Source organism: Bacteroidota bacterium (assembly GCA_039821555.1).
In the GTDB taxonomy this organism is placed as follows: Bacteria; Bacteroidota; Rhodothermia; order Rhodothermales; family Rubricoccaceae; genus JBCBEX01.
In genome coordinates this window covers 1-57,671 of sequence record JBCBNX010000001.1, presented here as the reverse complement: position 1 = coordinate 57,671, position 57,671 = coordinate 1, and the positions used below count along the sequence as shown (strand labels likewise).

Annotated in this window: 47 protein-coding genes (1 of these 47 running past the window's edge); 20 read left to right on the top strand and 27 right to left on the bottom strand. The window is 66.6% G+C overall.

Annotation, left to right across the window (positions count from 1 at the left end):
* Positions 1 to 732: the 5' portion of a hypothetical protein gene (locus tag AAFU51_00235; protein ID MEO1569675.1), read on the bottom strand. 135 nt of this gene lie to the left of the window's left edge; only the first 732 of its 867 coding nucleotides appear in the window; the start codon lies at positions 730 to 732; its stop codon lies beyond the left edge, outside the window.
* A gap of 247 nt (positions 733 to 979) precedes the next feature.
* Here AAFU51_00235 and AAFU51_00230 point away from each other — a divergent pair, with 247 nt between their 5' ends.
* Both AAFU51_00230 and AAFU51_00225 read left to right on the top strand, forming a co-directional pair.
* On the top strand, positions 980 to 2,263 hold the full coding sequence (locus AAFU51_00230) for a hypothetical protein (GenBank protein ID MEO1569674.1): 1,284 nt from the start codon (positions 980 to 982) through the stop codon (positions 2,261 to 2,263).
* A 49-nt stretch (positions 2,264 to 2,312) separates the two neighbouring features.
* Positions 2,313 to 3,479, top strand: coding sequence for a hypothetical protein (locus AAFU51_00225; GenBank protein MEO1569673.1), 1,167 nt, complete (start codon positions 2,313 to 2,315; stop codon positions 3,477 to 3,479).
* Positions 3,480 to 3,513: 34 nt separating this feature from the next.
* Here AAFU51_00225 and AAFU51_00220 read toward each other — a convergent pair whose 3' ends face one another.
* From AAFU51_00220 to AAFU51_00200, 5 genes are all read right to left on the bottom strand, one after another.
* A complete protein-coding gene (locus AAFU51_00220; GenBank protein ID MEO1569672.1) occupies positions 3,514 to 4,734 on the bottom strand; it encodes an alanine dehydrogenase in 1,221 nt (406 codons plus the stop codon).
* 88 nt (positions 4,735 to 4,822) lie between these two features.
* Entirely contained in the window at positions 4,823 to 5,599 is a 777-nt protein-coding gene (locus tag AAFU51_00215; protein MEO1569671.1) for an RNA methyltransferase, read from the bottom strand.
* A 117-nt stretch (positions 5,600 to 5,716) separates the two neighbouring features.
* Positions 5,717 to 6,364: a DNA starvation/stationary phase protection protein gene (locus tag AAFU51_00210; protein MEO1569670.1), complete on the bottom strand. Its 648-nt coding sequence runs from the start codon at positions 6,362 to 6,364 to the stop codon at positions 5,717 to 5,719.
* A gap of 123 nt (positions 6,365 to 6,487) precedes the next feature.
* The gene (locus AAFU51_00205; protein MEO1569669.1) at positions 6,488 to 8,119 is read right to left on the bottom strand and encodes a CatA-like O-acetyltransferase; all 1,632 of its coding nucleotides are present in this window, start codon (positions 8,117 to 8,119) and stop codon (positions 6,488 to 6,490) included.
* Positions 8,120 to 8,965: 846 nt separating this feature from the next.
* Positions 8,966 to 10,462 (bottom strand): asparagine--tRNA ligase, encoded by a 1,497-nt coding sequence (locus tag AAFU51_00200; GenBank protein ID MEO1569668.1) that lies wholly within the window; start codon positions 10,460 to 10,462, stop codon positions 8,966 to 8,968.
* A 195-nt stretch (positions 10,463 to 10,657) separates the two neighbouring features.
* Between AAFU51_00200 and AAFU51_00195 the strand changes: the two genes are divergently transcribed.
* Positions 10,658 to 11,464: a hypothetical protein gene (locus AAFU51_00195; GenBank protein MEO1569667.1), complete on the top strand. Its 807-nt coding sequence runs from the start codon at positions 10,658 to 10,660 to the stop codon at positions 11,462 to 11,464.
* Here AAFU51_00195 and AAFU51_00190 read toward each other — a convergent pair.
* On the bottom strand, positions 11,461 to 12,105 hold the full coding sequence (locus AAFU51_00190) for an L-threonylcarbamoyladenylate synthase (protein MEO1569666.1): 645 nt from the start codon (positions 12,103 to 12,105) through the stop codon (positions 11,461 to 11,463). The genes AAFU51_00195 and AAFU51_00190 overlap by 4 nt on opposite strands.
* Positions 12,106 to 12,107: 2 nt before the next feature.
* Positions 12,108 to 13,538: a GWxTD domain-containing protein gene (locus AAFU51_00185; GenBank protein ID MEO1569665.1), complete on the bottom strand. Its 1,431-nt coding sequence runs from the start codon at positions 13,536 to 13,538 to the stop codon at positions 12,108 to 12,110.
* A gap of 359 nt (positions 13,539 to 13,897) precedes the next feature.
* Here AAFU51_00185 and pckA point away from each other — a divergent pair, with 359 nt between their 5' ends.
* Together pckA and AAFU51_00175 are read left to right on the top strand one after the other, a co-directional pair.
* Positions 13,898 to 15,529 carry a phosphoenolpyruvate carboxykinase (ATP) gene (pckA, locus tag AAFU51_00180; protein MEO1569664.1) on the top strand — a complete coding sequence of 544 codons (1,632 nt, stop codon included), beginning with the start codon at positions 13,898 to 13,900 and terminating at the stop codon, positions 15,527 to 15,529.
* Between the two features lie 26 nt (positions 15,530 to 15,555).
* The gene (locus tag AAFU51_00175; protein MEO1569663.1) at positions 15,556 to 16,035 is read left to right on the top strand and encodes a hypothetical protein; all 480 of its coding nucleotides are present in this window, start codon (positions 15,556 to 15,558) and stop codon (positions 16,033 to 16,035) included.
* A gap of 37 nt (positions 16,036 to 16,072) precedes the next feature.
* On the opposite strand, the gene AAFU51_00170 is transcribed toward AAFU51_00175, so the two are convergent.
* Together AAFU51_00170 and AAFU51_00165 are read right to left on the bottom strand one after the other, a co-directional pair.
* Positions 16,073 to 16,804, bottom strand: coding sequence for a class I SAM-dependent methyltransferase (locus AAFU51_00170; GenBank protein MEO1569662.1), 732 nt, complete (start codon positions 16,802 to 16,804; stop codon positions 16,073 to 16,075).
* A gap of 135 nt (positions 16,805 to 16,939) precedes the next feature.
* The gene (locus AAFU51_00165; protein MEO1569661.1) at positions 16,940 to 17,818 is read right to left on the bottom strand and encodes a TerC family protein; all 879 of its coding nucleotides are present in this window, start codon (positions 17,816 to 17,818) and stop codon (positions 16,940 to 16,942) included.
* Between the two features lie 178 nt (positions 17,819 to 17,996).
* Here AAFU51_00165 and AAFU51_00160 point away from each other — a divergent pair, with 178 nt between their 5' ends.
* From AAFU51_00160 to AAFU51_00150, 3 genes are read left to right on the top strand one after another with little or no spacing between them, the layout of a single operon-like run.
* The gene (locus AAFU51_00160) at positions 17,997 to 21,152 is read left to right on the top strand and encodes a hypothetical protein (GenBank protein ID MEO1569660.1); all 3,156 of its coding nucleotides are present in this window, start codon (positions 17,997 to 17,999) and stop codon (positions 21,150 to 21,152) included.
* Positions 21,149 to 21,619 (top strand): DUF6314 family protein, encoded by a 471-nt coding sequence (locus AAFU51_00155; protein MEO1569659.1) that lies wholly within the window; start codon positions 21,149 to 21,151, stop codon positions 21,617 to 21,619. Before AAFU51_00160 ends, AAFU51_00155 begins: the two co-directional genes overlap by 4 nt.
* Before the next feature lie 54 nt (positions 21,620 to 21,673).
* Positions 21,674 to 23,239 (top strand): serine hydrolase, encoded by a 1,566-nt coding sequence (locus tag AAFU51_00150; GenBank protein MEO1569658.1) that lies wholly within the window; start codon positions 21,674 to 21,676, stop codon positions 23,237 to 23,239.
* A gap of 13 nt (positions 23,240 to 23,252) precedes the next feature.
* On the opposite strand, the gene AAFU51_00145 is transcribed toward AAFU51_00150, so the two are convergent.
* From AAFU51_00145 to AAFU51_00120, 6 genes are all read right to left on the bottom strand, one after another.
* Positions 23,253 to 23,753, bottom strand: a complete 501-nt coding sequence (locus AAFU51_00145; GenBank protein ID MEO1569657.1) for a DinB family protein — start codon at positions 23,751 to 23,753, stop codon at positions 23,253 to 23,255.
* Positions 23,750 to 26,533, bottom strand: a complete 2,784-nt coding sequence (locus tag AAFU51_00140; protein ID MEO1569656.1) for a PP2C family protein-serine/threonine phosphatase — start codon at positions 26,531 to 26,533, stop codon at positions 23,750 to 23,752. Before AAFU51_00140 ends, AAFU51_00145 begins: the two co-directional genes overlap by 4 nt.
* A 63-nt stretch (positions 26,534 to 26,596) precedes the next feature.
* Positions 26,597 to 27,658 carry an AI-2E family transporter gene (locus AAFU51_00135; protein MEO1569655.1) on the bottom strand — a complete coding sequence of 354 codons (1,062 nt, stop codon included), beginning with the start codon at positions 27,656 to 27,658 and terminating at the stop codon, positions 26,597 to 26,599.
* A 78-nt stretch (positions 27,659 to 27,736) separates the two neighbouring features.
* Positions 27,737 to 28,432, bottom strand: coding sequence for a RecX family transcriptional regulator (locus AAFU51_00130; protein ID MEO1569654.1), 696 nt, complete (start codon positions 28,430 to 28,432; stop codon positions 27,737 to 27,739).
* 41 nt (positions 28,433 to 28,473) lie between these two features.
* The gene (locus AAFU51_00125) at positions 28,474 to 29,004 is read right to left on the bottom strand and encodes a hypothetical protein (protein ID MEO1569653.1); all 531 of its coding nucleotides are present in this window, start codon (positions 29,002 to 29,004) and stop codon (positions 28,474 to 28,476) included.
* Complete coding sequence (locus tag AAFU51_00120) at positions 29,001 to 30,293, bottom strand: competence/damage-inducible protein A (protein MEO1569652.1); 1,293 nt, start codon at positions 30,291 to 30,293, stop codon at positions 29,001 to 29,003. Before AAFU51_00120 ends, AAFU51_00125 begins: the two co-directional genes overlap by 4 nt.
* 247 nt (positions 30,294 to 30,540) lie before the next feature.
* Here AAFU51_00120 and rplU point away from each other — a divergent pair, with 247 nt between their 5' ends.
* The 6 genes from rplU (at position 30,541) to AAFU51_00090 (ending at position 36,543) form a co-directional block, all read left to right on the top strand.
* Positions 30,541 to 30,852 carry a 50S ribosomal protein L21 gene (rplU, locus tag AAFU51_00115; protein ID MEO1569651.1) on the top strand — a complete coding sequence of 104 codons (312 nt, stop codon included), beginning with the start codon at positions 30,541 to 30,543 and terminating at the stop codon, positions 30,850 to 30,852.
* Between the two features lie 95 nt (positions 30,853 to 30,947).
* Positions 30,948 to 31,208 (top strand): 50S ribosomal protein L27, encoded by a 261-nt coding sequence (gene rpmA, locus AAFU51_00110; protein ID MEO1569650.1) that lies wholly within the window; start codon positions 30,948 to 30,950, stop codon positions 31,206 to 31,208.
* Between the two features lie 160 nt (positions 31,209 to 31,368).
* Positions 31,369 to 32,613 (top strand): aminotransferase class V-fold PLP-dependent enzyme, encoded by a 1,245-nt coding sequence (locus tag AAFU51_00105; GenBank protein ID MEO1569649.1) that lies wholly within the window; start codon positions 31,369 to 31,371, stop codon positions 32,611 to 32,613.
* Positions 32,614 to 32,918: 305 nt separating this feature from the next.
* Complete coding sequence (locus AAFU51_00100; protein MEO1569648.1) at positions 32,919 to 33,152, top strand: hypothetical protein; 234 nt, start codon at positions 32,919 to 32,921, stop codon at positions 33,150 to 33,152.
* A 67-nt stretch (positions 33,153 to 33,219) separates the two neighbouring features.
* A complete protein-coding gene (locus AAFU51_00095; protein ID MEO1569647.1) occupies positions 33,220 to 33,975 on the top strand; it encodes a sigma-70 family RNA polymerase sigma factor in 756 nt (251 codons plus the stop codon).
* A gap of 522 nt (positions 33,976 to 34,497) precedes the next feature.
* Entirely contained in the window at positions 34,498 to 36,543 is a 2,046-nt protein-coding gene (locus tag AAFU51_00090) for a peptidyl-prolyl cis-trans isomerase (protein ID MEO1569646.1), read from the top strand.
* Between the two features lie 316 nt (positions 36,544 to 36,859).
* Here AAFU51_00090 and AAFU51_00085 read toward each other — a convergent pair whose 3' ends face one another.
* On the bottom strand, positions 36,860 to 37,147 hold the full coding sequence (locus AAFU51_00085) for a hypothetical protein (protein ID MEO1569645.1): 288 nt from the start codon (positions 37,145 to 37,147) through the stop codon (positions 36,860 to 36,862).
* A gap of 51 nt (positions 37,148 to 37,198) precedes the next feature.
* Complete coding sequence (locus AAFU51_00080) at positions 37,199 to 40,237, bottom strand: DNA polymerase I (GenBank protein ID MEO1569644.1); 3,039 nt, start codon at positions 40,235 to 40,237, stop codon at positions 37,199 to 37,201.
* Between the two features lie 187 nt (positions 40,238 to 40,424).
* Here AAFU51_00080 and rfbB point away from each other — a divergent pair, with 187 nt between their 5' ends.
* Positions 40,425 to 41,516, top strand: coding sequence for a dTDP-glucose 4,6-dehydratase (gene rfbB, locus AAFU51_00075; protein ID MEO1569643.1), 1,092 nt, complete (start codon positions 40,425 to 40,427; stop codon positions 41,514 to 41,516).
* A gap of 65 nt (positions 41,517 to 41,581) precedes the next feature.
* Entirely contained in the window at positions 41,582 to 42,502 is a 921-nt protein-coding gene (locus AAFU51_00070) for a penicillin-binding transpeptidase domain-containing protein (protein ID MEO1569642.1), read from the top strand.
* Positions 42,503 to 42,509: 7 nt separating this feature from the next.
* Here AAFU51_00070 and AAFU51_00065 read toward each other — a convergent pair whose 3' ends face one another.
* Positions 42,510 to 42,971 (bottom strand): hypothetical protein, encoded by a 462-nt coding sequence (locus AAFU51_00065; GenBank protein ID MEO1569641.1) that lies wholly within the window; start codon positions 42,969 to 42,971, stop codon positions 42,510 to 42,512.
* Between the two features lie 213 nt (positions 42,972 to 43,184).
* Between AAFU51_00065 and AAFU51_00060 the strand changes: the two genes are divergently transcribed.
* On the top strand, positions 43,185 to 43,616 hold the full coding sequence (locus AAFU51_00060) for a septal ring lytic transglycosylase RlpA family protein (GenBank protein MEO1569640.1): 432 nt from the start codon (positions 43,185 to 43,187) through the stop codon (positions 43,614 to 43,616).
* An 85-nt stretch (positions 43,617 to 43,701) separates the two neighbouring features.
* Positions 43,702 to 44,037, top strand: coding sequence for an SCP2 sterol-binding domain-containing protein (locus AAFU51_00055; GenBank protein ID MEO1569639.1), 336 nt, complete (start codon positions 43,702 to 43,704; stop codon positions 44,035 to 44,037).
* Between the two features lie 10 nt (positions 44,038 to 44,047).
* On the opposite strand, the gene AAFU51_00050 is transcribed toward AAFU51_00055, so the two are convergent.
* Together AAFU51_00050 and AAFU51_00045 are read right to left on the bottom strand one after the other, a co-directional pair.
* On the bottom strand, positions 44,048 to 44,890 hold the full coding sequence (locus AAFU51_00050) for an SDR family oxidoreductase (GenBank protein MEO1569638.1): 843 nt from the start codon (positions 44,888 to 44,890) through the stop codon (positions 44,048 to 44,050).
* Positions 44,887 to 45,438, bottom strand: coding sequence for an NUDIX hydrolase (locus tag AAFU51_00045; protein MEO1569637.1), 552 nt, complete (start codon positions 45,436 to 45,438; stop codon positions 44,887 to 44,889). Before AAFU51_00045 ends, AAFU51_00050 begins: the two co-directional genes overlap by 4 nt.
* Positions 45,439 to 45,556: 118 nt before the next feature.
* Here AAFU51_00045 and sppA point away from each other — a divergent pair, with 118 nt between their 5' ends.
* On the top strand, positions 45,557 to 47,374 hold the full coding sequence (gene sppA / locus AAFU51_00040; protein ID MEO1569636.1) for a signal peptide peptidase SppA: 1,818 nt from the start codon (positions 45,557 to 45,559) through the stop codon (positions 47,372 to 47,374).
* 16 nt (positions 47,375 to 47,390) lie between these two features.
* Here the strand turns inward: sppA and AAFU51_00035 are convergent, their stop codons facing one another.
* From AAFU51_00035 to AAFU51_00015, 5 genes are all read right to left on the bottom strand, one after another.
* Positions 47,391 to 49,583, bottom strand: coding sequence for an ATP-dependent DNA helicase RecQ (locus AAFU51_00035; protein MEO1569635.1), 2,193 nt, complete (start codon positions 49,581 to 49,583; stop codon positions 47,391 to 47,393).
* Between the two features lie 139 nt (positions 49,584 to 49,722).
* Entirely contained in the window at positions 49,723 to 50,097 is a 375-nt protein-coding gene (locus AAFU51_00030) for a hypothetical protein (protein MEO1569634.1), read from the bottom strand.
* A 158-nt stretch (positions 50,098 to 50,255) separates the two neighbouring features.
* On the bottom strand, positions 50,256 to 51,698 hold the full coding sequence (rlmD, locus tag AAFU51_00025) for a 23S rRNA (uracil(1939)-C(5))-methyltransferase RlmD (protein MEO1569633.1): 1,443 nt from the start codon (positions 51,696 to 51,698) through the stop codon (positions 50,256 to 50,258).
* Between the two features lie 209 nt (positions 51,699 to 51,907).
* Positions 51,908 to 52,528, bottom strand: coding sequence for a cyclic nucleotide-binding domain-containing protein (locus AAFU51_00020; GenBank protein MEO1569632.1), 621 nt, complete (start codon positions 52,526 to 52,528; stop codon positions 51,908 to 51,910).
* A 122-nt stretch (positions 52,529 to 52,650) separates the two neighbouring features.
* Positions 52,651 to 53,469, bottom strand: coding sequence for a CPBP family intramembrane glutamic endopeptidase (locus AAFU51_00015; GenBank protein MEO1569631.1), 819 nt, complete (start codon positions 53,467 to 53,469; stop codon positions 52,651 to 52,653).
* 208 nt (positions 53,470 to 53,677) lie between these two features.
* Here AAFU51_00015 and AAFU51_00010 point away from each other — a divergent pair, with 208 nt between their 5' ends.
* A complete protein-coding gene (locus AAFU51_00010; GenBank protein MEO1569630.1) occupies positions 53,678 to 57,265 on the top strand; it encodes a response regulator in 3,588 nt (1,195 codons plus the stop codon).
* Between the two features lie 48 nt (positions 57,266 to 57,313).
* Here AAFU51_00010 and AAFU51_00005 read toward each other — a convergent pair.
* A partial coding sequence (locus AAFU51_00005; GenBank protein ID MEO1569629.1) for a transposase occupies positions 57,314 to 57,671 on the bottom strand: 358 nt, incomplete at its 5' end.

Below are 57,671 nucleotides of genomic sequence, written 5' to 3'. Positions count from 1 at the left end.
CGCCAGGCGGATCAGCACCGTCGTCATGGCAAACGCCGAGTTGCGGAAGACGACGGCGTAGAACGACGCGTAGCGCAGCGAGACGAGCACGATCAGCACGTCGGCGAAGATGAGCACCGTGTAGAACGTCGCGAAGAAGTCGGCCACGGGCAGGCCCATGCTCCACCGGACGAGGTCGTAGGCCCCGATGCTCACAAAGAGCACGAGCAGCAGGAAGGCGATGCGCTTTTTCGTGGCCACAAACTGCGCCTGCTCGCGGTCCGTGGACGTGATCCGCCGGTGCTTCTGCGCGCGGTAGTAGAAGCCCAGCACCACGAAGATCACGAGCGCCCCGGAGACGTCGGCGGCCATGTGGAGGACGGCCTCGGCGCGGTCCGGCTCCCAGGCGATCGGCTCTGGGAAGTTGGTCAACTCCTTGAACGCTGCCCGCAGTAGGATCAGCGAGAGGATCTCCAACTGCTTGCCCAGCGCGTCCGCCACCGAGTGCGCGAGCCCGAAGATCAACTCCACCACTTCCACAAGCAGGAGCAGCTTGAAGGCGAGGTCGACCGCGTAGAAGTGGCTCGTCGGGATGCGCGCGGCGAGCCCGTCGGGCAGGAGCCCCTGCCGCCCTAGCTCGATCACGACGAGGTAGCTGAGAAAGGCGATGACGAGCCCGGCGCCGATGGCGCGGCGGGTGCGAGGGGTCGATGCGCGGTGGTCCAGCGCGTCAAACAGACGGACGAGAGGCATGGGTGGGGTCGTGACGACCAGAAGTGCAGGCTACCGCCATGTCGGGGTGAGCGGTCAGCCGTCTCTATACGAGCCACCCGACCTGCGGTGCCCGCACGAGTTCAAACCGAGAACCACGGGTGCACTCCAGGGGCACGATCCAGACGCGTGCGCCCTGCCCGGATCGTTCCGCGCGTTCCCAGATGCCCCGACTTGGACATCGCCTGTTCCAGGGAGCCCTCGTCACCACCTGCATCCCCCCTGCCCTATGCTTCGCGCCCTCTTCCTGTCGCTGTTTGCCCTTGCCCTGGCGCTGCCCGCGGCGGCCAACGACTACACCCTCTACGTCGCCCCGCGCGGCACTGACGCCTACGCCTACGCCGAGCAGCAGGCCGACAACGACAACACCTACGCCCACCGCTCCCTCCACCGCGCGCTGACCCAAGCGGGCGAACTGCTCGCCAGCGGCTCGCCGACGGTCCGCATCCTGGTCGCGGGCGGCGAATTCGACGGGCAGTTTGGCGCGGGCACCTGGGCGCTCGCGTCCGTCGACAACCCCCGCGCGCGCCTGCACATCCTCGGCGGCCATGCGGGTGCCTTCGACGCACGCACGCCGTTCGAGACGCCCACCCTGCTGAAGACGTCCGAGGGACGCGGCGGGCCCATCTTCACGCTCGGGCAGCGCTCGGTGCTCAAGGAGTTCGTCTTCTCCGGCTTCGTCCTCGACGCCGGGCCGTCCAACGTCTACGACGACGACACCAACAGCCTCGTGCGCGGGAGCGGCACCCGCACCTACACGCTGCTGTCGTTCCGCAACCTGCGCACCGAGCGGCTCGTGGTGGCCGACAACGTGTTCATGAACGGCCCACAGGGCGCGATGGACCCAACCATCGCCCCGGCCGCGCGCGACACGCGGGTGCTCATCCAGAACAACTTCTTCCTCAACACACTCATCCCGATCCAGCAACTCGGGACGATGTCCTGGCGAGGCAACCGGATCGCTACGCTCGCGCTGCGCCACAACACCTTCCTGATGAACTGGCCGTTCAACCCGGACCCCACGTCGAGCAACGTTGGGGCCGTGTCGCTCTACCACAAGGAAGGCACCGACCGCGTCGAGATCGAGGGCAACCTGTTCGCCTACAACGTGGGCGGCGCCATGCAGCACGACTGGCCCTTCGACCGCATGCCGGACCTGGCGATGCGCAACAACCTGTTCTTCGCCAACGGATCGCTCTTCGACGAGGACGCGAGCGACGACACGGGCGTCCTCGTGGGCAAGTTCGGCCCCAACCCGCGCTACCTCATCATCGACCTCTACGGTGTCGAGGACGACACGGACTACGACGGCGGCGGCAACGTCATCCTCGACCCCGACATCCCGGTCGACCTCGCGTTCTACCAGGAGAGCGAGATGGAGGAAGACTGGGCCGAGATCTACGTCGACAGCTACGCGCCCCGGATGGAGCTGAAGCCTGGTAGCTATCCCTTCCCTGGCGAGCCTGAGGCGCAAAAATTCGGCGTCCAGCCCGCCGAGGTCTACCAGCCGTAGCACCCTCGCCCGCCCCGTCCGCTGATTGTTGATCGACTCCCTCCCGACCATGTTGCGCCTCCTCGGGCTCTGCGCCCTCCTTCTCCTGTTCACGCCCTCGTCCATCGGGCAAGAAGCCGAAATCGTCTCGTTTCGGATGCCGGACACCGCCGACCCCAACGAGCGGGTGACCATCACCGTGACCGTCCGCAACACCGCGGAGAACACCCTCGACGACAACGGGCAGATCGTGGAGGACCGCGGCTGGCGGCGGTCGGACGGCTACGGCGTGGGCATGGTCTTCACCGACGGGCCGTCGTCCACGGGCGAGGTGTTCAACCACGTCGAGCGGCTCACGCGCGACGTGCCCGCGGGCGGCACCGCGCAAGCGTCGTGGACGGTGAACGTGCCCCGCACGCCGGGCGAGTACCTCTTCACCGTGACGATGGTGGACGACCGCAACAACGCGTTCGGGGAGCGGGTCGTCGAGAACATCGAGGTCGAGGCCGCGCACGTCGTCGGATGGCGGACGCGCGTGCAGGGGCGCGCACAGCCCGAGCAGGAGGTGACGCTCAGCGTGACCGTCGAGAACGAGGGCGAGACGAACTGGCCGCCGGGCACCTACACCGTGCGCGGGACCCTCGACCGAAGCCCCTCCCGCGCCACCCGCGACGAGGAGGCCGAGTTCGACTTTACCATCGACCTCGACGAGGCCGACTGGGACTACGGCGTCTCCGATGCCGGTGGCCACGAGTTCGTCGTTCCGCGCACCTCGGGCAACTACGTGATCGAGTTGGCGGTGCTGCACAACGGGCGCCCGCTCGACGCACGCAACAACCCGTACACGTACACGCTCCGGATCGCCGAGCCAGACATCGAGGGCGCAATCCGGCGCCTGGAGGTGGAAGACGACATGCGCGCTGGACGTGACTACCGCTTCCGCATCCACGTCCGAAACACGGGCGACGTGACGCTTCGCGAGGGCGACTGGCGCGTCGTCTGTGACGCCACGCCTCCCCGCGGCGTCTCCGACCGCAACGACCCGTTTGCCTTCGTCCTCGACGGCGACGAAGACATCGAGGTGCGCGGCACCGAGACCATCGAGCGCTCCGTGGAAGCTCCAGACGGGCTCGGCGAGTGGGAGGTGGAGTGCTTCCTGGAGGTCCGCGACGCCTCCGGCCGCTTCGACGACTCCGGGCGCCCCTCCTCCGTAGACATCGAGGTCACGAGTTCCTGAACCCTGCGGCGTCTAGCGGCGGCAGGAGTCGTCGCTAGATGCCGCTCGCGATGAGCAGTTCGATGTCGCGGTGAGGCATCCCGAAGAGCGTCGCGAGGCTCTTCTTCGTGAGGTGGCGGCGGTAGACATAGGTGCCCGTCCGCAGGCTACCGTTCGTCCAGAGCGCATCGTTGATCGACCCTGACTCGCCGATGTCGAGGAGGTAGGGTACGACCACGTTCGTGAGCGCGTAGCTCGCCGTGCGCGCGGCCACCGATGGCAGGTTGGGCACGCAGTAGTGGATCACGCCGTGCTGGACGAATGTCGGCGCCGAAGGTGAAGTTGGCCGCGACGTCTCGATGCAGCCGCCCTGGTCGATCACCACGTCCACGATCACGCTGCCCTCCTTCATGCCTGCCACCATGTCTTCGGTGACGACCACCGGCGGGCGCTGCCCGGCGCTCATCATCGCCCCAATGACCACGTCGGCGTTCTGGACGGCCTGGCGGACATACGGCTCGTTGGCCGTGGCCGTCATCACGCGTCGGTCAAGGTAGTGCTCCATCTGGCGGAGCGCGGGGAGGTCGTTGTCGAGGATGATGACGTGCGCGCCGAAGCCGAGCGCCGTCCGCGCTGCCCACTCGCCAACCACACCCGCGCCGAGGATCACGACCGTAGACGGCGGTACGCCCGAGATGCCACCGAGCATGATGCCACGACCGCCCTCGGTGCTTTCGAGGCAGTGCGCCGCCACCTGGACGGCAATCGAGCCCGAGATCTCGTGCATCATGCGCACGATGGGCAGCGAGCCATCGGTGTCGGTGATGAACTCGAAGCCGATGCCGGTGATGCGCAGGTCCATGAGCCTGCGCAGGTAGTCCGGCTGGATGCCGCCGAGGTGCAGCGCCGAGATGAGCGTCTGCTTCTCCTGCATCAGCGCTAGTTCTTCCTCCGTCGGCGGGAAGACCTTGGCGATGAGGTCGCACTCGGCATACAGCTCGGCGGCGTCGGGGAGGAGTTCGGCCCCGGCCTCGCTGTATTCCACGTCGGAGAAGTGGGCCTGCTCGCCCGCGCCGCGCTGGATGTAGACGCGGTGGCCTGCGGCGGCGAGGATGCCTGCTCCGTAGGGCGCAAGTGCGACGCGGCGTTCTTCGTTGACGGCCTCGCGCGGCACGCCAATACGTAGCTGACGCTGGTGCTCGCGCACGGCGACGGCCTTTTCAAGCGGCAGCAGCCCGCGCTCGATGGCGAGTCCTTGGATCGACGGAATTTCCATAGGGGGCTCAATTTACGGACGGGGTGAGAGGTCGTGGGTGCACAACGCTGATCTGACCCCGTCGGGTTCTCTGCCCGACCGGCCGCGCCTAGCCTCGCCATCGGTGGAGCACGATGCCGCCCGCGAGCGCCACGTTGAGCGACTCGACGCCGCTACGCCGCTCGGTGCGTCCTGTGATCGTGACGCGCTCGTCCACAACAGCGCGCACGGCCCCGGAGACCCCGTGCGCTTCGCTGCCGAGGATGAGCGCCGTTTTCTCGGGCGGCGCCCAGGACGACGCCGTCGTCCCGTCGAGGTCGGCCGCGGCGAGGTGCCAGCCGTCGGCGCGGAGCACGCCGAGTGTCGCTGCGAGCGTGTCGGTTTGACAGAGCGCGAGGTCCCAGAGCCCACCCATGGCGCTACGCACCACTTTCGGCGACTCCAGATCGGCCGTTCCCGGCCCGGCGAGCACCCCGTCGAGGCCGAACCACGCCGCCGCCCGAACGAGGGTGCCCACGTTGCCGGGGTCCTGTACGCCGTCGAGCACCAACAGCGATGCCGCCTGCTTCAACGCGGACACGGGCTGCAGGACGCGACGCGCCACTGCCGCGATGCCCTGACCGCTCGTCACCGTTGTGATGCGTCCTAGGTCGCGCGCGGCGAGTTGGTGCACCGGCACGCGAGCCGCTTCCGCTCGGCGTAGCAGCGCAGCGACTCTGTCGTCGGCCGCCGTCTCTGGTGTCACAAGAACAGCGTCGAGCGAAGCACTGGCGTCAAGGGCGGCTTCGACCGAGCGTAGGCCTTCGACGAGAAACACGCCCTGCCGCTCCCGCTCCTTTCGACGGTGCAACCTGGCGAGGTCCTTCTGATACTGTCGCGTCAACATGAACACATGATAGTCCCCGCGCTGGAGTCCAGTATCGCAGGAACGGCCCGGCACAAAAGAGAGCGGACGCGCCAGTGTAGACGCGCCCGCTCGAACGAGGAAGCCGAAGCGCAGCGGCTAGGCGACGGCTTCGAGCACCGGGTCTTCGGCGAGGTCGCCCTCGCTGGCCGTCAGCCCTACTTCGAGGCTGTCGTCTTCGAGGAAATGCTCAAGGTGGTGCGCGCGGTCTTCAGCGTGCGCGAGCAGCTTCTCCAGCAGCCGCTTCGTCCCAAAGTCGCTGTGGTTCAGGGCGACGTGGACCGACTTGCGCAGTTCGATGCAAACTTGCCGCTCGCACAGGATGTCGAGTTCGAGCATGTCGCGGATGGGGAACTGCCCCTCCGGCTCGTGCTGGATGTAGGCCAGCTTCTCCTGCTCGGATGGGCTGCACGTCGGGATGCCTCCCAGCACGGTCAGGCGCTCTGCGATCTCGTCGAGCTGGGCGTGGATCTCGTTGTAGTGCCCTTCGAGGAACAGATGGAGGTCGCGGAACTGCGGCCCGGCGACCAGCCAGTGGTGCTTGTGGTACTGGTTGTAGAGTAGGTTGTAGGCTGCGAGGTGGCGGTCGAGGTGCTCCTTCAGTTCGATGCAGGCCTCGTCGGGAAGACCGACCGGGTTGCCTTCGTATTCGTCAACGGTGCGAATCGGCGCGCGGCCCATGTCGGCTTTGTCGAGGGAGCCGGAGCCGTCGGCGAGGTGCGGGCGTGTGGTCTTGGCATTGCTCATGAGTGTCGTGGAGGTGCGTGGACGCAGCCGTTGAGGATGAGAATAGAGGCTGCTGGAATTGGTCATCGTCTCATACGGATAGCCGCGCGCACCGTTTCCACGCTGGGCTGAGCCGGATTGCCCCTATGCTCCCGCCAAACCAGCATCCGGCTCGTCGAAATACCCCTGCAGCCGTTCCAGAAACCGGGCCACGTGCAGGCCATCCATGAGCCCGTGGTGCACCTCCACCGACACCGGCATCTGGATGTGCTCGCCTTCTCGGCGATACCCACCGAATGTGATCTTGGGAACTGAATCGCCGGTCCGCCAGCTCCGCGCGTGAGAGATGCTCGTAAACGAGATCCACGGCAGCACCGAGTAGTGGATCAGGTCCGTCTGCCCCACTCTGGCATCGATCTCGCCAGGGTTGGCCTGGGCGACCCGCTGTGCACGTTCGGCCCGTCTACGGAAAACGGCGAACGACGGATCGTAGTCGATGTAGGTAAACGCGAGTTGCTCGTCGCCCACCAACACCGTCCGCGAACCCTGCACTTCGTCGTACGCCACGACGTGTTCACCCTCGATGCGCAGCCGGAACGGGGCGTACTCGTTGGCCACGCGCAGCGATAAATAAAGAGCCGCCAGCGAAAAAGGGTGGCCCGCCATCTTGCAGTAGGGCACGAGCCGACTCACATCGAGCGGACATGTGATATTGAAGAAGGGGTTGTCGAGCGCCCGGAAGTACTCGAACGCCCCACGACGCGGCCACGTCGACAGATCGATGATTCGAGCGGGAGACGACATGGCGCGCGATGGCGGGTGCGGGTGCAGCGTCGCACCATCCTCGGAGACGTGCTTTTCCTGCGTCGAGCGTTTATTCGCCCTCGACGAAGAGACGTCCTGCCCGAAGATCCACCCCTCGACGCGCTGCACGGCGGACGAGTCGGGCACGTTGGCGCGCCGATGCCCGAGGGCGACTTCCAGCATGCCGAACAGCCCGACCGTCGCGTCAAACGGGTCTTCCCCATCCTTGCGGTCCCCAAAGCCGTCGTCGATCATCGCCGCGAGCACATCGTCCAGATGCACACCTCGTTGCTTGGCCCACGTGAGGAGCGGGGCGCTCTGACGCTGCCGCCCCTCCTGGCTCGTCTTGCTCCACGCCCCACCCGGCGGTGAGAGCCCCAGGTGAATGCACGCCTCGGCGGGATACGTCTCCGCGACGACGATGGCATTGCCTTCCAGCAGCGTGTCGAGCGGCCCATGGAACGGCCAGAGACGCAGCCCGAGCGCGTCGTCCCGAAGCCCGGGAGCGAGGAGGTCGCGCCACCCGATGATGGCGGCTTTGCCAACCTGTTTGCCGCCGAGCGTCCAGAAAAGCGGCGAGGCCGGACCGCGCGTCTCCGTGGCTTGGTCGCACCACCGGAGCAGGTCGTTCCCCGACGCTAACCCGAGGCCGTCGAGCAGGTGCGCCCGCTTTGTACCGCCAGGCCGGTACGGGTAGAACGGGCGCCGCACGCTGATCTCGCTGGCCGTCTCGCACACGTCATAGAACCGCGCCCAGGCGTCGCTTCCAAACCGTGCGAGCGCTTCGGGAAAGCCGTCGACGCCTGCGTTCGCTGCATACACCGCTGGCAGGCCAATCGGAAAGTCGAAGCCTATGAGGATCGGACCGTCTGGAGCCTCGTGGCGGAGCCGCGCCCAGAAGCTGCCGAGGTCGCCTACCAGTTTGGGCGGAGCAACGCTGTAAGCCCCCTCCTGCCATCGTGCTACGCACATCCAGCGCTTAAGCGGGTTTGTGCCCCAGTCTGCGTGGACGACAAGATGTGGACGTTCGGAACGCACGCTGCCCCTTCAATTTCATCGCACAAGCATTTCCAAATCACAAGAGCTTTTACGCTCGAGAAAAAACGTATGTACTGACACGCCTCAACTTCTACGACTACCTTCGCGTGCAACTCTTAGCACTTCAAAATAGGCCCACTATGCCACCGTAAAAAATCGGTAGCACAGTGGGCAAACAAAAGTGAACAACCTATTCAGCCTGATCGTCCACCGGCGAATACTCGTCAAACCCTTCTTCGTCATTCTCCTCAGAGACACCTGCCATATCGACTCTCGACCGAGCGGTAGCGCCAATTGCCAACCAATTAACTCTCGCAGCATATACCCTTGTATCAGCCCAAGTACTGTATCGCAATATGAATCCGTCTCTTCGAACCTGAACCACGTCAGCAATCAGTCTGTGATTTTGCCCAAAAAGGATATCAAATCCAGTAATACCAACATGAACAGATGGCGGCTTACGGTACTCCACCCCAAAAGGAACAAAGTAATCCGATGTACGACGACCAGTACCGTCTAACAGGCGCCAGCCCGAATGGCTTCTGACTCCTTGATGTCGCCCTTGAGTGATACGCATAGCAGATTGGGAGTAACGGTGAATTGATTCAACGCGCTTGGGGGAGCGTTGCACTTGATCGCGTCTCTAGGTTTTTGAGAGCGTACACAGCTACTCTACCCAGAAATACGCGACGTTACCGCAATATACGCAAATCGTTACGTTGCTGGCCAAACACAAGGTCAGTGCTACAGACTTGTGCCCTCTTCGATTGGTCACGATGCTCAAGGATGCAGCCGACCCATGAGGCGCGGGAACGGGATGGCTTCGCGGAGGTGGTGGATGCCGCAGATCCACGTCACGGTGCGCTCCAGGCCGAGGCCGAAGCCCGCGTGCGGGACGGAGCCGTAGCGCCGGAGGTCGAGGTACCACTCGAACACCTCCTGGGGCAACTCGTGCGCGGCGATCTGGGCCTTGAGGAACTCAATGTCGGTCGCGCGTTCGCCGCCGCCGACGATCTCGCCGTAGCCCTCGGGCGCGAGCACGTCCACGCCGAGCGCGAGGCGGTCGTCCTCGGGGTCGCGCTTCATGTAGAACGCCTTCACGGCGGCTGGGTAGCGGTGGACGAGGATCGGGCGATCGAAGTGCCGCGTGAGGACCGTCTCGTCGGAGCCGCCGAAGTCCGCGCCCCACTCGAAGGTCCGGGCTGACTCCTTCCACTGCGGCAGGTTGCGCAGCGCCTCCTCGATCTCGTCGAGGCGCTGGTTGATTGCCACCTCGCGGGCATCGATCTGGCGTTTGCGCCATTTCTTGGCCTGGCCGTACGCCGCACGGTTCGTCTCGGCCTCCTCCTTCAGCGCCGCCTCCTCGTTGGTGAGCGCCGCGATTTCGGCGTCGAGCAACTCCTGCGTCGCGTCGCTGGTGAGCAGGTCGACGGCCTCGGTGTAAGTCAGGCGCGGGTAGTCGCCCTCGGCGGACGTCGCCAGCGGCCCGAGGTCGCGTTCGAGCACCTCCAGTTCTTCGCGGCAGTGTTCGAGGCATTCGCGGACGATGCGCACGAGCAGGCCCTCGGCGCAGTCCATGTTCATGGCGAGGTCGTAGAACGCCATCTCGGGCTCGATCATCCAGAACTCCGTGAGGTGCCGGCGGGTCTTCGACTTCTCGGCGCGGAACGTCGGGCCGAAGGTGTAGATCTTGCCGAACGCCATCGCCATCGCCTCGCCGTAGAGCTGGCCCGACTGCGTGAGGTAGGCCGGCTCGCCGAAGTAGTCCAACTCAAAGAGCGTGGACGTGCCCTCGACAGCGTTGCCAGTGAGAATGGGCGCGTCCATCTGGAGGAACCCGTCCTCCTGGAAGTAGGCGTGGATGGCCTGGATGATGCGGTTGCGGATGCGCATGATGGCCCACGTGCGGCGGCTGCGCAGCCAGAGGTGCCGGTGGTTCATCAGGAACTCGACGCCGTGCTCCTTCGGCGTGATCGGGTAGTCCTCGCTCGCGCCGTGCAATGTGACTGCCGTGGCCTGCACTTCATAGCCCCCCACCTGCTTCTCGTCCTTGACGACAGTACCCGTGACCGCCACCGAGGCTTCCTGGCTCGCTTCGGAGGCCGCGGCGAAGCTCTCCTCGTCCACGGCTTCGGCGTTGACGACGCACTGACAGAGGCCCGAGCCGTCGCGGAGGATCAGGAAAAAAAGGCCTTTGGAGCCGCGCTTATTGTAGAGCCAGCCCTGAAGCGTGACGGTCTGGCCTTCGTGCTGCGCGAGGTCCTGGATGGTGGGCATGTCGAGGTCGAGGGTCGGAGGTCGAGGGTCACAGATCGGGCGCGAAAGGTACGCCGCGTAAGGCGGGCGGATCGGCGCGCGAGGTGAGCGCAGGCGCACAGTCTGCGCGCTCGTTACGGACGATGCCGCGCCGTTTCGCGCGGTGGTATACGGCTTGATTGCAGACGGGCCTCCATCTCATCTAACCCGAGTCCCATGCGTGCTGTCCTGCTGCTCCTCCTTGCCCTGCCCCTGGCCATGTCGGCCCAACCCGTTCCAGCCTCGGACCTTTCCGCCGAAGACAAGGCGTGGTGCGAGGACGGCGACGCCATGCGCCGCGGCGTCCGCGAGGCCTGCGAAGTGCGCGCCGTCAGGCTCGACGCGCGCGACGAGATCGAAGTGGACGGCGGTACCAACGGCGGGATCCGCGTCCAGGGCTGGGACCGCGACGAAATCCTCGTCGTGACCCGCGTGCGCGCCTACAGCGAGGAGCGCTCCACGGCATACAAGCTTTTGGAAGAGGTCACGATCTCCACAGACGGCACCATCGAGGCCGAAGTCCCCCGCACCCGCGGCGACGACTGGGTCGGATCTAGCTTCCGCATCTACGTCCCCCGCGACACGGACCTCGACCTGGAAAGCAGCAACGGGGGCATCCGCATCACGGCCGTCTCTAGCACCATCCGCTTCGACACGTCGAACGGCGGCGTACGCCTGGTCGACCTCGGCGGCGATGTGCGGGGGCGCACCGGCAACGGCGCGCTCCGGATCGAGTTGGGCGGGCAGTCCTGGGACGGCGAAGGCCTCGACGTCACCTCCGGCAACGGCACCGTGAAACTCTACATCCCGGACAACTACTCCGGGCGTTTCGCCTCGGGCACGGGCAACGGCCGCCTCAACGTCGACTTCCCGATCACCGTCCAGGGCCGCATTGACAAGAACGTGGAGTTCACCCTCGGCGAGGGCGGCCCGCTCCTGCGCGCTCGCACGGGCAATGGCAGCATTCGCATCGAGCGCAGCTAACCTCCGACGAGTGCTCGCAACGTCGATTCGCGCACGGCACCTTCCCGGATGACGACCAGCGCACCATCCTCCACCTTCACCACGGTCGAGGGCGTACCGCCGAGCGGACGCCCGGCATCGAAGGCGTAGTCGGCGGCCTCAACCACATGGGGGTCGAGGTCGGCGAACACCGAGGCGGGCGGCGCCCCCGTGCGGTTGGCACTCGTGGAGAGGAGCGCGGTGCCACACGCGGCCACGAGTGCCTGCCCGAGCGGATCGGGCGTACGCCGGATGCCGATGAGTCCGACTTCGCTCACCAGGGCCAAGGGTGCGCCGTTGCCCGCCTCGAAGAGCAGCGTCACCGCCAGCGGACGACCTGCGTCGTCGGTGGCGGCCATCAGTGCGCGGTGGGCGTCGGTCACGTTTGTTATCCAGTCGGCGACGCGGCCCCAGCGGTCGGTGATCGCGAGCATCGGCTTGTGGGCGTCGCGGCCCTTGATGGCGCGCACGCGCTCGACCATCGGCGCATCGGAGGGGGCGCCGCCGATGCCGTAGACGGTTTCGGTGGGATACACGAGCACGCCGCCGCGCTTGACCACGGACGCGGCATGCGCGAGCGTCACGGCATGCGCGGTGGCCGCAGCGTCTCGGGCGATGCTCATCGCTAGCGGCGGAGCGCCGCCCGCCAGTCGGGGCGCGACTCCTCGCCGGTCACGTCGGAGTGGATCAACTCGAACGTGCCGAAGCCGTCCAGGTCAGCGAACACGAAGATCGAACGGCCCTCGCCGGGGAGGTTCTCGTACTCCCAGACCTCGTGCGGCCGCAGCTCCGAGTTCGAGCGGCGGGGGTCGATGACGGACGGGATACCGTATTTGAGCATCACACGTCCCTGGTCGGTCTCGTAGGCCTCCCCGAAATTGGTGGAGTAGCGCTCCTCGATCTGGAGGAGCCGGTCGTAGAAGTCGCGCCGGGCTTCGTTGATGGCCGTAGACGAGTTGGGGTCGCGGATGCGCCAGAACTCAGCGAGGTATTCGCGCTTGGCCTCTTCGTTGGGGAGGTCGTTGAGTCGGCTGCGCTCTCGGGCCGTCGCGATCACGAGGGCGTGCTTGATGTTCTCCTCGAGTTCGTCGGCTGGCATCGACGCGTAGAGCGTGGTCATGTAGTCTTCCGCGAGCGGATCCTCGACCAGGTCCTCGCGCACGACGTTCGGGTTGTAGACGAAGAACTTCTGGGACTGCTCGGCCAGCGCCTCGTTGTCGGCGTTGAGCAGCACGAGGCGCAGGAAGTAGGACCCGCTCGGAAGCGCGCTGACGTCGAACGCCCCGACGAGGACGTCCGGCGAACGAACCGCCCGCGACGTGCGGCGCTCCATCCCCTCGATGGGCTGCGTCAGGTTGGCCTCGGTGACGCGTGCCAGCAGCGTGTACTCGCCACCGGCCACAGCATCGTTGAGGCCGTATGCCTCGGTGTAGTAGAACACCCGCTCCGAGCCAATCCCGAAGAGTCGACTGGGGCTCGGGCGGATGTCGAGCCTGTTCTTGATGAACCGGGGGTCCGCGTTGTCGGCGGCCCGCGTGATGGACGACGCGAGGGTGAGGTCCGCAAGGCGCGCGCGCCCGTCGGGGGCATAGTCCGGGACGAGGAGGTCACGGCGCAAGCTCATGGTGCCCTGGCCGTCGTCGGCCGTCGTCGGCACGTTCACATCGAGGACGTACTCCCCGGGCGCGACCGCCGTGCGGACTTGCTGGAGGAAATACTGGCCCTGCGCAAGCCCGGTCGTGTCGGCGACCTGAAACTGCAAGTTGAGCGTGTCGGCGAAGACTGCCGCCGTGGTCGCCGCATCCGGGGCGGCCATGGCTGCAGGGCGCAGGGCGAGGTGGATCTCGACCTCATCTGTGAAGCCGTCCTCGTTGGCTTCGAACGACAGCGAGGCCGCACCGATGGCAAGGTAGACCTCGACGAGCGTCTGGTTCTCGGCGTAGAAGAACGTCGCCGTGTCGAAGTTGAGGTCGAGCGGGAGCTCGGTCGGTTGCGCGCGCAGCGGCACGACGAGCAGCACCACAGTGACCACAACGGCCTGGGTTAGCGTGCGCATGAAGCGGCGTTGGGCGAGGGAGCAAGAAGCCATGGACGCGTCGAGAAGTGAACGAGAGCAAGCAGGACGGTGGTAGGCCCCGGTGTCGCAGGCGAAATATACCCGTCGGCGCCGCGCGGTCTTTTGCCGGAGCGCCCAGCCGTAGCAGGGCATGCGGAATGGCCCTCCCTCCGGGGCGAACGGTTTGCCTTCTGCCCCAGCGGAGTCCGGTTGCCGGGCTCACTGAAGGCGCCCGCTCTGCACTCGGCGAGGCTTCCATTAAGGTAACCGCTTACACATCGCTGTCGGCTTGACCTAGACCCGCCCGCGGCTGTTTGTTGTAGCCCTTCCCTTCTATCTCGGCAACGCACCGCGCCCGCATGAACGCCCCCGCGCCCGTCATTCAGCATATCACCGCGCTCGGCCTCGACCGCACGCAGACGCTCTTCTACAACATCTCGCCCGCTCGCCTCTACGAGATCGCCATCCGGCGGGGCGAGGCCCGCGTCGCCGACGGCGGCCCGCTCGTGACGCGCACGGACCCCCACACGGGCCGCAGCCCCAACGACCGCTTCATCGTCCACGAGTCCTCGACGGGCGACCTCGTCGGCTGGGGCGACGTCAACAAGGCCATCTCCGAGAAAACGTTCGACGGGCTGCTCGCCAAGATGGGCAACTACGTCACCGGCCGCGACCTCTTCGTCCGGGATGTCTACTCGGGCGCCGACCCGCGCTACCGCCTCAAGGTGCGCGTGGTCACCGAACTGGCGTGGCACTCGTTCTTCGCGCACAACATGTTCATCCGCCCGCCGGTGGAGGACCTGCGCCCCGACGACCCCACCGCCGACTTCGCACCCGACTTCACCGTCATCGACCTCCCGGGCTTCAAGGGCGACCGCTTCGGCGACGAGGGGCTCAACTCGGACACGTTCATCCTGCTCAACCTGGAGCGCGGCCTCGTGCTCATCGGTGGAACGAACTACGCGGGCGAAATCAAGAAGTCGATTTTCTCAGCGCTCAACTTCTTGCTCCCGCAACAGGGCGTGCTGCCGATGCACTGCTCGGCCAACCATGCCCTCGGCAACGAAAACGACGCTGCGGTCTTCTTCGGCCTCTCCGGCACAGGCAAGACGACGCTCTCCGCCGACCAGAGCAAGACGCTCATTGGCGACGACGAGCACGGCTGGTCTGACGACGGCGTGTTCAACTTCGAAGGCGGCTGCTACGCCAAGGCGATCCGCCTCTCCGAGGAGGGCGAGCCGGAGATCTTCGCCACAACGAAGCTCTTCGGCACCATCGCCGAGAACGTGGTCCTGGACGCCGACCGCTGCATCGACTTCGACGACGTGACCATCACCGAGAACACACGGCTCTCCTACCCGATCATTCACATCCCGAATGCGTCGGCAACGGGGATGGGCGGGCACCCGAAGACGATCGTGATGCTCACGGCTGACGCGTTCGGCGTGATGCCGCCCATCGCGCGGCTGACGCCGGAGCAGGCGATGTACCACTTCCTGAGCGGCTACACGGCGAAGGTCGCCGGCACTGAGCGCGGCGTCACGGAGCCCAAGGCGACGTTCTCGGCCTGCTTCGGCGAGCCGTTCATGGTGCTCCCGCCCACCGCCTACGCGACGATGCTCGGCGATAAGATCGAGCGGCACGGCGCCCGCGTCTTCCTCGTCAACACCGGATGGACGGGCGGGGCCTACGGCGTCGGCAGCCGGATGAAGCTCGCCTACACCCGCGCGATGGTCAACGCCGCCCTCCGCGGCCAGCTCGACTACACGGGCACGTTCACCGACCCGTTCTTCGGCCTCCACGTCCCGAAGGAGGTACCGAACGTCCCGCACGGCGTCCTCAACCCCCGCGACACCTGGGCCGACCCCCTCGCCTACGACGAGAAGGCGCAGCAACTCGCTGACATGTTCGCCGCGAACTTCGAGAAGTACGCCGACGCCGTCCCGCCCAAGGTGCTCGCCGCTGGACCGTCGCGGCGCGTGGAGGTGTGAGGGTGTCGGAGTATGAGGGTAGTAGGGTGGACGTTGATCTCGACAGCCTACGACCTCTTCCCTTGGGAATCACAGAGGGCAGCCTTCCCGACGGTAGCGTTGTTGACCTTGCTAGGTTCAAGGCGGCCTGCTTTTACGTAGCCCGAAAGGTCGGTGGACGTGTTCTCCGCATCGAGTTACGCTCAAACATTCCCACCAGCTACGCCTACGCTCGCCTCGAACTCGACGATCGCGAGACTACGGTGCTTTGCAACAAGGCTTATCCGGTTATCGCTTTCACAGACAAGCCACGACCGTACATGAGCCATGAGTTCACCGAGGAGCCGGAGGTCGCTGCCCTCTTTGCCTCCGTCTCGTTTCACCCGGTCCCGCTAGAGACGCTGAAAGCACACCCCGATGCATGGCTCGCGTCGATGGACGCAGGTGAACAGAAATACTTCCGTTACGAGATGCGCTCTTGGGGAATCCGGCAGATCGGCGACTTCGTGTTCAACGATTGGGATTAGCTCCCACGCCCCCGTACACCCACACAGTCCGGCTCGCTCACCCCGGCTTCTCGAACACGAGAAAGTGCTGCTGCGGGAGGAAGTCGCGGTTGGCGACGAACTGGAAGCCGGCCGCCTCGACCTCCAGGCGTACCTGCGCCTCGGTCATCTTGTGCAGCGGCTTGATCGGCACGCTCGGGTCCTCGCCGCGGTACTCGATCAGGACGAGCTTGCCGCCGGGCTTCGTAGCAGCGAAAATCGCAGCGAGCATCTCCATGGGGTACGCGAACTCGTGGTAGGAATCCACGAGCAGCGTCGCGTCAAGCGTGTCGGCGGGGAGTTCGGGACTCGACTCGGTGCCCAGCACGCGCGTGATGTTGTCGACGCCGAGGTCCTCCTGCCGCTGCTCGATGATGGCGAGCATCTCGGGCTGGATGTCGACCGCGAAGACGCGGCCTTGTGGGACGGCCTCGGCGATGCGAAAGGTGAAGTAGCCTGTCCCCGCGCCCACGTCGGCGACGGTGTAGTTCGAGAGGAGCGCGAGGCCCTCGATGACGAGGTCGGGCCGCTCCGTGCGTTCGCGGTCGGGGCGCTCCAGCCAGGCGGCCCCGCGGTGGCCCATCACGCGCGAGATCTCGCGGCCCATGTAGACCTTGCCGATCCCGTCGCGGCTAGGCGAACGGTAGACGTAAGCCGTGTCTGCCTCGCTCGCCCCCGAAGGCTGGGCCTGCGTGGCGTCCGTAGGGGCGCCGCATCCTAACACGAACAGGAGCAAGAGAACCGGGGCCATGCGGGCTAGGAACCTCGCCACCGGCCAGCGAGGGGGCCCTCGGCGAGGCAGTTCGCGACGGCCGCGCCCAACGCTCGTGCCAAACACGCAGCACGCAACACGCAACACGTTCGGGCTCATTACACTCATGGTTGACTAGGCGTTGTCCTCCGGCATCTGCCCGGCGACGGGGTACTCGTCATAGTTGATCCCGTGCAGTTGAACGGGCGCAGGCATCGCTTTCTTCGCCCGCTTCGTGCGAAGATTTAGCACCTCGACGAAGAGCGAGAACGCCATGGCGGAGTAGATGTAGCCTTTCGGGATATGCTGTCCGAGCCCTTCTGCGATCAGCGTCACGCCGATCAGGATGAGGAACGCTAGCGCGAGCATCTTCACCGTTGGGTGCTTCTGGACAAAGTCCGACACCGGCCCAGCCGAGATCATCATGATGCCGACGGCGATAATGACGGCGATGACCATGACGGCAATGTCATCGGCCATGCCGACTGCGGTGATGACGGAATCGAGGGAAAACACGATATCGAGAATCGCGATCTGGATGAGGACCGAGCCGAAGCTTGCCGTTTTCTTGGCAGTGCCGTGCTGCTCAGCGTCGCCTTCGAGTTTGTTGTGGATCTCGTGCGTGGCCTTGCCGACCAGGAAAAAGCCGCCAACGAGCAGAATGAGGTCACGCCCGGTGATCGCGGCGGGCCCATCGGTCAGACCGGTCGCCTCGCCGAGGGCGGCCATGCCATGCCGCGCTGATTCGCCGAAGCCCGTGATCGCGTCGAGGAAGGGGATGGTGAAGAGCGGCGTGGTCAGGCTCATCACCCAGGCGATCGAGAAGAGCAGCGCGATGCGCATGCCCATCGCCAGCGCGAGGCCGATGAAGCGCGCGCGCGGCTGCTGATCTTCGGGCAGCCGCCCCGTCAGGATCGAGATGAAGACAATGTTGTCGATCCCGAGGACGATCTCGAGCGAGGTGAGGGTGGCGAGGGCGACCCAGGCTTGGGGGTCGTAGATCCAATCGAACACGGCGGGGCAGGCGGGCAGACGAAGCGGTGGGCGAGTGCAGTGTACGGCACGGCTGTTGTCTCCGTCACCGCTTTCGTCTCGCGGCCTCGCTGGCTCAACCGGCACACGCGCGCGTGGATGTAGTATCGTGGCGGCTGACGCCCCGTCTCCGGACCGCGCTCACTCTTGATCCGTCTGTATGCGCTCGCTCCTGCTCACCGCCCTGCTGTTCGTCCTCGCCGCCGACGCCGCCGCGCAGGGCTTCAGCTTCTTCAACGGCCGCAACCATCCGGAACTCGACTGGCAGGTCGCGGAGACCGAGCACTTTGAGATCGCCTACCCGGCCCGTCTCGCTGGCATCGAAGCGCACGCGGCGGCCATCGCCGAAGCGAGCTACGACTCGCTCTCCGTCGCGTTCGGCGGCCTCACCTTCGACCGGCGGCTGCGCATCTACCTCTCGGACGAGGACGAGATCGCCAACGGGATCGCCTTCAACTTCGGCGCTGCGGGCTTCACGACGATCTGGGTCCACGTCAACGACGTAGCCACGATCTGGACCGGCGACGTGAAATGGCTGCGCAAGGTGCTCGCGCACGAGCTCGCGCACCTCTTCCACTACCGCGCCATCCGCCCCAACCTGGGCCCGCTCCAGTCGCTGCAGTATGTCATCGCGAACCCGATTCCGAGCTTCTGGGCGGAGGGCGTGGCGCAGTACCTCACCGAAGAGTGGGACGCGCAGCGCGGCGACCGCTGGCTCCGCACTGCCGTCTTCGAAGACCGGCTGAGGTACGCGGACGGCACGAGCGCGTGGAATGGCCGGCTGAAGTACGCCGTCGGCAACAGCCAGACGCGCTACCTCGCCGAGCGCTACGGCGACTCGACGATGGTCAACCTCCTCGCCCACCGCAAGCCCATCGCGCTCGGCCCGCTCGCCCTCCCCTTCTTCCGCGTCCACGATTTCTACGCGGCGTTTCAGGCTACGACCGGGCGGTCATACCGCAGCTTCTACAGCGAGTGGCGCAAGCACGTCAACGTCTACTACAACACGATGGCGAGCCAGATGGAGCGCCTCGACTCGCTGAACGCCGACCCGCTGCCGTTGCCGGGGCAGTATCTCCACCAGGTCGCGGCGAGCCCGGACACGAGCCTGATTGCGGGCCTCACGCTCTCGACGCTTGCGCGGCCGGTGCGGCGGCTCTACGTGATGACCAACCCCGGCGACTCGCTCGCAATCGCCGAGCGCGGGCGTAACGTGAAGGTCATCGCTGAAGGTGCGGTGCAGGCGCCGTTCGCCTGGCACCCCGACGGCCAGCACATCGCCTACGCGCGGCGGCACCGGGGGCAGCATGGGTCGCTCATCAACGACCTCTACGTCACGCACACCGAGACGGAGCGCACGGTGCAGCTCACGAAGAATCGCCGCGCGCACAGCCCGACGTATGCCCCCGACGGCGACCGCCTGGCCTTCGTTGGGATCGGCGCGCAGGGCACCGCAAACGTGTTTGTGCTGGACCTGACCACCGATGTGGAGACGCCTCTGACCAGCTTCGCAGGCGACGTGCAGTTGACGAGGCTGACGTGGAGCCCCGATGGCACCCGCCTCGCCGCCGCTCGTTTCGACGCAGACGGCACACGCGACCTCATCCTCATCGATGCAGAGACGGGGGACGTGACTTCGCTTGCCAACCTCGCGGACGAGGGCGTCGACAACCGCGGCCCCGTCTGGAGCCCCGACGGCCAGCGCCTCGCCTTCACGTCGATGCGCGACGACGTGCCGAACGTGTTCGTGGCGGACCTCAGTGCCACGACGGATGCCCCCCCTGATCTCGCTGACGCTCGATCTGTCCCCCCCGCAAGCGAGGGGGACAGTTCAACAGGTATCCTCGCCCCGATAGATGTCAATCCGCCGCGGCCGACCGCCGACAGCCGAGCGCCCTCCGCCACCCGCCTCACCTACCTGTTCAACGGGGCCGACGTCGACGCCTGGCTCCCGGCCGACTCGACGCACCCTACCGGGCGTCTGCTGCTGCGGTCGACGGACACGAAGCAGCGCGACCGCGCCTACCTCGTCCCGGCAGACCGGGTGCTGACCGTCGAGCCTGCACCGAGCGTCGTACCCCCTGCCTACCGAGCCTGGACGACGCACCGGCCCGCAGCAGCAGTACCCTACCGGATCGAACCTGACCCCGCACTCATCCGCGAACGCTACGCCTACAACGCGCTCGCCAACCTCACCCACGCGTTCAGCATTGCGTTTCCCTACTACAACAGCGCCGACGACTATGGTCTCTTCGGGACAACGTCGTGGACGGAGCCGCTTGGCAAGCACCAGCTTGGACTCCTTGCCGGAATCTCGATTCCAGACTTCGCCGGGGAGACGTTCGCGCTCGGCACCTACGTCAACAACACGCAGGCGCCGAGCCTCGTCTTCCGCGGCTACCGCATCCCAGGCGCGTCGCAGTTCTACGGTGACGACGTACTCGTCGAGAACCTCAGCGGCGGCGACGTGGCGGCGATCTGGCCGCTCGACTGGCTGGACCAGCCCTACTCGGCGCTCTCGGCTGCCGTGCGACTGCGCCTCGCCTACGCCGAGCCGTTCGACGCTGAGGACTTCGCCGACATCGGCACGGTAGACGTAGCGGGCGGTTCGCTTCCGGTCCCGGAGGAGGGCCTGCGCGCCGACGTGCGATTCGGGCTGGCCTACAAGAAGCTCCGCCCTTACCGCTTCAACGTGATTCACCCACTCGACGGCCTCGGCGTGCGTGCTCGGCTGACGGTCGGCGTACCCGAGGTGAACACCGGCGGCACGTTTGCACTCCCCGACCTCGCGGCCTACTCAGTCCTGCCTGACCCGCTCGGCTTCGGGCGGCTCTACGCCTACGGCCGCGCGCAGGCCCGCTTCGGCGGCGGCTTCGCGCAGGACGTGCTCGGCCTCGCCCGGTTCGACGACCTCGACCTCTTCGTCCCGATCTACGGCTCGCTTACCAACGACGAACTGGAGCGCGTGCGCGGCTACCGGCGGCCTGCGCTCGGCGACCGCGTCCTCTTCGGCACGCTCGAATACCGCCTCCCGCCCTCGTTCGACCTCCAGACGACCATCCTGGGTTTCCTCGGCTTCGGTCGCACGGGCTTCTCGCTCTTTACCGATGCCGCCCTCGTCTGGACGGGGACCGACCTGGACAATGCGATCCGGCGGACGGGTGTTGGCGCTGAAGCCAAGAACGTCCTCTCGATTGGGGGATTCGAACTGCTCCACAGCTTCGGCATGGCTGCGCCGTGGGGCGAGATCGACGCCGACCTCACGTGGAGCGACCTCGACATCTACTACCGCATTCAAGCCGCTCTCGCGTTTTGACCGACGACATCGACACACTCGACCTACTCTGGCAGCGGATCGCAACCATCCGCTCACTGTACTTCGACGCGAAATCGACGAGCGCGACCGGCTGGACGGGCCGGGGCAAGGGCCAGGTCATCGTGTCCCAACCGTCCGACGACGCACTTGGCTTCGAAGAAAGCGGTCTGTTTACACCAGGACGAGGCGAGCCCTTCGTCTTCCACAACGTCTACCGCTGGACCAGGAACGCGGACACGTCGCCGCTCATCCAGCTTGAGCATCTGCGCTTTGGGGTCAATCACCCCGTCCTGCTCTTCGACCTCGCTCCAGAGACGCCGACGCTGTGGCGCTCAGTAGCCCCACACGTCTGCGACAAGGACTACTACTCTCTGCGCCTTGACATCGAACCCGACCATCTTAGGCTCACGTGGATCATCAAGGGACCGGCCAAGGCCGAGTCACTCGTGTATCGCTACGAAAGCTGAGTGGCGACGGCGCGGTATGTTGCGGGCAACTCCTCGTGCTTACCCCGCAGCGCCATGCTCCGCTACCTCCTCCTCGTCGTTCTATTCCTCGTCGCGCCGCTCGCGATTGCTCAGCCCGCGACGAACGTCGATCTCGACGCGCTAGACGCCTACATCGAGACTGCGTTGGACGAGTGGCCCGTGCCGGGGCTCGCCGTTGCCATCGTGAAGGACGGCGAGGTGGTGCACGCCAAGGGCTACGGGACGCGGACGGTCGGCGAGGATCAGCCTGTTGACGAGCACACGCTGTTTGCCATCGCCTCGAACACGAAGGCGTTCACGGCGGCGCTCCTGGCAATGCTCGTGGACGAAGGGCGGCTGAGTTGGGACGACCGGGTGGTGGACCACCTCCCCTACTTCGAGCTCTACGATCCCTACGTAACCGAGGCAATGCGGGTACGCGACCTGCTCAGCCACGGCAGTGGCCTCGGCACCTACAGCGGCGATCTGCTGTGGTACGACAGCGACTACACCGCTGAGGAGGTCGTCCGTCGTGCGCGCCACCTCGACCCGGCGGGGCCGTTCCGCGCGTCATATGGCTACTCGAACCTCATGGTCATCACTGCCGGTGAGGTGATCCGCGCCGTGACAGGCCAGCCGTGGGCCGAGGTCGTCCAGGAACGCATCCTCGACCCGCTCGGCATGGACCGCACGGTCACGAGCACGAACGCGCTGCCGGTCCTCGACAACGTCGCTACGCCGCACAAGCCGTTTCCAGATTCGCTCATCACCGTCGAATGGATGAACTGGGACGCGATGGGTGCGGCGGGCGCGCTCATCAGCAGCGTGGACGACATCGCGCTGTGGATGCGGCTGCAACTCGGCGGCGGCACGCTCGTCCGTGATTCAGGCGCGGAGACGATGCTCTTCTCCGAGGCCCAGCAGCACACGATGTGGTCGCCGCACACGATCCTCCCGATCAGCCAAGCCGCCCGCGCGCGCAACCCGTACACGCACTTCCGCGCGGCAGCGCTCGGCTGGTTCGTCCGCGACTACCACGGGCGGTGGCTCATCGACCACGGCGGCGGCTACGATGGGATGTTTTCGCGCACCGTGCTCGTCCCTGAGGAGAACCTCGGCGTGGTCGTCCTGACTAACAGCATGACGGCGCTGGCCTCGGCGCTCACGAGCCGCGTCGTGGACGCCTACCTCGGCGTGACAGACGACGCCGGCCAGGTCCGGGACTATGCCGCCGACTACCGCTCCTTCGACCGTGGCAACCGCGAGCAGTTCTATGCCCGGATCGACAGCGCGACGGCCGACCGGGGCGATCTGCCCCCTACGTTGGCACTCGCCGACTACGCGGCGACGTTCGAGAGCGACCTCTACGGCGGTGCTTCCGTCGTTTTCGAAGACGCAGGCCTCGTGCTGCGGTTCGACGCCGCTGCGTGGGTTGCTGACCTCACGCACCTCCACGGCGACGTCTTCCGCGTCGACTGGCGCGAGGAATACGCGTGGTTCGGCCCCGGCAACGCACAGTTCGTTCTCAGTCCCGCCAACGACATCCAAGAGCTTCGCCTCGACGTGCCGAACGACGACCTCTGGTTCTACGAACTCGAACTGATGCGCGTAGACGAATAGAGTCAGGCTAAACTCAGCGTGGCTCGTCTGCCGTCGGTCCGTAGAGGCCTGGCACGGGCACGTCGAGCAGACGGAAGTAGACGGTCAGTTGCGCGCGGTGATGGATAAGGTGGTTCAGGCACCAATGCCGGAGGACCTCCAGGCGCGGAGCTTGATCGAGCACCTGATCGCCGTGCCGAAGCGACCAGGTGCCTCGCAGCACTGCGTCCGTTGCCTCAGCCAGTTCCTCTTGCCACGACGCAGCGTACTCGTCGAAGGCGTCGAGCATGCGCTCACGTGACGGCAACGCCTGCTTCGGCGAGGGGCGCGCGGCAAGATCCATCACGGCGGCACGGAGGATGTCGAGGGCGATGCCGGGCAACGTGGCGACGTGCGTGGCCAGCGCGCCCAGCGTGAACGATTTCGGATGAGGTCGCCAGTCGAGGTGCGCATCGGGCACGCGTTCGAGCACCCGCCGTGTGGCTGCCAACTCGCGGTCCAGATCGCCGAAGGTGTACGTGACGATCCGCGTCATGCCTCGACGGTCTGCGCCGTGCGTCCGTTCGCCGTGTGCTCGGCCACGTGCCCATCGACGCGGACGACCACCATCGTCATGTCGTCGCGGAGGCCGTCCTCGGCGGCAAAGCCCCGCACGTCGGCGACGAGGCTGCCAAGAAGCTGCGCCGCGGCGCGGTCGCCCACCTCGTGCATCGCGTCGGCGGTCACCTCGGCGAGGCGCGCGTCGGTGTAGAGCGCGCGGTCGTCGTCCACGGCCTCGGAGAAGCCATCGGTGTAGAAGACCAGCGTGTCGCCCGGCAGCAAGTCGAGCGTGTGGTCGATGAGCGTGTCGTCGAAGAGCGGGCCGTGCGCGAGGCCGATGGCGAGGCCTGAGGGCTGCAGGAGGTCGGCACGCGTGTGGTCGGCGCGCTTCAGGATGAGCGGGTTGTGCCCGGCGCGCGCGAAGGTGAACGTGCCCGCGTCGAGGTCGAAGATGCCGTAGATCATCGAGATGAACGCGCCGCGCGGGACGTTCTCGCAGAAGAGCCGGTTGAGCCGCGTGAGCACCTCCGAAGGGCGGTCGTGGGTGCGGCAGAGCGTTCGTAGGAAGCCCTTGACGAGCGTCATGTAGAACGCAGCCTGGATGCCCTTCCCGCTCACGTCACCCACCACGACGGCGAGGCGGCGGCCCGTGTCGTCGAGCGGGACGAGGTCGTAGTAGTCGCCGCCGACCTCCTCGGCGGGCACGCACGTCGCGGCGAGATCGAGGCCGGGCACGTTGGGCATGGTGGCTGGGAGGAACGAGCGCTGCACCTCCCGGGCGATTTCGACCTCGCGTTCGAGGCGTTCTTTCGCGGCCAGCTCGGTGAGGTAGCTCGGCTCGGGTCGCTGCACGGCGCGGCCGGTGCGATCCATGCGCAACGCGAGCCCGCCCATAACCACGATGACGGCGAGGACGAGCACCACGATACCGACCTCGTTCAACGCCGGGGAGGCCTCCGCCATCGCATAGATCACGAATCGATAGAGCCAGGTGCTCACGACGATTGCCCAAAAGGCCGTCAGGGCATCCGTCCGCCAGAAGAGCGCGGCGGCGGCCACCGCGTAGCCTCCGGCAAACACCCACCGCACCCAAGGCGGGTCGACGCCATTGCTGACTGGTCCCACCACCGCGAAGGCCCCGAGGAACGTCAACCCTGTGACCAAAACGGCCGCATGCGGCTTCCATCGGGCTAGCAACGACCCTGCGCCGAGTAGGCCGTAGTGCAGCAGCATGAAGGTCCCCCAGAGCGTTGAGAGGAACAGGTGCGGCGCGATCAGGATGCCCGGCTGGACGAACGCAAACGCGTCCGTGCCGTAGGCGGCCTGCACGTCGGGGAGCAGCCAAAACAAGACGGGAACCCCTGCGAGCGCCGCGCCGCCAAGGACGCCGCGCAGAAGAGACATGCCGACCGGCCGATTCATCCAAGCGCCGGAGCGCACGAGCACGAGCGCATCGAGCTTCTCAACAAAGACCGCGCGTGCTAGCGAATCCGTGGTCGCCGCACCCAGGAACACGATGAGCCCGAGCGCCGCCGCCCACAGCAGCGCTCCGATCAGCGTGAAGAGCAGGGCCGTCGTGAGCGACGCGCCGAACTGCAGGTAGTAGTTCGGATAGACGAGAAACCCCCAGATCAGCGTGGCGACCGCAACGATGCCTGCATCGATGAGAGCTGCGCGCGCGTCGACGGCCCGGGCTGCGAGGCGGCGCAGGAAGAGCACCGCGATCACGAGCATGACGAGCACGACGAGTCCCCACCGGATGAGCGGTACCATCGTTGTCGGGTCGATCTGCACGTTGAGCGCGGTTGCGGCCGTGCGATCTGTCGCCTCCAGCGGGGGTCCGTCGGGACTTGCCCCGGGTGCAAATCGTATCGCGCGCAACCCTCCGTAGGCCGTCACTTCGACATCGGCAACCAGGCTCTGTCCGAGCAAAGCGTCCGCTGCCACGAAGCGGACGAGGGCCACCTCGCTCCCGCCATTGTCTACGGGCCGGACCGAGTGGGGCGTGAGGCCGAGCGCGGCCTGGAGCGTTCCACCCAAATGCACCTCCGCGATAGAAACGGCAGCGGCGACGCTCAGGGGCACACGGGCGGCCGCTAGGTCGTCCCGCGACGCAGCGTACTGCTCTTCGAGGGCATAGCCGAGCAGGTCGCGGTCGCGCGCACGGGTCTCCGCGTCATAGGCGTCGGGTGCCCCCACACCGCTGTCAGGTAGCATCTCGAACTGCAATGCCGCGGCGGGAAGCGAGTCGAGTGGAGTTCGAGAAGGCGCCTCGCCATAGAGCACCTCTGTGAGCGTGCGTTTGTTGAGCACCCCGCGTCGTTGCCCCGATGCGTAGACATTCAGGGCAAAGGGGCGCCCGTCCTGATCGAGCCAGACCGTGTAGCGTACCGAGCTAGGCCCGCGTTCGATGCCGCCCTCCTCGCCGAAGGCACCACGCCAGTCAACCTGCCAGCGAAACGCCGGGAGCGTCGGGCCTGCGTCGAGGAGCGCCTCTCTGGTGCTCAGCCGCGAGAGATCCTGTTGGAGCGTGTCGAGCAGGGCGTGGTCCGCGCCGAAAAAGACTTGCGGGACGAGATCGTCCGTCGGATAGCCACGGTCCGCGAGAAACTGCGCCGCGGCAGTTTCAGCTCCGGCCCGCCCCAGTTCGTACGACGCCGCAGCGTTCGGGTGAAGTCGAGGCAGCACCGCCACGAGCAAGCCCAGCCCGAGGAGCGCCAACGCAGCCAGCAGGCCGTCGAAGGCGGAGAGCCGGGCGGACCGGACAGGCTGCATGGGGACGAGGGGCGACGTGGGGCGGGCACGTGCGCGAAACAACTGGCTCGCGGCACTGCGGGGCTAGACGAGCCGGAAGATGCGGTAGTTGCGGACACTCCACACCACCTCGCGTACGAGCACCTGCACGACCGTCAGCAGCGGGATCGCCACGAGCATCCCTAGGATGCCCCCGAGCCGCGCGCCGACGAGCACGGCTACGAGGATCACGAGCGGGTGCGTCCCGGCCGCGCGCGAAAAGTAGAGCGGCTGCAGCAGCACGTTGTCCGAGGCCTGGGTGATGGCCATCGCCACGAATACGCCGGGCACGAGCGAGAGGTCGCCCGTCTGCGCGATGCCGACGAGGGAGCCCGCTGCCAGCCCGAGAACGGGGCCGAAGTACGGGATCGAGTTGGCGAGGCCCGTGAACAGGCCGATCACGACCGCACCGTCGAGCCCTACGACCATCAGCAGCACCGTCGCGATGGCTCCGACGGACAGGCATTGCAGGGCGAGCGCACGGAAGTAGCGCCCCAGCGTCCGTTCGAGGGTCCCCACGAGCGAGAGCGTCATCTCGAAGTAGCGGTTCGGCACGAGGTCGAGGGCCTTGTCTTCGAGCGCCTCGCCGTCCTTGAGCACGAAGAACGCCACAAACGGTACGATAACGGCGGCATAGAACACGTTGGCGAAGAAGCCGACTATGCTCGTTGCCATGGCCGTGATGCGCTCTTGCTGCACGAGGCTCTCCAATCCCTCGCTCACCCGCGCCTCCACCGTGCCCGGGGGCAGCGGCGTGATCCGGCTCAGCGACCGCTCCAGCGACGCCGCCACGGCCTCGATGCGCTCGGGGGTGAGCAGCTGTCCCAAACGCCCTACCTGTTCCCCGACGTATGGGGCCAGCACCAGCAGCCCAAGCGCGACGCCGCCGATGACCGTCACGAACGCCGCAACGATGGCCGCGACGGGAGCGAGGCCCGCCCGCTCGTACCGCCCCACGATAGGCCGGAGCAGAAACGCCACCACCACGCCAACGAGCAGGTAGAGCACGATGTCGGCGAAGATGTACGCGAGCCACACCGCAAGCCCGAGCGCCGCTGCCGCCAGCAGCCACCGGATGGTGCGTTCAAGGGTAAAGCTTCGGGGCATGGCGTCGAAGGTCGAAGGTCGAAGGTGCCCCGCTTCACCGTCAGGGCGCTTACAGTCATGGCACCACGTGCTTCCTCTTCACCCGTCGCGCTCCAGCGTTTCGAGCACGCGGCGAGCGGTGTCGAAGCCGTAGCCGCGTCGGAGCAGGAAATCGTAGGTTTTCTTGCGGCGCTTGCGTGCGTCGGGCTCGCTTGCCAGTCGGTCCCACCGTTTCTGGCCGTGGCGCAGCGCCGCCTCGTAGAGGTCGTCTGGCTCGGCAAACTCCTCCAGCGCCGCGTCGATCACCCGGCGGTCCAGGCCCCGCTTCATCAGGTCGGTCCGGATGCGCTGCGGCCCATAGCCCCGCCCTGAGAATCGACCGCGCGCATACGCCTTGGCGTAGGCCTCGTCGTCGAGGTAGCCAAGCTCCTCCATGCGCGCCACCGCCTCCTCGACGGCGTCCTCGCCGAACCCGGTGTCGCGCAGCTTGCGCCGCACCTCAGTGGACGTGCGCGCCTTGTAGCTGAGATAGTCGAGTGCCTTGCGCCGCGCTCGCAACGCCTCGTCGCGGGTGAGCAGCGCCTCCTGCTCGGCAACGGTGAGCAGGCGGTCCTTGCGCAAGCCTTCGGTCAGGGCGAGGTCCTTCGCCAGGCCAAACGCATACGCGCCGTCGAGGAAGACCGACACGCGGTCGGTGTTTTTCTGCTGCTGCACGAGCCGCGTAATTGTCCCGTCTTTGAGCGGCGGTCGCTTCGGCTCGTCCTGGGCATTCCGCTGTTCGAAGTAGTCGCGCATGGGGCCTTTACGTGTTGCCGTCGATTACTTGTTACCGTCAATCACTTATTACCGTCGATGACGATCACGAACGCCGCACCGTACGCGGGCTCGTCGGCATTCAGGTTCACGTAAGCGTCCAGCCCGATGCCCACCTCAGGGATCGGTGTGGCCATCGCCTGCCCCCCGAGCATCAGGCCCACCGTAGACACCGACTCGAAACGGTCGCCCTGGCTCCACACGTAAGCGGGGCCGACGGTGAGCGCTGTGCGCGTCCATCGGTCCACCCAGGACCGGCCCACAGACACGGAGGCCATCGTGAGCGCATTGTTGAAGAGCAGCGAGCGAATATGGCTACGCAGGCCTACCTGTAGGACGCGCGTTCGCCCAACGTTTGCGGTCAACGCAAGGGGGAAGAGCCCCGGCCCGCCGACACCCATGCCGGCCGTCATCCACCCGCGATCGTGCTCGGGCGAGGCCGGACCGGGCGGTTGTTGAGCCTGGGCGACGGCCCCTGCGCCGAGCGTGGCTGCAAGGAGTAGAGCAAGGCGTACCGCTCTCAGAGCAACATCGTTGAGGGCGGTGCGGGTCATAGGGATGCCGCTGGTTGAGGCTCGCGACGGAGCAGCTGCCGCCGGAGGAGATTGAGCGCCGCCATCGTGGAGAGGCGCAGGTTGAGCGCTCGGTTCTTGGTGAGCGTGAGGCGCACCGCGTACGTGTCGGCTTCGTCGGCGTAGGCGAGCCACAGCGTCCCGACAGGCTTCCCTGGAGTGCCACCGGTGGGGCCAGCGATGCCGCTCGTAGCGAGCGCGACATCTGTTCCGAGGCGCGCCCGGGCGCCTTCGGCCATCTGCTTCACCACCGGCTCGCTGACCGCGCCGTGCTCACTGAGGTCGTCCGCGTTCACACCGAGGAGGTCGCGCTTGACTTCGTTGCAGTAGGCGACGATGCCCCCTTTGAGGTAGGCCGAGGCCCCCGACACGCGCACGAGTTGCTCCATCACACGCCCCCCGGTGCAGCTCTCGGCGACCGCCACGGTGAGTCCGCGTTCCTTCAGCATCGCGCCGACGATAGCTTCGAGGGTGTCGTCGCCCTCGCCGTAGATCGCGTCGCCGAGGCGGTCGTGCACGAACGCGGCGAACCGGTCGAGGCGCGCCTGCGCTTCCGCGCGGTCGTCACCCGTGGCGGTCAGACGGAGCCGAACGCCCCCCGAACCGGGGAGGTAGGCCAGACCGAGATGATCCTCGTTGAGATACGGGGCGAGGTCGCCCGCCTCGGCACCGAGGCGCTCCGCGAGCATCGTCTCACCGTAGCCGACGGTCAGCAGCGTCCGATGCAGGATGACGAGTCCGTCGTGCGCCTCGCGCAGCCTGGGCAGCAGCGCCGTCTTAGTGATGGCCTCCATCTCGTAGGGCACGCCCGGCATCACGGCCACGATGCGGGCGCGGCCTTGGTGCTCGTCGGCGTACCACAGCCCCGCCGCGGTGCCGATGGGGTTGGCGAGTTGCTCGAAGTCGTCGGGGACGAGCGCCATCAGCTTGGTGCTTGGCGGTACGGGCCGCCCCCGCTCCTCGTAGCGCGCGGCGATCTGCGCTTCGAGCGCCTCGTCGGCGTGCATGTCTTTGCCGAAGTAGTCCGCGACGACCTTCTTCGTCACGTCGTCGTGCGTGGGCCCGAGCCCGCCCGTCACGACCACGAGGGTCCCTGCGGCGAAGCCTTCGTCCAGCGCCCGCGTGATGTCGACGACGCTGTCGCCCACGGTGACGTGACGCCGCACATCGAAGCCCGCGAGGCTGAGCTGATCGCCGAGCCAGGCGGCGTTGGTGTTGGTGACTTGCCCGATGAGCAGTTCGTCGCCGACGGTGAGGAGTGTGGCAGTCATGAGCCGAAGTGGGGGAGCGAGATGGGCAGCGAGGCGATAGGGTGCGGGGGAAAGGTAGGCTTCCACCGTTGGCGAGGGCACTTCGTTTCGATGGCCCGCCTGCCCGCCCCTTCACGGAGAATCCGAGGCCCGACGATGGAACGCGGGAGCAGGCTCTCTATATTAGAAGCCTTTGCTATTCGCTCGCGCCTAGCGTGGTGAGACCCGCTGTCTCGCCTCTCGCCAGGCTCAACCAAGCCGCAGCACCATGTACGCTATCGTAGAAATCGCCGGGAAGCAGTTCAAGGTCGAGCAGGACGCCAAGCTCTACGTCCCCCGCCTGAACGCCGAGATCGGCGACGAGGTCACCTTCGACCGCGTCCTCCTCACCTCCGGCAACGGCGTCGCCGTGGGCACCCCCACCGTGGAAGGCGCCTCCGTCACCGCCGAAGTCCTCGACCACGTCAAGGGCGACAAGATCATCGTCTTCAAGAAGAAGCGCCGCAAGGGCTACCGGGTCAAGAACGGCCACCGCCAGCCCTACACGCAGATCGCCATCAAGGCACTCAGCGTCAACTGAACGGAGTGACAAGTAGCAGGTGGCAAGGTTCAAGACGCTGCCTGCTTACCACTTGCCACCTGACACCTGCTACTCGCACTCAACCGAACCCTCTCATGGCACATAAGAAAGGCGTAGGCTCGACAAAGAACGGGCGCGACTCCAACCCGAAGATGCTTGGCGTGAAGGCCTATGGCGGCACGTTCGTCCAGGCCGGCTCGATCATCGTCCGCCAGCGCGGCACGAAGTTCCACCCCGGCACCAACGTAGGCCGCGGCGGCGACGACACGCTGTTCGCCACGGCGACCGGCACCGTCCGCTTCGCTCGCACGCGCGGCAACCGCAAGTTTGTCCACGTCGATCCCGTCGAAGCATAGCTCCGAGATCCGACTGACTTGTTTGGCAGGCCCACGCCCTTTGCGGCGGGGCCTGCCTTTTTTGTGCGGCGGTGTTGTGGTACGTGCGATTCGGGCGAGGTGCTCGTTCCATAGCTTGCACTGCCACACCCGTTCACCGCTCCACCGCCGCACTCTCCGTATGCTCCGCGACCGCTTTGTCATCCCGCCCAGCCCGGATGGACCACCTACCATCGAACTCCGGGCGTTCACACATGGGCTGATGCCCGCGACCGTCCCGGCGATGATGCAGCGTTTTGCCGAGGACTGGCAGACGCGGGGGGTGGACGCCTGGAACGAGGTCCCCAACCACTGGGACCCTGCCGATCCGACACCCGTCGGATGGTGGACGCTACCGACCTACCTCGGCGACCGCTTTGTGGTGCCGCTGCTCGGCGCACCCGCCGGGACCTGCACGATGCAGCCCAACGCGCACTGGTCGGTGCAGTGCCTGCTCTCTGCTCCCGAGCCGTTCGCGGACGGGCACAACCAAGTCGTGATCTCGGCAACGGCGTTTCCGTCGGTGCAGCACTCGGCGCGGCAGTGGGCGGCGGTGCGCGGCTTCGACCTGCGCGTCGTCCCTCCCGGTGCTGACGGGTTCGTCGACCGGCAGGCCGTGCTCGACGCCATCGGGCCGAAGACGGCCTGGGTGTTTCTGAGCCACGTCGGCTTCACGACCGGCGAGCGCCTGCCCGGGGCGTTCCTCCAGGACGTCGCGGTGGCGGCGCATCGTCACGGCGGGCTCCTCGTCCTCGACGGCTACCACGCCAACGCGACCATGCCCATCGACGTGCTGGGGCTGGGCGCCGACGCCTACGTGGGCGGGCTGCTCAAGGAGGCGAGCGGCTCGTCCGGCAACGGGATTCTGTATGTGCGCGAGGGGCTCGACCTCACGCCCGCGCTCACAGGCTGGTTCGGCGACGCCGACCCATTCGGCTTCGCGGCCGCACCCCTACCCCACCCCGAGGTGCGACGGCGCTTCCTCGGCGGGACGACGGCCGTCGCCTCGCTCTACCACGCCGTCGAAGGGGTTCGTGTGCTGCTTGATGCTGGCCTCGACGCCGTGCGCGCAGACTCGCTTGCAAAAACGGAAGTCATCATTGAGCGTGCGGAGGCGGCAGGGTTGCGTCTCCGCTCCCCGCGCCAGGCTGAGCGGCGCAGCGCGATGGTCATCTTCGAGGTCGAAGCGGCGGACCGGCTCTGCGAATACCTCAAGACGTGCGGCGTCTACACCGACAGCCGACAGGGGCGGTTTCTGCGCATGGCTCCGTGGGTGTGGAACACGACCGCCGAGGTGGAACGCGCCCTTGACGAAATCGCCGCGGCGATCCGGTCCGGCTCACATCACGCGTTCGAGGCGCCGATACACGCAGGGCCGGTCACCTGATCGCACTTCGAAGTTCCTACCCCTGGGTTTACGATAGGGAATCGTAGGCGCAGGTGGTATGCGAGCACGTGACGCGGGACGCCGCGCGAAGATGCAGACCGCCATGCCTGTTCAAACGGTAAAGGCGGAACGTCGCGGTTACAGTTGCTCACCCCGATGGCCCACGAGGCGGGCTAGGGGCCGTGTGCCAGATTGTGAGACGGTCTAGTGTGTAGGAATGCCACGGACGGGTGTCGAAGTCTGGCACGGCTTTGTCGAAGGAAGGGCTCAGAACGCACACCCTCCCCCAGCCGACGCCCCCGTCGATGCACACCTGGACCCTTCGCTACGTCGCCCTCGCTGGCCTGCTCTTCGTCGTGACGCAGAGCCTAGCCGCCCTCCCGCTTGCTGAGGGCTTGTACGTCGGTTTGCTCGTCTGCCTCGTGGGCGGCGCTGCAGTCCACGGAGGCGAGGCCCTCAGCCAGGCCTGGCGTGCTCGCCGCGCCACGCTCTCCGGGAGGCCGGTGTCGCGCCCCCCTCTGCCCAGCCCGGACGCCTGAGCCGTCCCCTTTGGATCGTCCCCTCCATTGGCCTTCCGCCGGGCCGCGACCGTTGTCCACCACCTGAATGTCCCTCGACCTACAAGCTGCCGCTGAAGCCTTCGCTCACGAGCCGAGTCCACGCCACCGGCGCGGCGTCGCCGAGGCAGCGCTCCCCCTCGTCCGCTCGATGGTGAAGCGGGTCCCCCTCCCGGACCACCCGCTCGCCTCCTACGGCGACCTCGAGAACGCGGGCATGCTCGGCATGCTGCAAGCCCTCGACGCCTACGACCCCAGCCACGGCACCGCCTTCGCCTCGTTCGCCTACGGCCGCATCCGCGGCGCGCTCGTCGACTTCCTCCGCTCCATCGACACGCTCAGCCGAGGGCGCCGCCGCAAGGTCGCCGAGGTGCTGCGCGTCTCCGACGAACTGGAGCAGGAGACGGGCGGCGAGATGCACGACGGCATGGTCGCCGAGCGCATGGGCGTCACCGTCGAGGAAGTGCAGCAGCTCCGCTCCGATGCCCAGCAGCGCTTCTCGCTCGCCCTCCACGAGCACAGCGGCTCCGACGACCACGCCTCCCCCATCGACACGCTCGCGCACCCGGCCGCCGAGCGCGCCTTCGATGCGATCGAGCGGCGCTCCCTCTTCGACCACGTGTGCGCCCTGATCGAGCAGCTGCCGCAGCGCGAACGCGAGATGGTCGCCCTGTACTACTTCGAAAACCTCACGCTCCGGCAGATTGCTGAGCAGTACGACCTGACTGAGGCACGGATTTCGCAGATCCTTTCAAAGACGCTCCGAGGGCTCCGCGCTCGGCTCGAAACGACCCAGCCCGCCTGACGCCTACCCGACTCGGAACGTCCCGCCACCCATTTTGCGATCACGCCGCCCCCTGGCCTGATCGCCCCAAGTCCTCACGAGAGAGGAAGAGAGAGCGCAGCGAGGGCGAGGAGCATTGCTCCTCGCCTTCGTTGTTTTTGATCGCTCCTAGCTGGATTCAGAGGCCTAATCGCGGGTAGGAGGTCGGATCACGGCTTCCATCAGTCGTCGTCGATACGAGCCAATCCGTACGTGAGTAGCCCCGCACGCAGCGGTCACGCCCTCGAACATCCGAGACGGGATCGGACGATTTACGCCCAGCGACCTTGGACCCACACCCAATTCACAGCAGGCCACCGCGCGCGCGCGTAGGTTTGGGAGCTATGGATGTAACAGCGGATACCAACGGAATGCCTCGTTCCGTTACGGGTCCGCTTCCTATTTACCTGTTTCCCTGCGTCGATCGTAACGACGCCACACTCGCAGGGCACCCCGGCCCACCACCGGTGTCCCTGCCCAGACCCCCGACTGCTCATGGGCGTGATGAACAAGATGCGCGAGAGCACAAAGTACATCCTCTGGATTATCGTCTTCTCGTTCGGCGGCCTTTGGACGCTACAAGACTCTGGCTGCTTCGAGACGATCGGCCTCGGCCCGCGCCATCTCGCCGTCGTCAATGGCGAGCCGATCACCTTCGAGACGTACCAAGGCGCCGTCCAGCAGCAGGTCGAGGCCTACGAGCAGCAGGGCCAGGAGGTGTCGCCGCAGCTACGCGCCTTCATCGAGGAGCGGGTCTACGACGCCCTCGTGGACAACGTGCTCCGTGAGCAGGAGATGGAGCGACTCGGCGTTGCCGTCTCGGATGCTGAAGTCGCCGACCTCCTCTACGGCGACAACCCGGACGTGCTCATCCGCCAGTTCTTCCCCGATGGCCAGGGCGGCGTGGACCGCAACGCCGTGCGTACCATCGCCGAGGACCCGCAGTATCGCGGCGACTTCATCGGCATCCAGGAGGACGTGCGCCGCCGCCGCCAGCAGGCCAAGCTCGACGCCCTCATCGGCGCGACCGTCCGCGTGACGCAGGCCGATGTCAATGACGAGTACGTCCGCCGCAATCAGTCCGCCGCCGCGCGCTTCGTCGCGCTCCGCTACGCCGACATTCCCGACGCGGAGATCGAGGTCAACGACCGCGACGTGGAGGCCTACTACAACGAGATCCGCGACGACTTCCAGCGCGACAAGACGTTCGACGTCAACTACGTCACCTTCGCCCTCGCGCCCGCCGCTGAGGACTCGGCCCGCGCCCTCTCGCAGTTCCGCGAGATCGGCATCGACTTCGCCGACACCTCCAACGACTCGATCTTCGTGGCCAACCTGATCGGCAGCGAGATCGACAATACCTACGAGGTCGACACCCTCTCCGCGACGAGCGCACCCGCAGATGCGGCCACGGCGCTGTTCCGCGACCTAACGCCCGGCACCATCGCCGGCCCGGTCATCGACGGGGGCGAGGTCTTCCTCTACAAGGTCATCGGCACGGCGCCCGCTGACGGCCAGACGGTACGCGCCCGCCACATCCTCGTGCAGGAGGAAGCCGGAGCGCGCAACCTGCTCGTCGAGCTGGAGAACGGCACCACGTTCGAGGACCTCGCCGCGCAGCACTCGACCGACACCTCGAACAAAGACCGAGGCGGCGACCTCGGCTGGTTCGGTGAGGGCCGCATGGTGCCTGAGTTCCAGGCCGCCGCGTTCGCCGCGCCCGTCGGCGAGGTGGTCGGGCCGGTCCAGACGCAGTTCGGCTACCACCTCATCCGTGTGGACGCCCGCGCGACGCGGGACGCCGTCGTGATCCCCCTCCGCCGCGAAGTCGCCGTCGACTTCGACGGAGTCCAGGAGCGCGCCGAGGACGTCCAGTACTTCGCCGGGCAAGCCGACCGTACGCTCGCTGAGCAGGCGGAGCAGGAAGGCTACACCGTTCGCTCGGTCACGATCACCGAGGAGCAAAACGCCATCCCCGGCCTCGACGCCGACTCCGACGTGGCGCGCTACATCAAACGCGGGCGCCTGGGCGTGATCTCGCAGCCGTTCAACACAGCCGATGGCTTCGTGGTCGTGGAGGTGACCAACGTCACGGAGGAGGGCTTCCGTCCGTTCGACGAGGTCGCTGAGCAGGTGCGTCGTCGCTACCTCACGGCGCAGAAGCAGGAGATCGCCGCGCAGCGCCTCGCCGGTGCCAGTGGCAGCCTCGACGCCATCGCCGCGGCGGTCGGGAGCAGCGTGCAGACCGCGCCGAACGTGACGTACACCAACCCGACGATCCCGGGCCTCGGCCGCGACCCGCAGTTCGTGGGCGCCGCCTTCGGGCTCAACACGGGCACCACCTCGCAGGTGATCGAAGGCCAGACCGCCGCCTACATGCTGGAGGTGACTTCGAAGAACGTCGCCGAGCCGAGCAACATGAGCAATGAGGACCGCGACCAGATCCGCGAGCAGCTGCTCGGCCAGAAGCGCCAGCAGGTCCGCCAGCAGTGGATCGAGCGCCTCCGCGACGACGCCGAGATCACGGACAACCGCGGCGCGATCCTCTAAGGCGCTCAGCCGACGCCGTGCAGCGTTCGGTAAACCAACCAGGGCGGGGCTGCTTCTTCGGAGGCGGCCCCGCTTTCGTTTGGGTGCTTACAGCTGGGGCACGCCTCGTATCTGGCTTCTTCCTGCGCCAGTCCGGCTCGGCTCCCCCCGTCCTGCGTCGGCTCCGTTCTGTCGAACTCCGCTCCTCGGACTGTCCCCCTCACACGTGAGGGGGACAGCTTTGGCCGCCGTTCAGGCGTGTCGAAGCGGGGGGAGCAGACGTTAGCGTTGCGCTTGCACAGCTTGCCATCATCCGAGTTGGCAGACTTCCCAGCACCTACGACGCGTTCCACTTCGTCCCGAGCCAGTGCCCGGCCGCAAACACGACGACGTCGACGATCGAGTTCTCGATCACCTCGGGACCAGAAACGCGGAAGAACGTCTGCCCCGCTGGCACCCGCTCGAAGACCTGTTCGACGACTTCGTAGGCGACGGCCGCCGTGAACGCCCACTTGAAGGGGATGTCCATCAACCCCGCCGCCAGCCCGGTACCCAGATGGACCGCCGTCCAGGGATCGACGGCGCGTTGGTTCTGTTCGGCTTTCCGGGTGGCGATGAATGGCACGGTGTTGCCTGTTAGTCGATTTGAGGAAGACGAGTGGGAGGCGATACGGCATCAATGGGCGTCCAGCCAGTTGTCGGCGATGCCTATGTCCACGACGACCGGCACCACTCCGAGGGGCTGGGCCTGCGCCATCTCCTCGCGGATGAGCGCCGTCGCCCGTTCGATCTCGTTGGGGTGGTCCTCAGAGCCGTCGGGGACTTCGAAGACGAGTTCGTCGTGGACCTGGAGGATCATGCGCGTGGCTAGCTGCTCGGCCTTGAGGCGGCGGTGGATGGCGACCATTGCGAGCTTGATCATATCGGCCTGTGTACCCTGGATGGGCATGTTCACGGCCACGCGCTCCGCAAACGAGCGGTCGCGGTGGTCGCGGCTCGTGATCTGCGGGAGGTAGCGCCGCCGCCCCCGCAGCGTCTCAGCGTAGCCCTTCTCGCGCGCCACGGCCACGAGTTCAGTGAGGTACTCCACCACGCGCGGGTAGCTGCGGTTGTACTGCTCGATCAGCTCCTGCGCCTCGCCAACGGGGATGCGCATGCGCTGGGCGAGACCGAAGGCCGAGACGCCGTACGGGATACCATAGTTGACCTGCTTGACCTGGCTGCGCTGGATACGCGTCACGTCCGCGAGGTCCACGTCGAAGACGCGGGCGGCGGTGGCGGTGTGGATGTCGAGGCCCTGCTGGAACGCCTCGATGAGGCCGGGGTCGCCGGAGAGGTGCGCGAGGATGCGGAGCTCGATCTGCGCGTAGTCGGCGGCGAGCAGCTTGAAGCCCTGGTCGGCGACGAAGGCGCGGCGGATCTCGCGGCCCTGCTCCGTGCGGACGGGGATGTTCTGGAGGTTCGGGTTGCTCGACGACAGGCGCCCCGTGGCCGTGACGGTCTGGTTGAAGTCGGTGTGGATGCGGCCTGTGGCGGGGTTGATGAGTTCGGGGAGCTTGTCGACGTAGGTGTTCTTCAGCTTCGAGAGCTTGCGCCAGTCGAGCGCGAGGCGCGGCACGGGGTGGTCCGACTCCGTGGTGACCTCTTCGAGGATCGCCTCCGAGGTCTTGTACTGCCCCGACGCCGTCTGGCCCTTGTGGTCGAGGCCGAGGCCGAACGTGGGTTCTTCTTCTTTGAGTTGCTTCTTCGTCTTGCCCGCCGCCTTCGGGTCTTTGACCTCCTCGGCCCAGACGCGCGCCGCCTCGCGCTGCTCGTCGGTCGGCGGGTTGTTGAACAGCGCCTCGCCGAGTTGCTTTGGGCTGCCGACGTTGAAGGTGCGACCGACGGCCTCGTAGACCTCGGCCTCGACGCGCGCCATCTCGTCGCCGAGTTGGGTCGAGATCGGTTCGAGAATCTTCGGATCGACGCGGACGCCGTGGCGCTCTATTTCGACGAGCACGCGGATGAGCGGAAACTCGATCTCCTCGGCGATGGCGAGCAGGCCGTCCTCGTCGAGCTTGGCCTTGAGCACGTCCATCAGGCGGAACGTGATGTCGGCGTCCTCGCACGCGTAGGGGCCGACCTGGTCGATGGGCACGTCGCGCATCGACTTCGCGTTCTTGCCCGTCCCGATGAGGTCGGTGATGGGCTGCGGGCGGTAGCTCAGGTAGAAGCTGGACACGTCGTCCATCTTGTGGCTCGCCTCCGGCTCGATGAGGTAGTGCGCCACCATCGTGTCGAAGAGCGGCCCGCGAACCTCCAGGCCGTGCTCGGCAAGGACGACGAGGTCGAACTTGAGGTTGTGGCCGACCTTGAGCGCGTCGTTCGTGAGCGCGGGGCGGAGCGTGTCGAGGAGCGCAGCCGTCTGCGTGCCGTCGGGGAGCGGCGTCGGGACGTAGTGCGCCTCTCGCGCTTGCGCCGACAGCGAGACGCCGACAAGGTCGGTCTCCATCGCGTCAAGGCTGCTCGTCTCGGTGTCGAGGGCGAAGCGGTCGGCGTCGGCGACGTGGGCATGGGCGCGCGCGACGGCTTCTATAGAGAGCGCGGTCTTGTAGTCGACGCGGTCCTGGTCCATCTCCTTCACGGGCTCGTACGGCCCGAAGTCGAAGCTCAGCGCGGGGTCGTCTTCGGGCAACAAGTCGGGCTTGCGGACACGCTCCTTGCCGTCGTGGTAGTCTTTGATCCGCTTGCGGAGGCGGTTGCCGAACTCCAGCTCGTCGAAGAGTTCCTCCACGCGGTCGAGGTGCGGGTCGGTGCGGCGGAGGCGGTGCCAGTCCACGTCCTGCCCGTGCTCGTCGAAGTCGATGTCGGTGAGGATCGTGACGAGCTTTTTGCTGAGAATCGCGTCGTCGCGGTGGTTGAGGAGGCCCTCGCGGACGCGCTTGCCCTTCTGGTCCTCGGCGTGGTTGAGCAGGTTCTCGACGGTGCCGTACTCCTGGATCAGCTTCGGCGCGCCCTTCTTGCCGATGCCGCGCACGCCCGGCACGTTGTCCGACGCATCGCCCAAGAGCGCGAGGATGTCGATGAACTGGTGCGGCTCGACGCCATACGTCTCGCGGAAGGTGTCGGCGGTTTCGAGGTCGAACTCCTCGCCCTTGTAGGCGGGCCGTAGCATCGAAATCGCGCCATGCCCGCCGTTGTCGGACTTGTCGTCCTGAAGGAGTTGCCGGAAATCCTTGTCGGGCGAGACGATGATCACGTCGACGCCCTCCGTGGCCGCTTGCTTCGAGAGCGTCCCGATCACGTCGTCGGCCTCCACGCCCGGCACTTCGAGGACGGGGATGTCGAAGGCGCGGACGAGCTCTTTGATGTACGGGATGCCGTCTTTCAGCCCCTCCGGCATCGGCGGGCGGTGCGCCTTGTAGTCTTCGTAGAGTTGATCGCGGAAGTTGGGCGGCCCATCGAGCGCGTCGAACACGACGGCGATGTGCTCGGGCCTGTGGTCTTCGAGCAGCTTGAGAAGGCTGATCGCGAACCCGTAGACGGCGGAGGTATCCTGCCCCTTCGTGTTGATGAGCGGGCGGTTGATGAACGCAAAGTGCGCGCGGTAGGCGAGCGCCATCGCGTCAGCGAGGTAGAGCCGCTCGGAGGCATCCGGCGCGGCATCGGCTTGGGCCTGGGCGGTAGCCTGCTCTTGGTCAGCGTGGGCGTCGTTGAGGGCGTCGAAGAGGTCCATCTCCAGGAGTACGGCGGTGTTGCAGTGAGGCGGTGTTGCGGTGGTTGCTGAAAGCTACGCGAGCGGGGTGACGGGGTGCCGTCGCTAGGCGCTCAGCGTATTTCCGCTTCGATTCCGCTTCGCGGCGGCACGATCTTGGCCGATACTGCAGCGTTTGCCATTCTCCGCCACCCATCCTGTCTCCGCCATGTCTACGCATCATTCTCCGCGCATTGTCCTCGTCACGGGCGGCGCCGGCTTCATCGGTGCCAACTTCCTCCTGCGGATGGTGCCGCGCTATCCTGACGTGCAGTTCGTCAACCTCGACGCGCTCACCTATGCGGGCAACCCGATGACGCTTCAGCCCATCGAGAACGCCGACAACTACACGTTCGTCCACGGTGACATCGCCGACGGGGCACTCGTGCAGCGGCTCTTCGACAAGCACGACTTCACGACGGTCGCCCACTTCGCGGCGGAGAGCCACGTCGACCGCTCGATCCTAGACCCGCTCGCGTTCGTCCGCACGAATGTCGTCGGCACGGCCACGCTCCTAGATGCGGCACGGCGAGCGTGGACGACCGAGGGGGCGATCGATCCCGTGGCGTTCCGCTTCTACCATATCTCGACGGACGAGGTCTTTGGCACCCTCGGCGACACCGGGGCCTTCGACGAGACGACGCCTTACGACCCGCACTCGCCCTACTCGGCCTCGAAGGCCGGCTCGGATCACCTCGTGCGTGCCTATGCGGACACGTATGGGCTGCCGGTCGTGATCTCGAACTGCTCGAACAACTACGGGCCGTTCCAATTCCCGGAAAAGCTGATCCCGCTGATGATCACGAAGGCGCGCGACCTAGCGCCGCTGCCGGTCTACGGCGCGGGCGAGAACGTGCGCGACTGGCTGCACGTGGAGGACCACGCCGACGCCATCGATCTGATCCTGCGCGACGGGCGCAACGGTGAGACGTATTGCATCGGCGGCCGCGCCGAGCGCCGCAACCTCGACGTGGTGCACACGCTCTGCGACCTCGTCGACGAAGCCCTTGGCCGCGAAGTAGGCACGGCGCGCGCGCAGATCACCTTCGTCACGGACCGCCCCGGCCATGACTTCCGCTACGCCATCGACGCGTCGAAGCTCGAAACCGAACTCGGCTGGACGCGCGCGCACACGTTCGAGAGCGGCCTCCGCGCGACGGTCGCGTGGTACCTCGCCAACGAGTCGTGGCTGCAGGCCGTGATGGACCAGAGCTACCGCGACTACGTGCAGACGCAGTACGGCGAACGCGTGGACGCGTAGGCCGCCGGTTCGGCGCAGCACTAGATTGAGCACCTATTTGCTCTCTTCGTGTCGCCGTCCTGTCCATGCGCGCCCTTGTTCTCGCCGTCCTTGCTGGTGGAATAGCCTGGCACGCCGCGTCGCTCACACTGCCGGTCAGACAGGCTCCTGCTGCCTGGCCGCACCCTGAGCGGACGGTGAGTGACCCGGTGCTGGAGGTGCGTCCCGACTTCGCGCAGGTGTTTGCGGACGAAGGCGTCAAGGGCACGTTGGTCCTCGCCAAGCTCAGCGGCGAACCGCTCGCAGAAGCGGAGCACGCGGGCATCGAGGCGTTGCACGTGCACGATCCAGAGCGGGCTGCGGCACGCTACCTGCCTGCGTCTACCTTCAAGATCCCCAACGCGCTGTTCGCGCTCGAATCGGGTGTCGTCGCCGACACGACGGAGGTGTTCGTCTGGGACGGGTCGGAGCGCTTTCTCCCGGCGTGGAACCAGGACCTCACGCTCGGGCCCGCATTGCGAGCGTCGGCGGTGTGGGTCTTCCAGGACATCGCCCGGCGCCTGGGCAAAGAGCGAATGCAGGACTTCGTGAACCGCATCGGCTACGGCAACCGCGACATTGGCGGCGACATCGACCTGTTCTGGCTCAACGGGGCGCTACGCGTCTCGGCGCTCGAACAGATCACGCTGATCGAAGGGCTGGCGCGCGGGTCACTGCCGTTCGCCTCGCCGACACAAAAGGCGGTGCGCAGCTTGATGGCCATCGAGCGTGGCGCACTGGCGGACGGGACGCCTTACGTTGTACGCGCCAAGACGGGGTGGGCCAACGTTCCCGATCCCGATATCGGGTGGTGGGTCGGCTACGTCGAACACGCGACATCGGACGGTCCGGCTCGCTGGGCCTTCGCGCTCAACATCGACATGCCGGGGGGCGGAGACGACGCGCCCAAGCGCATGCGCATCGCCCGTCGCATCATGGCGAGCGAAGGGCTGCTGCCCGCCAGGTGACGGTGCCTCAGTTGAAGCGCGCGCGCGCATGGACGTGCGCCTCCGGCGGCGCGAGCATGCCCTCGACGCGGTAGCCGCAGCGTAGGTCGCGCTCCACGTCCACGAAGATGAGCAGGCTCTCCGTGTCCGGATCGTACGTCTCTAGCTGTTCAGCTTCCCAACCAGAGAACCACTCCTCGGGTGCACCGGGCACGTTGTGCACCTGCGTGGTGTACCAAATAGTCTCCGCTACAAATGGCTCACTGCGTCCGAAAAAGGACGACTTGGCACCGCCAATCAGTACGACGGCGCCTGCTCCGTGGCGCTTCCACCCATCGAAGGCGGCTGCGGCGAGGCTCGGCCAGTGATCGGCGATGAACTGCTGGTGCAACCCCTCCAACCGGCGCATAGAACGCTCCACCTGCGGTTTCATGGCAATGGTGAGGACGCCGTCCTGGCTGGCGAGCGTGGTGGTACGGGCCTCCGGCATGGGATGTGAAACCTAGTGGCTGGACGAGGACTCCAAAGGGACGCGTGTGCGATGCGGCCCTGGCGTGCATGGGCGTGAAGAAGGCATGGGATGTGCTATGCCTGTTTGCCCAACTGTGTTGCCACACATGGGTCGGAGGCCCGACTTTGTTGACATCTTCGCCGAGGCCTCTCACTCCCGCCACGACCACCCGGCGACCGCCCCACCACCACCATGTCTGCTCCCCACTCCTCGCGCCGTTCCCCGAGCGCGGCGACGGTCTGCCTCGTTGCCGTCCTCCTTCTCCCCCTTTGGATCTCGGGCTGCGATCCTGCTGCCTTTCTCCAGGAGACCGAAGACCCCGTCGCGCTGCTCGGCCCCGTCCAAGGCACGGCAAGCTGGTACGGCTACAAGTATGCCGGCCGCTCCACTGCCAACGGCGAAACCTTCGACCCGGAGGGCTTGACCGCAGCCCACCGGACACTTCCCTTTGGCACTCGGGTGCGCGTTACCCGTGCCGACAACGGAGCCACGGTAACGGTCCGCATCAACGACCGAGGCCCCGAGCCACGCGACCGGATCATCGATCTGGCGCTTGGTGCCGCCCGGGAAATTGACATGGTGGACGACGGGCTCGTGACCGTCCGGTTGGAGATCCTGAAATAGGCGCGCCTGACGCAGGTTAACAGTGTGCACCTATCCGGATGGTGGTCGTATCTTGCGCTCTTCCCCCGTACAACACTGCACGCCCATGCCCCGCTACGCTACGATCGAAGACGTGATCGCCTCCTACCCGGACCGCTTCGACACCGATAAGGCCGACGGTGTCGACGCCACGGTCTTCATGGACCTCTCTGGCGCCAACGCCAAGCAGGTCCTCCTCCGTGTCAACGGCCCGGAGTTGACAATCGAGGAGAACGCAGCGGTCCCCGAGGATCCGACCCTGACGCTCAAGGCCGACGCCGATGACTGGCTCGCCATCGAGAACGGGCAAACCAACCCGATGATGGCGCTGATGTCCGGCAAGCTGAAGCTCAAGGGCTCGGTCCCATTCGCGACGAAGTTCATGACGCTCTTCGGCGGCTAGCTCCTTGAGGCTACGTCTCCAACGCCGTGTCTTCGGCATGCTGCGTCGGGTCGAGCGGTCGGAATGGGATCCCAAGCATGCCCTTGGCTCGCGCGTTTCTGACACGCTTGCCAACCACAGGGCCACCACTCGGCGCAAACGTCGGCGGCTCCAAGCCTAGCGCGTCCGCGGCAGCCGGGTAAAACTCACGCCGTGTTGGGTGTTCGTCGGCGGCGAGGTTGTACGTGCCGACGGCTTCCGTATCAAGTATGCGCCGGATTGCTGTAATCACGTCGGCGCGGTGGACGAGGTTGACGGGGCGATCCCCACCGCCGAGATCGGCACGGCCCGCCAGGTAGCGCGCGGGCGTCCGCCCGGGTCCATAGAGCCCGCCGAGCCTGAACACAGTAACGCTGCCGAGCGCCATCGTGAGTGCCTGTTCTGCAGCGAGGCATGCATTGCCGGAGGCGCTGATTTGGTCCGGCACGGTGGCTACGTCCTCTTCGTGCAGACGTGGCGCGCCTGCGAGGTCGGGATAGACCGAGGTGGAGCTGGTGTAGACGACATGATTGATGCGCGCTGCGGCCTCGATGACCTGGTCGATCTGGGCGCCATAGCGCAGGAGCACGTTCGGGTCACGGCGTCCCGGCGGCAGCGTCACGACGAGCGCCTCAACGTCGAAAAACTGGTCGCTGCCGTCGCCCTCGATGCGCTCCGGGGTCACCTTGAGGTGGAACGGCTCCATTCCCCCAGCCCGCAATCGGGCCATCTTTGCCGGAGTTGTCGTGGCGGCATGCACCGTGTCGCCGCGCGCAACGAGGGTTTGCCCGAGCGCTTCGCCGAGCCAGCCTGCTCCGAGGATCGCGACCGTCATACCGCGTTCCGCTCATCGAGGACGGTCGCCGCGCGTAGAATCGCGATCTCGCTCTTGGCGTCGAGGATCTCACCGCGTCGCGCCATCGCCACCGCTTCGGCGAACGGCAGGCGGAAGGGCTCCACAAACTCGTCGTCCTCGGTGTGGGCCACTGCGTCGGAGAGCCCCTCGGCGAGGAAAAAGTAAATGACCTCGTCGCTGTAGCCAATGCAGGGGAACGTCTTCCCAAGGGGCATCAGGCGCTCCGCAGTGAGCCCCGCCTCTTCCGCCAGTTCGCGCAGCGCGACGTCGGCCGGGTCCTCGCCGTCTACGTCGAGCTTCCCTGCCGGGACTTCGATGAACGTGCGCCGAGGCGGGTAGCGGAACTGACGCAGCAGCACCGTCGTCCCGTCGGCGAAGAGCGGCACGACCGCTGACGCCCCAGGGTGCTTGACCCACTCCCGCACCGACTCGCCGCCGTCCGGCAGCACGACCGTGTCGCGGTAGGCCGTCAGCAGTACGCCCTCCACGAGGAGGTCTGAGGACTTTTTCGTCTCTTCGAGTTTCATGGGGGCTCTGTCCCTGGCTCTTGGTACGCGGCGGGGCTGTCGACGCCTGCTACGTCACCTACAGCGGATCTTATCCCCGCCGTTCGATCCCGCTCCACTCTTCACGCTTCCCATCTCAATGTCTACCTCGCCTGGCTTCTTTGCCCGTGCCTTTTCGTCGTTTGTGGGGGCGCTTACGGCCCTCCTCTTCGTCGGCGGCTTTTTGCTCTTGCTGCTGATCGGCTTCGTGGCCGGCTCTGACTCGACGCCAGCAGTCCCCTCAGAGGCCGTGCTCGTCGTGGACCTCGGCGGTCCGCTGCTGGAGGAAGCGCCACTCGACCCGTTTGCCGAGTTGGCGACCGAGGTGCCCCCGCTTCGAGAGGTGCTGCTCGGCCTCGATATGGCAGCCGCCGACGAGCGCATCGCGGCGGTCTGGCTCCGGCCCAATGGCGTGCAGGCCTCGTGGGCAGCGCTGGAGGAGGTGCGAGACGCCCTAGAGCGGGTGCGCGCCTCGGGGACGCCGATCTTCGCGCACCCCACGGCTGCGGGCTTCGACCAGCCCGGCTACTTCCTCGCCACGGCCGCCGACAGCATCCTGAGCCCACCCGTTGCGTCGTTCGACATGACCGGCTTTGGCGCCTCGGTGACATTCTTCGCCGACCTGTTCGACGAGCTCGGCATTGAGGCGCAGGCAATCCGTGCGGGAGACTATAAGAGCGCCGTGGAGCCGTTCACACGCACTTCGCTGTCGGAGGCCAACGCGTTCCAACTCCGCGCTCTGCTGGCTGACCGCGCCCGGCGCTTCAGCATAGCCGTCTCCGAGGGCCGAGGCCTGGCGCCGCAGGAGGTCGAGACGCTCATCGATGGCGGCCGCGTGCTGGCGGCTACCGACGCTGCCGAGGTGGGGCTGCTCGATGCGTTGTGGTACGAGGACGAACTGGTCGAGCACCTCGCCGCGCGCCTGGGCCTGGCCGACGACGACGACCTCCCAACGGTGTCGCTCAGCGACTACGTCCAGACGTCGCCGTCGCAGGCGGGGCTCGATTTCGAGGACGACGCGCGTATCGCCGTCGTCTATGCGTCCGGCACGATCCTCAACGGCGACAGCGGCTCGGACGTCGTCATGGGCCCGGTACTGGGGGCCGACACGTTCATCGAGGCCATCGACGACGCGCTCACGGACCCGAAGGTAGCCGCCCTCGTCGTCCGGATTGACTCGCCGGGCGGCGACGCGACCGCGGCCGATGCGATGTGGCGCGCCGTGGTCAACGCCAAGGCCGAGGTGCCCGTCGTGGCCTCAATGGCAGGCGTCGCGGCCTCAGGTGGCTACTACATCGCCGCGCCCGCCGACACCATCGTTGCCGACCCGCTCACCATCACCGGCTCCATCGGCGTCTTCTCGATCTTGTTCGACGCCTCGGACTTCCTCGAATCGCGGCTCTTCCTCGACACCGACACGGTGCTCACGGCGCCCTTCGCCGACCTCTACAGCTCGGCCAAACCCCTCGACGCGGCTGAACGGGCGCTCCTTGAACGCGAGGTAGACCGCATCTACGACACGTTCCGGGAGCGCGTCGCCGAGGGCCGGGGCTTGCCGCGTGACACGGTAGACCTGCTTGCCGGAGGCCGTGTCTACACGGGCGAGGACGCGCACGCCGTCGGCCTCGTGGACGAACTAGGCGGCCTCAACCTTGCCGTCGAGTTGGCAGCGGAATTGGCTGCATTGGAACCTGGACGGTATCGCCTACGGACGTTCCCGCAGCCGCCACCGCTGTTCGACCGCATCGTTGGGCAACTGCTCAGCAGCCCCGGCATCCGGCAGTGGGGCCAGCTGCAACGGTCGACTTCCCTCCCACCCGAGGCGCAGGCCTGGGTGCGTCAGTTGGCTCCGCTGGCCGAGGCTTCGCGGCTACACGCCACACCGCAGGCACGGCTGCCGTGGGTACTCGCCCCGTAGAGCACGGGCCCCGCTTCTAGGCGGCGGCCGTGACCAGTTCGAGCACGTCCTCGCCGTAGGTCGCCACCTTCTTCGCGCCGATGCCTTTGAGCGCGAGCAGGTCGTCGTCGGTGGCCGGGCGGCTCACAGCGATGGCGCGGAGGACCGCGTCGGAGAAGACGACGTAGGGCGGTACCGCGTCGGCCGTCGCCCGCTGCGTGCGCCATTCGCGCAGCGCCTCGAAGAGCGGCGCGTCGTCGGGGGTGAGCGCAGCCTCGTCGTACTCGACCGTTCGGCTTCCAGACCTGCGCGCCCCGTTGGTGGACGCGCTTCCTCGGCCCGTGGGCAGCGGCCCGTCGGTGTCGAGCGGGACCGCCTCGCGGTGCTTGAGCGCCTGCGTGCCGAGCGCGGTGAGGTCCACGGTCATGTACTCCCCGCCGACCTTGAGATAGCCCATCGCGAGAAGCTGTTTGTAGAAGCCATCGACGTCGTCCTGGCGGTAGAAGCCGAGGCGTCCGTAGTACGGGTTCGTGCCGTATTTCGCCTCCGTGTCGCCTGCTTTCGAGCCAGTGAGAATGCGCACGAGCGTCTTGCGGCCCACGCTCCAGCGGAGCCGGTCCACGAGGTCGAGCAGGCCGATGGCGATGCGGCTGTGCATCGGCAGCGCCTCGAAGGGCGGAATCTCGTCGGGGGCCTCGCGAAGGCGCGCCTGGACGGCGCAGGCGTCGCAGCACCGCTCCGGCTGGTGCTCGACGGCCTCACCGAAATACCCCACGAGCTTCTCCCGACGGCACGTCTCGCGCTCGGCGTAGGCGACCATGTGGCCGAGCCCGTCATGCTTGTTCTTGCGCCGCTTCTCGACGCCCTCCAGCACGACACGCCGGTCGGCGCCTTCCCAACCGCCGAGGCTGTAGTGGCGAAGCGGTCCGCGGTCGTCGTAGCGGGTGAGCGCGCCCATCCGTTCGAGCAGGCCCAGACCGACTCGCACCCCGACGGCCTTGAGATCGACGCGGTGGTCGTGGCCGAGCGCATCTACGTCGATCTCGGCTTCATTGCTATCGTCAACTGACTGCCTAGCGACGGCGCGGTAGAGTTTGTGCAGGCTCTTCTCGCCGGGCTGGGCCTGGTCGATGAACCACTCGCGGAGTTGGCGGTCGGTCGGCGCGTAGAGCAGCAGACACGTCGAGGAGTCACTGTCACGGCCCGCGCGGCCCGCCTCCTGGTAGTAGGCTTCGAGCGTCGAGGGGATCGCCCAGTGGACGACAAAGCGCACGTCGGCGCGGTCGACGCCCATGCCAAAGGCGTTGGTCGCCACGACGAGGTCGAGGCCGCCGGTGAGGAAGGCGTCCTGCACTTCGGAGCGCTCGCCGTCGGTGAGCCCTGCGTGGTAGGCCCGAACCTCGCGCTTGCACACGTCGCGCACGAAGCGCGTCACGGACTCGGCGTACTTGCGCGTGCCGACGTAGATCAGGCCCGGCTGGTCTTTGTGCTCCTCCAGAAAGTCGTTCAGGACGCGCCGCTTGTCGCCGTCGCCGGGCGTGGAGACGACGCGGAAGTAGAGGTTGGGCCGGTTGAAGCCGGTCACGACCTGCCTCGCGTGGCTGATGCCGAGCGTCGCGCAAATGTCCGACTGCACGACGGGCGTAGCCGTAGCCGTGAGCGCGACCGTCTGGGGGCGGCCCATGCGCTCGCGGGCGTCGCCGATGGCGAGGTAGTCGGGGCGGAAGTCGTGCCCCCACTGGCTGACGCAGTGCGCCTCGTCCACGGCGAGGAGCGCGACCGTTGTCTCGCGGAGCGCGTTCATGAAGCCGCGGTGCCGCAACCGCTCCGGCGCGACGTAGACCAGCTTCAGCGTCCCGTCGCGCATCTGTTGCATGACCTCTCGCTGCGCCGCTGCTGGCATCGACGAGTTGATCGCAGCCGCCGGGATGCCCTTCGCCTGGAGCGCGTCCACCTGGTCCTTCATCAGCGCGATGAGCGGCGAGACCACGAGCGTGACGCCATTCGGTAGCGCTTCGCCGTCGTGCAGCACCGCCGCCAATTGGTAGACGAGCGACTTCCCCGCGCCCGTCGGCATCACTACGAGCGTGTCCTCCCCACCGAGCACGTGCTCGAGCGCCTCGACCTGCCCCGCCCGCAGCGCGTCGAAGCCGAACCACTGCTGCAGCGCCGCCTTTGTGGCAGGCGAATCGGGCGTAAGCGTGGTGTCAGCGAGCGAGACAACGGGCATGGCGGAGCAGAGGGCGAGCGGTGGTTCGGCCGGAAGCTAACCTGACTGCGCTGACAGCGTTTCGACAGAGGCCACTCCGCACGACCAGATTCGAGTCGGTCGGCGTGTCCGCTCACACGTTGCACCAGGCTCGCAGTTTCTAGCCTAGCTCCTCGCGAAGCAAGTCGATGCGCTCGTGGATGTCGAACGGTACGGGTGCGCCGGACGCGAGCGCGGCCTCGTAGAGCCACAGCGCCCGAAGCCTGCCTGCTCGCTGCGCATCCTCTTGTAGCACCTCGGCCACAGCGACCGCCATTTCGACGGACATCGCCCCTTCTGGCGTATACCGCGCCACGAGTCCGTCCCGGCTGAGCGTGCGCAGCGCGTCAAGGCCGAGGCCAAGGGCTGCAGCTAAGCCGTTTGATAGCGCCTCCTGTGCCTCGGCCTCGTCGGCGGCTCGCTTGTGAAACAGCACGCGCGCGAGGACTTCAGCAAGCTGCTGAACCTGACGGACGATAAAGTCCTGCTGAAACATAGAAGGAAGGGAAAGCGGTCGTAGGAAATCGCGCTCCCACTCAAGCGCCGTACCGTTGCACGGCTCCTGCCATTTCGGCGCGGATGCGTCAACGCCAGCGCCTATCAGCCTCATTACTGCCGCTCCTGCGCTACCGCACCTGTACTACCGCACCTGTACTACCGCAGCCGCAGCTGGGCGACGGCCTCGACGTGGTGCGTGTGCGGGAAGAGGTCGACGGGCTGCACCTGCTCGACGTGGTAGATGTCCTTCAGGAGCGCGAGGTCGCGGGCCTGGCTCTGCGGGTTGCACGAGACATAGACGAAGCGCTCCGGCCTCAGCTTGCCGATCTGCTCAACCACGCGCGGATGCAGCCCCGCTCGCGGCGGGTCCACGATCAGCACGTCCGGCCGCCCGTGGGCCTCGATAAAGGCGCGGGCGAAGAGGTCGCGCATGTCGCCCTGGGCGAAGGTCACGTTCTCGACACCGTTGGCCTCGGCATTGGCCTTCGCGTTCGCCACGGCCTCTTCGATCAGTTCGACGCCCACGACCTGCTTGACGCGCTCGGCGAGGTAGATCGAGATCGTGCCTGCGCCAGAATAGAGGTCGTAGACAAGGTCATCGGGCGTGAGGTCGGCGAAGTCGGCGGCGACGGCGTAGAGGCGTTCGGCTTGCTTGGTGTTCGTCTGGAAGAAGGCGTTCGGCGCGATCTCGAATCGGTAGCCGCCGATGGTGTCGTGCACGACGCCCGGACCGAAGATGGTATGGTAGACCTCGCCAAACGCGACTTGGGCCTTGCCGGTGTTGACGGCGTTGACGAACGTGGTCGCCTCGTGGAAGTCGGCGCGCAGCATCGCGGCGAAGGCCTCCATCCGCTCGGCATCGTGGCCGTTCGTTGTGAGCACGACCATGTTCTCGTCGGTGTTGGCAGGCGTGCGGACGACGAGGTGGCGCAGGAAGCCCTTGTGGTCGCGGATGGCCCACGGCTTCCACCCGTGCTCCTGCGCGAAGGCGCGCGTGGCATTGACGAGCCGCGCGCTCCACTCCGACTGTAGGTAGCAAGCCTTCAGATCCAGCACCGCGTCGAAGCGCCCAGGAGCGTGGAGGCCGAGTGCGAAGCTGGTGTCGAACTCGTCACCCGTGGCGATCTCCCAATCCGTGAGCCAGCGCCGCGCCGAGAAGCTGAACTCCATCTTGTTGCGGTAAAAAAATGGCGCGGCCCCGTCGTCCGTCTCCATCCCGATGGTCGGCAGCACGTTGATGTCAGCCTCGAAGCCGCCCGCGTGCGCGAACGCCTCGGCGATGCTCTGGCGCTTGGCGTCGAGTTGGGCGTCGTATTGCACATGCTGCCACTTGCAGCCGCCGCACGTCCCGAAGTACTCGCAGCGCGGATCCGTGCGGAGGTCGCTCGGGGTGAGCACCTCCTCGATCACGCCCTCGGCGTAGCTCCGCTTGCGCTTGCGGATGCCGACACGCACGCGGTCGCCCGGGACGCCACCCGGGACGAAGACGACGTAGCCGTCGACGCGCGCGAGCGACTTACCCCGGTCGGCAAACTTCTCCAGGGTGAGTTCGACGGAGGCGCCGCGTTTGATCTTCGGCGGGCGGGTGTCTGCGGACATGAACGGTAGGGAAACTGTAGAGCGAGATTAGCAACGTCAAACTGGCCCGATGCTGCACTGTTCGTCCTCCACGCAAAACCCACCGCATCACAGCTTCCCAGCTCGACAACAGCACTGCTTGCTCGACAACAGCACTACTTGACAGCCACGCACCTTGAGAGCCACGCGGCTTGAGAACGGCGCGGCTTGAGAACGGCGCGGCCTCGCCCTCACCGAAAGAACGGCATCGGGTCGCACGTGCCCTCCGGGACGCGGAGGCCATAGACGAGCCGGTGGACGGACGCGGGCGAGTCGGCGGCAGCGAGTGCGTCGCGGAGCAAGGCCTCGCGCGCCGCGATGTACTGCCCCACCGCGATGGCGACCTGCGTACCCAGACGCGGGTGACGTTTGATGAGAGTCTTAAAGTCGGGGCGGAAGAACCCCAGGAGTCGCGTGTCGGCGACGGCCTCCGCTCGTGTGGCGCGCCGGTGCTCGCCCAGCAGCGCGCGCTCGCCGAAGGTGCCGCCTGGACCTACGCGGTGAACGACATCAGCGTCGGGGTCGTCGCCCGCTTCCGAATCGCTCGTGCGCAGGACCACGGCGCCGTGCGCGACGAGGTAGAGCCCGAGGCCAGGATCGCGCTCGTAGTAGATCGCCTCACCGCGGTCGTAGTCGCGCTTGTGAACGTGGCGGGCGAGGTCGTAGAGATCAGCCCGTCGGAGGCACGAAAAGAGAGCACTCGCGCCCAGAAGGTCCACCGCAGCATCCAGGCGTGGATCAATTTGCTGGCGAAAGACCCGACGGAGCGGCGTGGCCAAAACGGGAGGGAGTCGTTCGAGAAGCGTGGGCACGCGGTGATCGAGTGTGTGGAGACGAAGACCGTACGGAAGGTAGGCACCCGCTGAGGTAGGCGCGTGAGAGGATCTGGGTGTTTAAAGGCTCGAAGCCTCGGCGGCACCGATCACTTGGCAGCTCAACTCCAGAAGCCTACTACCATCACATCGTAGAGCGCGTGCGTCCAGGCGGCGATGCCGAAGCCACGCACGAGGAAAAGAGCGTTAAGCGCGAGCCCGAAGAGAAAACGGAAGGTGAACGACGGCAATTCGAGCGGGTCGGCGTAGGGCCCGGTGTAGTGCACGGCGCTGAAGAGCAGCGCCCCGATGAGGGCCGCGCCGACGTAGGCGGCTACACGCTCCATCCCGAAGGCACGCCGCGCGAGCAGGTAGAGCCCCCCGACCAGGAGCACGCGGAACACCAACTCTTCGTAGAGCCCAGCCCCGAGCGAGAGCACGAGCATCGTCCCCTTGCCCGGCACGGCAGCCTGCACGGCTCCCAGCACGGGAACGCTCGCTAGCGCTCCGTTGAAGAGCACGCCGACAGTCCCGCTGATGAGGTAGGCGAGCAGGACGCCCCAGACGGTGCTTTCGAGGAGCATCCCTGCGAAGTAGCGCGGGCGCAGCGGCAGCCGCTTCTTGCGCTCCCAGAGGAACACGGCAATCCCGATGGCGAGCACGACGCCCCCGAGCGCGAGGTGCCCGGTCGCGCCAAGGCTCGCGAGAAACTGCTTGATCCACACGTCGGCCCCCACGCGGATGGCGAAGGACCGGTCAGCGTTGATGAGCAGCGCCCCGAGTTCGTAGAGCAGCAGGAGCGGCAGCGCGACGAGGAAGCTGTAGGTCGCCGTACGCGTCAGGGCCGCATAGGTGTGGGCCACCGCCGTGGGCGGAACGGGCTCGCCTGGGATCGTTGGCGACGTGAGCTTCGAGGGGGCGGAGGGGTTCGAGGGCGACATGGTGCGTGGGGGCTGCAGGGACCGGCCAGCGCCTACGATGCGGAGGGGCGCGAGGATGCGCAGGCGCTCTCGTCGCTCGCGTCACCGCTCTCTCGCCAGGCACATCTTTTGAACCTGGGCATGGACTCCTCCCTAGGGTGCGGTACCCCCTTCCTCGCCACCACTGCTGGGTAGTTCCTACCTACTCGACCTCGCCTTCCCGGTCCCTATGCAGAACGACTCCGAAGCTCGCACCATCCGCCTCTACGAGCTTCTCCTGCTCGCTCTGGCTGCGTTGTGCCTCGGCATTGGCATCTTTAGCCAGAGTGTAACCCCCGCCGTCCCAGATCCCCTAGGCGTGCGCATCGGCCTCGCCGTGGCCTCGCTGCTGGCCGCGGGCACGCTCTACGTCGCGCCGTTCCTCTGGCGGTTTGCGGGGCCGATCACCTACTCGGTGCTCACGCTTCACTCGGTCCTGCACCTCTTCTTCGCCTACACCTCCCAACTGGCCTACGCCCAGGCGGTCGGGCTCGTGCTCGTGGCGGTGTTGACCGCCATCTCGCTCCACGACCTGCGGTGGATGCTGGGCTACAGCGTTGTCGTCGGGGGCGTGGCTACAGCCATGGGCTTTTTCCTACCCAACACATCGCTCAGCCCGGTCCTGCTGACCTCGGCCATGGTCACGGTTCCCATCATCGGCGGCATCGCGGTGCAGTCGCGGCGCATCCTCGAAGAGGAACTCCTGTCTACGATTGCCGAGGCGGAAGTGGCCGTCAAGGCCAAGTCCGAGTTCCTGGCCACGATGAGCCACGAGATCCGGACGCCGATGAACGGCGTGCTCGGCATGACCACGCTGTTGAGCGACACCGAGCTCACCGACACGCAGCGCGACTACGTCGAGACGATCCGCATCTCGGGCGACACGCTGCTCACGATCATCAACGACATCCTCGACTTCTCGAAGATCGAGGCCGACCGCATCGATCTGGAAGAGGCGCCCTTCGACCTCCGTGCGATGATCGAGGAGGCGCTCGATCTGCTTGCCTCCAAGGCCTACGAAAAGCCCCTCGACCTCGTCTATCATATCGAGGAGGACGTTCCTCAGGCGCTCATCGGCGACGTGACGCGGCTGCGCCAGGTGATCGTCAACCTGATCGGCAACGCGATCAAGTTCACCGAGCACGGGGCGATCCTGCTCACGGTCTCAAAGCGACGCACCGTGGGCGGTGACCACGAACTGATGTTTGCCGTGCGCGACACCGGAATCGGCATCCCCGCCGATCGCGTCGACCGCCTCTTCTCGTCGTTCAGCCAGGTCGACTCGTCACACACCCGGAAATATGGCGGTACGGGCCTCGGGCTGGCGATCTCGAAACGACTCGCCGAGTTGATGGGCGGCACGATGTGGGTGGAGAGCGAAGTGGGGCAAGGCTCCACCTTCTCGTTCACGATCCTCGTGCGCGCCTCAGCGTCGGTGACGAGGTCCGCCCTCAAAGGGAAACAGGCGCCCGTAGCCGAGAAGCGAATCCTGGTGATGGAAGACGGCACCACCAGCCGCACGGCCCTCGTGAAACAGCTTCGCGCCTGGGGCCTGGTGGTGACGGCGCCGCCCCGGGGCCTGGACACCCTCCGCTTGCTCCGCGAAGGCGGTCGCTTCGATGCTGCCCTAATCGACATGCAGCTCGGCGACATGGACAGCCTCACGCTCGCACGAGGGCTCCAGGACGCGTACACCTCGACGGGCGGAGAGGGCGACACGGCGCTCCCGCTGATTGGTCTCACCACGCCGGGCGCGCTGGTGCAGACGGACGGCCTGTTCGCAGCGGTGCTCTCCAAGCCGCTCAAGCAGAGCACGCTCTACGAGGCCTTGCTGCGCATCTTCGGCGCCGAGCCGGCTGGCTTGGCCGACCTTCCTACGGTCAACGAGGAGGGGATCTGGATCCAGCGCAACCAGGAGACGCCGACGCCCGAGGCGGTGCAGCTCGCCCTGCGTGGGGCGGCGGACGAGACGCCACTGCTTCCGCCCTTGCGCATCCTACTCGCCGAAGACAACGCCGTCAACCAAAAGGTGGCGCTGCGCATTCTGGAGCGCCTCGGCTACGATGCGGACCTCGCCGAGAACGGCCAGGAGGTGCTCGATGCCCTCGATCGTCTCGCTTACGACTTGGTGCTGATGGACGTGCAGATGCCGGTGCTCGACGGGATTCGAGCGACGCAGCAGGTGCGCGCTACCCTCCCCCCAGAACGCCAGCCACGCATCGTCGCGATGACGGCCAACGCCATGGAAGGCGACCGGGAGCTCTGCCTCAGCGCCGGCATGGACGACTACATCGCCAAGCCCATTCGCCGCGAGGCCCTCGTTGAGGCGCTCATGCGCTGTGAGCCCATCTCCGCACTCAAGCTCGACGCTGCTCCCCTGGGCACATCCGCCGCCATCCCGATCCAACGCTCGACGGAGTTGGAGCTGCCCGCCTTCGCCCGCAACGCCCCTCCGCCCAGCGACGAGGTCAACCGCACGGTCACAGACGGCCTGTCCCTTTCTGCTGCACCGGCGCCTGACCTCCCTGAGGTGGGGCGGAAACCCTCGGCACTGCCACAGAGCTTCTCGCTCTCGGATCCCGGTCCGATGGCTACCGAGATGCCCGAGGGCTTTTCAGCACCCCCGTCCGATCTGCTACAGGATCCTTCGACAAAGCGTAATCCGTTCAGGCGCCCCACAGCGGCACCTGTCATCGCTGCACCGCCTCCCGCGGAGCCCGACGATTCGACGGACGTGTCGTCGCCCGCCTCTGTAGACGGGTCGGGTCCGCAGCATTCAGACACCGCACCGCCCGAGCAAGCCGACGGAGTCTCGGTGCCCGGGCCGCCTGCTCCTGATTCACGCTACCGCGCTGAGATTGTACCGGGCGATCTGGCGATGGACGAGGCGGCATCGGGCCAGCCAGACGTAGATACGGCTGCGCTGTTTCCGCTCCCTCCGACGCCGAGCCTCACCGATGCTGACATACCCGGCTCAGCGTTCGATTCGCCAGCACCGCCTCCCGCACCGTCTGCTCCGTCATCGCCCTTCGAGTTGCAGCAGCCACCGGTTCCGCTCACTCCGCCGCCGCCGACTTTAGATCCGTTTGCGTTCCCATCGTTTGAGATCCCTTCCTTCTCGCAACCGTCGGCTCCCGACCCCACGTCTCGTGCACCCCGGGCATTCGACGCTCCTCCCCCTGTAGCAGACGAAGCAGCTCGCAAAGACCTAGACCGCGAAGACGTTGACGAGCCCATTCCTCCTCCCTCGTCGGAAGTGAACGCGTTGCTCGACGACCCGGGCTTCACGTTCCCCTCGTTCGACACCGTCGAGCCCCAGCCCCTCCCCGAGCCAACGCTCGACTTCTCTGCGTTCGAAACAGCACCGAGCTTCCCCGAGCCGGAGGCCCCTCCGCCTCGTCCGGCCTCAGACGCGCATGTGCTGCCCAGCCCGCAGCGCGTTCTTCAGCACCTCCGCGAGATCTCAGGGGTCGACGACCCCGACTTTGCACGCGAAGTGCTGGAAGGCTACCTGCGCTCCGATCTGAGCCTGATCGGCTCCGTCGTGGAAGGTGTGCGGACGCGCTCGTACAGCGAGGTCCGTGCCGCCACGCACAAGCTGAAATCGTCCACGGCTACGCTCGGTGCGCCAGCGCTCGCCGGCCGCTGCGCCGACCTTGAGCGGGAAAGCCGGCAGGAGCGCTTTGAGGCTGACGCGGCAACCCGCGTGGCGGCCCTCCAGGACCACGCCTTCGCGTTCCGGGGCATCATCCAGGACGCCCTCCGTCTCCTCGGCTAGCCAATAGGCGGCCCCTTCGCTCCGCTGCAAACGCGGCCCTGCTCTTCACTAGGCTCTGTCTGGATATTCGCGCAGGTAGCGCTCCACGATCGCCAACTGCACCATCGCCCGATAGCTCCCCGCCAACTTCTCGTGCCGCGTCCCGATCCTCCGGTGCTCCTTCAGGTGACCCAGCGTCCGCTCAACCACGTTACGCTCCCGGTAGAGCGCACGGTCATAGCGACGCGGGCACTTCCGGTTGCGCTTCGACGGGATCACCGCCGCGATGCCCTTCCGGCGCAGCCACGCCCGGATACGGTCCACGTCGTACCCTCGGTCGGCCAAGACGCACCCGGGCCGACGTCGGGTCTGCCCAGAGCGCTGGCGAACCCCCACCGCGTTGAGCGCTCGCTCGAACTGCGTCGAG

Bases quoted from the DNA above. Each gene is read 5' to 3' on its own strand.
- AAFU51_00230 (MEO1569674.1), top strand. From the start codon at position 980: ATGCTTCGCGCCCTCTTCCTGTCGCTGTTTGCCCTTGCCCTGGCGCTG.
- AAFU51_00225 (MEO1569673.1), top strand. From the start codon at position 2,313: ATGTTGCGCCTCCTCGGGCTCTGCGCCCTCCTTCTCCTGTTCACGCCC.
- AAFU51_00220 (MEO1569672.1), bottom strand. From the start codon at position 4,734: ATGGAAATTCCGTCGATCCAAGGACTCGCCATCGAGCGCGGGCTGCTG.
- AAFU51_00215 (MEO1569671.1), bottom strand. From the start codon at position 5,599: ATGTTGACGCGACAGTATCAGAAGGACCTCGCCAGGTTGCACCGTCGA.
- AAFU51_00210 (MEO1569670.1), bottom strand. From the start codon at position 6,364: ATGAGCAATGCCAAGACCACACGCCCGCACCTCGCCGACGGCTCCGGC.
- AAFU51_00205 (MEO1569669.1), bottom strand. From the start codon at position 8,119: ATGTGCGTAGCACGATGGCAGGAGGGGGCTTACAGCGTTGCTCCGCCC.
- AAFU51_00200 (MEO1569668.1), bottom strand. From the start codon at position 10,462: ATGCCCACCATCCAGGACCTCGCGCAGCACGAAGGCCAGACCGTCACG.
- AAFU51_00195 (MEO1569667.1), top strand. From the start codon at position 10,658: ATGCGTGCTGTCCTGCTGCTCCTCCTTGCCCTGCCCCTGGCCATGTCG.
- AAFU51_00190 (MEO1569666.1), bottom strand. From the start codon at position 12,105: ATGAGCATCGCCCGAGACGCTGCGGCCACCGCGCATGCCGTGACGCTC.
- AAFU51_00185 (MEO1569665.1), bottom strand. From the start codon at position 13,538: ATGCGCACGCTAACCCAGGCCGTTGTGGTCACTGTGGTGCTGCTCGTC.
- pckA (MEO1569664.1), top strand. From the start codon at position 13,898: ATGAACGCCCCCGCGCCCGTCATTCAGCATATCACCGCGCTCGGCCTC.
- AAFU51_00170 (MEO1569662.1), bottom strand. From the start codon at position 16,804: ATGGCCCCGGTTCTCTTGCTCCTGTTCGTGTTAGGATGCGGCGCCCCT.
- AAFU51_00160 (MEO1569660.1), top strand. From the start codon at position 17,997: ATGCGCTCGCTCCTGCTCACCGCCCTGCTGTTCGTCCTCGCCGCCGAC.
- AAFU51_00150 (MEO1569658.1), top strand. From the start codon at position 21,674: ATGCTCCGCTACCTCCTCCTCGTCGTTCTATTCCTCGTCGCGCCGCTC.
- AAFU51_00145 (MEO1569657.1), bottom strand. From the start codon at position 23,753: ATGACGCGGATCGTCACGTACACCTTCGGCGATCTGGACCGCGAGTTG.
- AAFU51_00140 (MEO1569656.1), bottom strand. From the start codon at position 26,533: ATGCAGCCTGTCCGGTCCGCCCGGCTCTCCGCCTTCGACGGCCTGCTG.
- AAFU51_00135 (MEO1569655.1), bottom strand. From the start codon at position 27,658: ATGCCCCGAAGCTTTACCCTTGAACGCACCATCCGGTGGCTGCTGGCG.
- AAFU51_00130 (MEO1569654.1), bottom strand. From the start codon at position 28,432: ATGCGCGACTACTTCGAACAGCGGAATGCCCAGGACGAGCCGAAGCGA.
- AAFU51_00125 (MEO1569653.1), bottom strand. From the start codon at position 29,004: ATGACCCGCACCGCCCTCAACGATGTTGCTCTGAGAGCGGTACGCCTT.
- AAFU51_00120 (MEO1569652.1), bottom strand. From the start codon at position 30,293: ATGACTGCCACACTCCTCACCGTCGGCGACGAACTGCTCATCGGGCAA.
- rplU (MEO1569651.1), top strand. From the start codon at position 30,541: ATGTACGCTATCGTAGAAATCGCCGGGAAGCAGTTCAAGGTCGAGCAG.
- rpmA (MEO1569650.1), top strand. From the start codon at position 30,948: ATGGCACATAAGAAAGGCGTAGGCTCGACAAAGAACGGGCGCGACTCC.
- AAFU51_00105 (MEO1569649.1), top strand. From the start codon at position 31,369: ATGCTCCGCGACCGCTTTGTCATCCCGCCCAGCCCGGATGGACCACCT.
- AAFU51_00100 (MEO1569648.1), top strand. From the start codon at position 32,919: ATGCACACCTGGACCCTTCGCTACGTCGCCCTCGCTGGCCTGCTCTTC.
- AAFU51_00095 (MEO1569647.1), top strand. From the start codon at position 33,220: ATGTCCCTCGACCTACAAGCTGCCGCTGAAGCCTTCGCTCACGAGCCG.
- AAFU51_00090 (MEO1569646.1), top strand. From the start codon at position 34,498: ATGAACAAGATGCGCGAGAGCACAAAGTACATCCTCTGGATTATCGTC.
- AAFU51_00080 (MEO1569644.1), bottom strand. From the start codon at position 40,237: ATGGACCTCTTCGACGCCCTCAACGACGCCCACGCTGACCAAGAGCAG.
- rfbB (MEO1569643.1), top strand. From the start codon at position 40,425: ATGTCTACGCATCATTCTCCGCGCATTGTCCTCGTCACGGGCGGCGCC.
- AAFU51_00070 (MEO1569642.1), top strand. From the start codon at position 41,582: ATGCGCGCCCTTGTTCTCGCCGTCCTTGCTGGTGGAATAGCCTGGCAC.
- AAFU51_00065 (MEO1569641.1), bottom strand. From the start codon at position 42,971: ATGCCGGAGGCCCGTACCACCACGCTCGCCAGCCAGGACGGCGTCCTC.
- AAFU51_00060 (MEO1569640.1), top strand. From the start codon at position 43,185: ATGTCTGCTCCCCACTCCTCGCGCCGTTCCCCGAGCGCGGCGACGGTC.
- AAFU51_00055 (MEO1569639.1), top strand. From the start codon at position 43,702: ATGCCCCGCTACGCTACGATCGAAGACGTGATCGCCTCCTACCCGGAC.
- AAFU51_00050 (MEO1569638.1), bottom strand. From the start codon at position 44,890: ATGACGGTCGCGATCCTCGGAGCAGGCTGGCTCGGCGAAGCGCTCGGG.
- AAFU51_00045 (MEO1569637.1), bottom strand. From the start codon at position 45,438: ATGAAACTCGAAGAGACGAAAAAGTCCTCAGACCTCCTCGTGGAGGGC.
- sppA (MEO1569636.1), top strand. From the start codon at position 45,557: ATGTCTACCTCGCCTGGCTTCTTTGCCCGTGCCTTTTCGTCGTTTGTG.
- AAFU51_00035 (MEO1569635.1), bottom strand. From the start codon at position 49,583: ATGCCCGTTGTCTCGCTCGCTGACACCACGCTTACGCCCGATTCGCCT.
- AAFU51_00030 (MEO1569634.1), bottom strand. From the start codon at position 50,097: ATGTTTCAGCAGGACTTTATCGTCCGTCAGGTTCAGCAGCTTGCTGAA.
- rlmD (MEO1569633.1), bottom strand. From the start codon at position 51,698: ATGTCCGCAGACACCCGCCCGCCGAAGATCAAACGCGGCGCCTCCGTC.
- AAFU51_00015 (MEO1569631.1), bottom strand. From the start codon at position 53,469: ATGTCGCCCTCGAACCCCTCCGCCCCCTCGAAGCTCACGTCGCCAACG.
- AAFU51_00010 (MEO1569630.1), top strand. From the start codon at position 53,678: ATGCAGAACGACTCCGAAGCTCGCACCATCCGCCTCTACGAGCTTCTC.